Consider the following 57671-nt stretch of genomic DNA (forward strand, 5'->3'; position numbering starts at 1 on the left):
GATCACCAGATGCACAGCGAATGGTATACCGTGCCAGAGGGGACCGTGGCCGCCGTGCAGTCCATCAAAGCCGCAGGTGGTAAAGTGGTCGCTGTTGGCACTACCAGCATGCGCGCACTCGAGTCTGCCTCGCAAACTGGTGCCTTGCAGGCTGGTAGTGATGACACCCGCCTGTTCATCACGCCCGGCTATGTATTCAAAACCGTAGACAGGCTTATCACCAATTTCCACTTACCAAAATCTACTTTGATGATGCTGGTATCGGCATTTGCCGGGTATGATCGCGTCCGCGCCGCTTATGCACATGCAATTGCTCAACAATATCGTTTTTTCAGCTATGGCGATGCCATGCTGCTGACCAATTCCTCCGGGGAAGACCATGCTTGAATTTACACTGATTAAAAAAGATAAAACTACCGCTGCACGTCGTGGCCGTGTCAAAGTCAACCATGGTGAAATAGAAACGCCTATCTTCATGCCAGTTGGTACATATGGCTCGGTTAAGGCGATGTCGCCGCTGGAATTGAAAGAGATTGATGCCCATATCATCCTCGGCAATACTTTCCACCTGTGGCTGCGGCCTGGCATGGATGTGATCAACAAGTTTGGTGGCCTGCATGATTTCATGGGCTGGGACAAACCTATCCTGACTGACTCTGGTGGCTTCCAGGTATTTTCGCTGGGTGCGATGCGCAAAATCACCGAAGAGGGCGTCAAGTTTTCTTCGCCTATCAACGGTGAGCGCCTGTTCTTATCGCCAGAGATTTCCATGCAGATTCAGCGCTCCCTGAATTCTGACATCGTCATGCAATTTGATGAATGCACGCCTTATGAGATCGATGGCAGACCAGCGACGACTGAGGAAGCTGGTAAATCCATGCGCATGTCTTTGCGCTGGGCCAAGCGTTCCATCGATGAATTCAACCAGGGCGAAAACCCGAATGCCTTGTTCGGCATCGTCCAGGGTGGCATGTTTGAACACCTGCGCGATGAATCCCTGGCTGGCTTGAATGAACTGAATTTCCACGGTATTGCCATCGGCGGCCTGTCGGTTGGCGAGCCCAAAGAAGACATGATGCGCGTACTGGCGCATGTCGGCCCCAAGCTGCCAGAAAACAAGCCGCATTACCTCATGGGCGTTGGTACGCCAGAAGACCTGGTGGCTGGTGTTGCCAATGGCATAGACATGTTTGACTGCGTCATGCCTACCCGCAATGCGCGCAATGGCTGGATCTTCACCCGCTTTGGCGATATCAAGATCAAGAATGCGCGCTACAAGGAAGAAAAAGAGCCGCTGGATGCAACTTGTGAATGCTATGCATGCAAGAATTTTTCACGCGCTTACCTGCATCATTTGCACCGCACTGGCGAAATCCTGGGTGCTCGTTTGAATACGATTCACAATCTGCATTACTACCTGGATTTGATGAAAAACATCCGTAAAGCACTCGACGATGAGCGCTTCCCTGAGTTTGTACAGCAATTCCATGCTGACCGGGCGCGCGGGGTTTGAAATAGTTGTCTGATTAAATACGGTAAATAGTGATGGACTGATCAGTAATACGAATTATATTCAGGCCGCTTGCAGGCAAAATGGCGCTCTCGTCCGAGTGGACAAATGAATACTAGAGGTCTGATATGAATTATCATCCTGTCATTATTGCCGGCGGCGGCATTTCTGGTCTGTATTGCGCCTGGCGTCTGGCCTTGGCCGGGCAAAAAGTCGTGGTGCTGGAAGCCTCATCTGACCGCTGGGGTGGCCGCATAGAAACTGAAGACCTGGATGGCTTCATCGCTGAATGGGGTCCGATGCGTTTCGAGCCCACCCTGCAGCCGCGTTTCGATAAGTTGTGCCGTGACCTCGGCGTCAAGCTGACTGAGTTCAGCGGCCCCGAAGGTGAAGAAGTCAACGCACCTACCTATGATTTGCCCGCTGAGGAAATGGGACTCAATTCCCTGCAATTATTGAAGCGCGGCATCATGCTGGTTATGGGACAAGATCCGCAAGACCAGGCCTGGATAGATGCGCAAACCGAAGCCGATTACCAGCGCATGCGCAAGCATGCACAACTGAATGGCCAACCGCTGTGGAGCATGGGTTTCTGGAACGCCATGTCCGCCGAGGGTGCACTCAGCCATCTGGCATTGACCAAGCTGCGCGATACTGGCACTTTCTATCACATGATCCCGGAAAACCTGAATGCGATCGAATGGATCATCTGGTGGCTGCGCGCCCTGAAAACCGTAGGACAGCAACTGGCCAGCGTGGATGGTGGGACGGCAAAACTGACCGAGAGCCTGATGGCCAAATTGCGCAGCCTCAGCAATGTGACCCTGGCCGGTGGCCATATGCTGACCAGCTTCAAGCAAATCGCCATGGGCCAGCCCAGGCTGGAGCTGGATGTGCATACCAAGAATGGCAATATACAGTTGCAGACCGACAGGCTGATCCTGGCTTTGCCAAGAATGCCGCTGGTAAAACTGGCGTCCTGCCTGCCTGAACACGTCTCCTCGCAACTGGATGCGGTCAATGGCTTCCCCATGTTGAAACTGTTCTTCGTGACAGATTCACCATGGTGGGATTATTCGCAGCGTCCGCAGCAATATGCGAGTTGCCTGCCTACCCGTGAAATCCATTATTTCCGCCGCCCGCAAGGTCAGGACAAGGATGGACATGGCATGGTCTTGCTGTACATGGACCGTCCATCGACAGAATTCTGGAAACACTATGTCATGGAAACCGACAAGCATGACCGCGCCGAGATCGACCAGAACGTCAAGATCGTCGATGCGTTCTCTTTGTTCGTCGCGCGCGATGTCAAACGCCTCGTCGATATCAAACGTTCCGGCTTGAAACTGACAGACCAGGCCCAGCACATGTTTGAAGAAAAATCGCTGGAAGACACCCGTGACTTTATCAAGAACTCCATCGTCACCTATGGCATACGCGACTGGGCCAGGGCACCTTATGGAGCGGCCAATCACGGCTGGCAACCAGGGGTGCGTTCATGGAAGGTCATGGATGTTTTCAAGGCATTTGACTTTGGCAGCGGTGCCAAGAATATCCATATCGTTGGTGAGGCTTATTCCGATTACCAGGGCTTTGTTGAGGGAGCATTAAATACTTCGGAACTTGCTTTAGCAACCATACGGAGCAGTTAAAACAGACTGAAGAAAATACCTGAAAAGTGCGGGGATGGCGAGCTGGAACTTGCCATCCCTATTTTGATGGTAGGGCCAGGGCAAATGCCGGATTTTTCACATACTTAAGTCTGCTTTGTAGAATGCAAGAATGACAATCCAAAAGAAGCTTGCTACACTCCTCGCTGGCCACATTGGCTAAAGCCAAAAAATGGCATATCGGCAGTTTAAACGGAGAAAGTTTGTGAACAAAAGTATGAAATTGATCGCGGTGGTAGTGGTTTTGGCGGCGTCATATCCGGCAGCATCCTGGTACACCGGAAAACAGGTGGAAGCCAAACTGACAGAATCCAATGATCAGTCCAAGTTTTCTCCCTATGTCAAAGTGATCAAGCAAGATTATCAGCGTGGCGTGTTTTCATCGGTGCAAGAGACAACGCTGGAATTGACACTGGCTAATCTCCCAGGCCTAAAAAAGCCTGATTTTCCTGGGCCAGATGCCGCAGATCAGTCAGATGACGATGTTGCAGAAGAGCCAGTAGATGCATCGGGAAGTGCAGCTGAAACTGTGCCTGCCCCAACAGAAAAAGCAGCCAAGCCTGTACAGCTGCGCTTTATCAATCGTATTCAGCACGGCCCCTTGCCTGGTTTTAGCGGATTTGGTGCAGCTTCCATCAAGACAGAGTTGGTTTTGGATGAAGAAACCAAGGCGCAACTTGCGAAGGTATTTGGTACAGCCAATCCGCTGGAGATTTCTGCCAAGCTGAACTACGGCGGTGGCGGTCGCGTCAATATTTCCAGCCCGGCATTTAATACTGTGCTTGAAAAGGATAAAGAAAAAGTCGTCTGGCAGGGTTTGACGATGGAAGTCGGCTTTGTTAAAGATTACAAAGATATCAATGTCAATTTCAACGCGCCCGGATTATCAGTAGATGGTGCAGATGGCCTGTCATTCAAACTGGGTGCAATTAGCTTGAAAGGCGATGTCAGCAGGGCTTATCCTGCCAACAGCCTTTATCTGGGCAAGACAGAAGCTTCGATCGCCAGCATCAATGTCACCGATCCTGAGGGGCCGCAAAAAAGCTTTACGCTGGAACAGTTCAAGCTGAGTACTGATGTCAGTATGAAAGATGAGTTGGTCGATTTGGCAGCAAAAATTGGTGTCAGCAAATTTGTTCTGGACCAGAAGGCTTTCAGTGACTTCCATTATGACTATGGTGTCAAGCGCCTGCACGGCCCATCGCTGGCGAAAATTTCTACTGCCTATACAAACGCGATGAGTGATCCAGAAAAGCTGGGGACGTTGAAAGTAGTATGGGATGAAGTCGCTCCGCTGATTTTGCAAAAAGACCCAGAGTTGGTGCTGGAACGTCTGAGTGTGATGACAGCCGATGGAGAGGCCAAGCTGGTCGGTTCTGCCAAACTTGCTGGTGCCACCGCAACTGATATCGCCAATCCCATAATGATGATTTCAAAAATACAAAGTAATCTGGATATCACTTTAACCGAGACATTGGTTGCTCAAATGGCTGGAACCTCGCAAAAAGACCCTGAAATGCAAAAGGCGGCGCTGGCTTCACTGAATCAGCAAATCTCGGCTTTTGAAGGACAAGGTTTTATCACGCGTAATGGCAAGATGTTGAATTCCAAAATTGAATGGAAGCAAGGCAGTCTGTCAGTAAACGGTAAACCCTTTAGCCGTTAAAAATTACTTGTTTATGTAATAAATTGGCAGTGTAAAAAAACAGGCAATTCTCCAGGCTAACTGGCGATTGCCTGTTTTAATTTCTGTGTACTGCTTTCTTTACAGATATCCTGACAATTTCGAGCAATTTGCATGGGCGATGCTAAAATAGGGAGCTTTGCTGATTGAAAAATCAGAAAATGGTGTTATATACCGAGAATTGCAACTATTTGTATCCGGCTTCAAACATGGAGGCTGGTGATCTATTATTAAAATGACAGGAGTCTGAACGTGTTTATTTCCAATGCTTATGCACAAGCAGCCGCTGGCGGCGATCTCCAGAGTAATCTGATGAGTATGTGGCCTTTGCTCCTGATGGTAGCAGTGATGTATTTCCTCATGATACGTCCGCAAATGAAGCGTCAGAAAGAGCAAAGAACAATGATGGATGCTCTGGCAAAAAATGATGAAGTGGTCACGGCAGGCGGTATACTGGGTAAAGTGGTCAAGGTTAGCGATGCCTATGTCACTATCGAAGTTGCCAATGGAACAGAAGTCGTCGTGCAAAAAATGTCCATCACGATGATGCTGCCCAAGGGCACGATTAAAGCGATTTAATCAGCAAACAACGGCAACGCAGTCCAAAAAATAATCTGGGCTGCGTTGTGCATTTTTAGCTTCCAATTATTTTCCCCCAATTATGAATCGCTATCCACTCTGGAAGTACATACTGATTCTGATCGCCCTGGTGTTCGGTGCCATTTATACCGTGCCCAATTTCTTTGGCGAATCACCTGCAGTGCAAGTCAGTAGCGGTAAAGCCACCGTCAAAGTCGAAGCCGATATGACCGGCCGCGTTGAAAAAGCGCTGGAACAAGCCGGCTTGAAAAGCAAGGATATTTTCTACGAAAATAACGGCACACAAGGCACGGTACGCGCCCGTTTTGAAGATACGGATACCCAGTTCAAAGCCAAAGCTATTTTGGAAAAAGCGCTGAATGCTGATCCGGCCGATCCTGCTTATACCCTGGCCTTCAATCTTTTGCCGAATACCCCGAAGTGGTTGCAGAGCATGCATGCCTTGCCCATGTATCTGGGCCTGGATTTACGTGGCGGTGTGCATTTCCTCATGCAGGTCGATACCAAGGCTGTCATGAACAAACGCATGCAAGGCTTGCTGTCCAGTGTGCGTGCCAATTTGCGTGAAAAAGAAGTCCGTCATGCAGGCCTGAGCCGTGAGGGTGATCTGATCAAGGTGAAATTCCGTGATGCAGAAGAGCGCATCAAAGCCAAGAAAGTGTTGACCTCCCAGATGCCTGACGTGGATTTGGTCGATACCGCTGGCACTGAAGGCACTGATTTTGGTTTGCAAGTCAAGCTGAAACCAAGTGCGCTGAAAGAAGTCATTTCTGAAGGTATCAAACAAAATATTACCGCCTTGTCCAAACGGGTGAATGAACTGGGCGTGGCTGAGCCCATCATTCAGCAACAGGGTGCTGACCGTATCGTCGTGCAATTGCCTGGCGTACAAGACGTTGCACGCGCCAAGAGTATTATCAATCGCCTGGCCACGCTGGAAGTGCGCTTGCTGGATGAAAGTGTGATTGGCACAGTCGATGCCAATACAGCAGTTCCTTATGGTTCAGAAAAATTCATTTCCAACCGTGGTGAATATTTGATACTCACCAAAGATCCAGTCATTACTGGTGATGACATCACTAATGCAGCTTCCAGTTTTGATCAGAATCAGCAGCCAGCTGTCAGCGTAGACCTCAATGGCGACGGTGGCAAACGTATGGGTAATGCGACCAGCACACGCATAGGCAAACGCATGGCCATCGTGCTGTTTGAAAAAGGCAAGGGCGAAGTCTTGATTGCACCTACCATTAATGATGAATTGCGCAATCGCTTCATCATTACCGGCATGGGTTCTTCCTCTGCTGCTGGTGACCTGGCCTTGCTGCTGCGTGCTGGTTCGCTGGCTGCTCCTATGGAAATCATAGAAGAGCGCACCATAGGCCCGCAACTGGGGGTGGAAAACATCAAGCAGGGTCGCAATTCCACCATCTATGGTTTCGCTGCGATTGCCGTTTTCATGATGGCTTATTATCTGTTGTTCGGCTTCTTCAGTGTGCTGGCTTTGTCATTCAACGTGTTGTTGCTGGTGGCGATCTTGTCACTGATGCAGGCAACACTGACCTTGCCTGGCATTGCGGCGATTGCTCTGGCACTGGGTATGGCGATTGATGCGAACGTGCTCATCAATGAGCGCATACGCGAAGAATTGCGTGCTGGCAAATCTCCGCAAAAAGCCATAGAAGAAGGTTTTGATCACGCCTGGGCAACAATTCTGGATTCCAACGTGACTACCCTCATCGTTGGTCTGGCCTTGCTGGTGTTTGGCTCTGGTGCGATACGTGGCTTTGCCGTGGTTCACTGTCTGGGTATTGTGACTTCGATTTTCTCTTCAGTGTTTGTATCACGCGGTGTGGTCAATCTCTGGTATGGAAGAAAGAAAAAACTGACATCCATTTCAATTGGCCAAATCTGGAAACCAACAGAAAACGCGTTGAAGTAAGCGCCCAGCCAAACAAGAATACAGGGATTCATTATGGAATTATTTCGCATTAAAAAAGACATTCCTTTCATGCGCCATGCGCTGATTTTCAATGTCGTTTCTGCTCTGACCTTTGTTGCAGCTGTGTTTTTTCTGCTGCACAAGGGTCTGCACTTCTCGGTGGAGTTTACTGGTGGTACTGTCATGGAGGTGACTTACCCCAAGGCCGCCAATGTTGATGCGATACGGCACACAGTAGAGGAACTGGGTTTCACTGATTCACCAGTGCAAACCTTTGGCAAGGCACAGGACGTTGTCATTCGTTTGCCTGAAACCAAAAAGGATGCCAAGACCAGTCCTGCTGATACGGTGTTTGAAGCACTGTGCAAAATCGAAAAGGGCAGTCTGACGAAAGTCCCGGCCAGTGCGGAAAGTGGCACTACATCTGAAAAACTGGCTTGTCAGGATGCAGACAAAAAAGAACTGGTGAAATTGCAGCGCGTTGAGCTGGTTGGTGCGCAGGTTGGTGATGAACTGGCACACGATGGTTTGATGGCCCTGTTGTTCGTGGTATTGGGCGTGATGCTGTATCTGGCCATACGCTTTGAATGGAAGTTTGCGGTAGCCGCGATTGTCGCCAACTTGCATGACGTCATCATCATCCTGGGCTTTTTTGCCTTCTTTGAATGGGAATTCAACTTGTCGGTACTGGCTGCCGTGTTGGCGGTATTGGGCTACTCGGTGAATGAGTCTGTGGTTATTTTCGATCGTATCCGTGAAAACTTCCGCAAGCAGCGCAAGATGTCTGTCACTGAAGTCATCGACAATGCTATTACCAGCACCATCTCACGTACTATCATCACCCACGGCTGTACCCAGTTGATGGTATTGTCGATGTTGTTGATTGGCGGCCCGACTTTACATTATTTTGCAGTTGCACTGACGATAGGTATTCTGTTCGGTATTTACTCATCGGTTTTCGTGGCGGCAGCGATTGCCATGTGGCTGGGCGTCAAGCGTGAAGATCTGATCAAGCCCGTCAAGGAAAAAGACGATACAGATGGCGCAGTTGTATAAGTATTTTGTCAGTGCTTGGCTTAAACAGCTTTTGTAAACACCTTGTTTAAGTACTTTGCTGAAAATACCTAATTGTGTCTCTTCCATGTAACGGAAGGTATCTAAAATGAAAGCCAGCCTGTGTGCTGGCTTTTTCTTTGTTAGCATTCAAGTCTGAACTTTTTGTTGTTGTACCGAGTCTCAGAGGCGATTGCAAAACGAAGCGCAAGAACGAAACTATCAAGTAGCTGTCAATCAAGCCAGTGGAAGTAGCTGGCTGCGTTATGCAAATGTCTGTTGGACGCACCTCTGCACTGGATAAAAATAATATGAGCAAATTCAAAACCCTGATCATCGTGGCTGCCCTGGCGGCTACTTCTGCTGCAGCCTATACTTACTTCAAATCATCTGACAAAGCGGCGGGTGACGGCACAGCAAAAGCTGGAAGTGCTGCTGGTGCAGCGCAGAATCGCCCTGTAAGCGTTTCCACCATCATTGCGCAAAAACGTGACTATGATGTCAGGATCAGCGCAAACGGTGTGGTTTCGGCATTGAATACTGTCGATATCAGGCCGCAAGTCACCAGTACCATCGCTAAGGTGCATATCAAGGAAGGCCAGTTTGTCAAAGCTGGTGATGTCTTGTTTACCCTGGATAGCCGTGCAGACGAAGTCAATCTGGCAAAAGCCCAGGCACAATTGGACAAGGATCTGGCAACACTGGCAGATTATCAGCGACAACTCGCGCGCAGCAAGGACTTGGTCAGCAAGAAATTTGTTGCTCAAAGCGCAGCCGACACAAGCCAGACCCAGGTAGATACCCAACAAGCTGTCATCGCTTCAGACAAGGCGGCCGTGAGTGCGGCCCGTGTCGCTCTCAGCTACAATCGTATTGTCGCACCATCGGCTGGCCGTACTGGCCTTATCAACGTCTTCCCCGGTTCTCTGGTACAGCCTAGTGCGACGGCGACACCGCTGGTCAGCATTACCCAGATGGACCCGGTCGCGATTACCTTCCCGCTGCCACAACGCAACTTGCCGGATGCACTCGAAAGCATGAAACGTAGCGACAGCTATGTCATGGCCAGCCTGCCCGATACTAGCGTCAAGTTCAAAGGTAAATTGCAGTTTGTCGATAATGCCGTGGATGCCGCATCCGGCACGATCAAAGTCAAGGCAGTGTTTGATAACAAGGAATTGAAGCTCTGGCCTGGCGCTTATGCCAATCTGGAACTCAGCGTGCAGACTTTGAAAGATGTCGTCGTGGTTCCCCAGGATGCGGTCATCGTCGGCCCTCGGGCCAGCTCTGTGTACATTGTCGATGCCGAAGGCAAGGCAATCATGAAGCCTGTGGTCGTCACCAACAGGTTTGGTAATGAAGCTGTCGTGACTGGTGTAGAAGCAGGTGCCAAAGTCGTCCTGGATGGCAAACAAAACTTGCGCCCAGGCAGCAGCGTCAAGGAACGTAATGGCGATAGCAAAGATGGCAAAGAAGGCAAGGGCAAGGCTGACAAGGCGGGCAAGGAAGCTGCTAAGCCTGATGCTTCAGCCAGCTCCCCGGCTACCAGCACCGCAGCTTCTGCAGCGAGCGCATCATGAATTTGTCTGAATTATTTATACGCCGTCCGGTGATGACGGTATTGTTGAATCTGTCCATCATCGTCGGCGGCCTTCTGGCTTATCGTTATATCCCTATCGCCGCCTTGCCTAGCTATAACACGCCGGTCATCAGCGTGAATGCCAACTTGCCAGGTGCCAGTCCTGAAACCATGGCAACCTCGGTCGCATTGCCACTGGAAAAGCAGTTTGCCACCATACCAGGCTTGTCGATCATCAGTTCCAGCAATACCCTGGGCTCAACTTCGCTGACACTGGAGTTCGACCAGAACCGCAATGTCGATGCTGCCGCCGTGGATGTACAGGCGGCCTTGCTGAGGGCGACCCGTTCCTTGCCGGTGGACATGACGTCACCACCTTCGTATCGCAAGGTTAATCCTGCCGATGCACCTGTGCTATTTATCGCCCTGACCTCGCCATCACTGAGCTTGTCTGAGTTGACCAGTTATGCCGAGCATCTGATTTCGCCCAGCTTGTCTACGCTGGAAGGTGTGGCCCAGGTAAATATTTTTGGTATCAAGCGTTACGCGGTGCGCATACGTGTCATGCCGGACGCTCTGCAGGCGCGTAACCTGACACTGGATGAATTGGCCGCATCGATCCGCACCTCGAATGCGAACACTCCAGTTGGCACGCTGGAAGGTGACAAGCAAACGCTGACCTTGCTGGCCAATAAACAAATGCAAAGCGCGGCTGAATTTGCCAATCTGGTGGTCAGCAACAAAGGCGGGCAAGTCGTGCGTTTACGCGAAGTTGCGACAGTGGAAGACAGCTATGAGCAAGTCAAGACTGCCGCCAATTTCAATGGTGAAAGCTCAATCACTCTGGCGATACAAAGGCAGACCGATGCCAACACCGTCAAAGTGGTTGATTCCATCAGGGCCGCCTTGCCTGGCTTCAAGGCGCAATTGCCAGCGTCGGTGAAAATGAATCTGGTGAATGATCGTTCAGTCTCCATTCGTGATGCCTTGCATGATGTGAACCTGACCTTGCTGCTGACGATCTTTCTGGTCATTGTTGTCATTTTCCTGTTCTTGCGTCGCATGGTGGCAACCATCATTCCTACACTGTCCCTGCCGGTCTCGCTGATTGGTGCTATTGGCCTTTTATGGGGCTTTGGTTATACGCTGGATAATGTGTCCTTATTGGGGTTGACGCTGGCGGTTGGTCTGGTGGTCGATGATGCCATCGTCATGCTGGAAAACATCATGCGCCATGTGGAAAATGGCGAGCCACCTTTCAAGGCGGCATTGCAAGGCTCACGTGAAGTGGGTTTCACGATTATCTCGATTTCCACTTCGCTGGTGGCGGTGTTCATTCCCATCTTCTTCATGCCCGGCGTGATAGGTCAGTTGTTCCATGAATTTGCTGTCATTGTCAGCCTGGCGATCGTCGCTTCAGCATTTGTTTCGTTGACCCTGGTGCCCATGCTGGCCAGCCGCTTCTTGAAGAGCGAACATGAGCTCAAAGAACCACCAAAAGCGATAGCTGCGATGTTGCATGTATTTGAGAGCAGCTTTAATGCATCCTTGCGTACTTACACCCGCGGGCTGGATATGGCATTGCAACACCGTAAAGTCGTATTGTTGATTGCGCTGGCAACATTTGCTGCAACAGCTTATCTGTTCAACGTCATACCCAAGGGCTTTTTTCCGCAAGAAGACATAGGCCAGATCAATGTCTCGACCGAGGCGGCAGAGGAAACTTCCTTTCCTGCGATGGTGATCTTGCAGGATAAGGTCGCCAAAATCATACGGGATGACCCGAATGTGGCAACTGCAACCTCATTCAACGGCGGCAGTGGTTCGCAAAATAATGGCCGGATGTTCGTCAACCTGAAACCGCGAGGTGAGCGCAAACCCATGAAGGAAGTGGTCGATGGTTTGCGCAAAAAGCTCAATGAAGTGCCTGGCATTTCTGTCTTCCTGCGCCCCACTCAAAACTTGCAGTTAGGTGGAAGGCCGAGCAAGAGCCAGTATCAATACATCCTGCAAAGTGTGGAAGCTGGCTCCCTGAGTGACTGGGCCATCAAGCTGCAAGAAAAACTGCGCAGTGACCCCGGCTTCAAGGATGTCACTACCGACTCGCAACTGAAAGGCTTGCAGGCCAGCGTCGATATCGACCGCGATCGGGCCAATGCCTTGGGTGTGACCATGGACAGCATACGTTCTGCCTTGTATAGCGCCTTTGGTGAGCGGCAGATATCGACGATGTATACCAATGTCGATAGCTACCAAGTCATCATGGAAGTAGAACCAAATGCCAAGAAAGATGAAAGCGCCATCAATGGCATTTATGTACGCAGCAATGCCGGTGCCCTGGTGCCTTTATCCAGCATTGCTACGGTCAAGCGCACAGTAGGGCCGACTGCCATCAATCACGTAGGGCAATTGCAGGCGGTGACAGTGTCTTTCAATCTGGCTCCTGGCACGGCTTTGGGTGATGCTACCAATGCGATAGAAAAGTACCGTGAAGAAATCAAATTGCCAGCGTCGATTATCACGACTTATGGCGGTGATGCAGCGGTGTTCAAGGATTCGCAATCAGGCCAGATTATTTTGATCGTTGCCGCCTTGCTGGTCATCTATGTTTTGCTGGGCGTACTGTATGAAAGTTACATTCATCCGATTACCATCCTGGCTGGCTTGCCCTCTGCCGCAGTGGGCGCGCTGCTGACCTTGCAAATGTTTGGTGAGGACCTGACGTTGATCGCCACCATCGGTATTTTGCTGCTGATCGGTATCGTCAAGAAAAACGCCATCATGATGATCGATTTTGCGCTCGATGCACAAAGACATCACAACATGACCCCACCAGAAGCGATACGCGAAGCCTGCATACAACGCTTTCGCCCCATCATGATGACTACGCTGGCGGCGCTGGTAGGTGCCTTGCCGATTGCCATGGGCCTTGGGGCAGGGGCTGAGTTGCGCCAGCCCTTGGGTCTGGCGGTTGTTGGTGGCCTGATCTTTTCCCAGGCAATTACCCTGTTTATTACACCCGTGATTTACCTGGCACTGGATCGTTTCAGCGGGAAGGGGCCAATTGTAGGTGACACGCTGGAAGTGAAATGAATCTTGAGCTCAATCCGTGATGTGTATTTAAAGCGGATTGATGGAGGCAGACGATTTATTGACAGTCGTCTTCCTGCAAATGCTGCCTGAGTTTGAGTAAGCTGCTTTCCAGGCTCAGGTAGTCGTCTTCTGTATATGTCTTGAAGCGTTGCTTTCCAGACTGTACTACTTTTGGGAAGATGTCATCAAAGGTGGCTTCGCCCGCAGCAGTCAGCTTGATGAATAACTGGCGTCTGTCATCGTTGCCACGTTCACGCAGTATCAAACCCTTTTGTTCCAGCCTGTCCAGCACGCCTGTCAGCGTACCCTTGGTGATCAGGGTTTTTTCGCCGAGTTCTTTGCAAGTCATGCCTGGCGTATTACCCAGGGTGGCAATGATATCGAATTGCGAATGTGTGAAACCGAGCTTGCGCACATTCCTGGCAGAAGCTTGTTCAAATAATTGCATGCATTCCGACAGTAATCGTATGCTGCGCAGGTAACGTTCACCCATAAGATAGTTTGTGAGGATTATGGTGTGATACGCAGAACGCATCACACCAGGGACAATAACTAATACAAAAAAATTAGTCAGCCTTGATCGCTTCTACCTGAATAGCCAGTTTTACTTCAGGTGCAAAACGTGGTGTACCGTAGTTCAGACCAAAATCAGTGCGTTTGAATTCTGCTGAAGCATCTGCGCCGCAAGCTTCCTTCTTGAAAAAAGGATGTTCGATACACTTGAACTTATTGATCGTCAAAGTGACAGGCTTGGTTACGCCCAGCATAGTCAATTCACCGATAACAGCAACTGGTGTGTCGCCATTAAACTTGATGGATGTACCTTTGTAAGTAGCAGTAGGAAATTGCGCTACATTGAACATGTCTTTTCCTTTTGCATGCTCATTCATTTTTTCATGACCAAAGTCGAGTGAACTGGCATCGATCGTGATGTCAACGGTGCCAGTTTTCGCCGCGCGATCCAGCACGATTTTTCCAGAAGTTTTGTTGAACTTGCCGCGCCACAAAGATATACCCATATGGTCAGCTTCAAAGCTAGGATAAGTGTGGTTGGATTCGATATTATATGTCTGAGCAAAGGCAGGTGCAGTGCTGATCAGCAGGGCGGCGGCGATAAGTTTGGCGATTTTCATAGTTGACTCCTGAATGGCGAAAATTTGTTTGCTTAAAAAGTTTTGGGGTACTTGGTATTACGGGTTTGTTACTACGTGAAACTTGATCTGTACTTCATCGGCGACCATGCCGGTATCTTTCCATTCACCTTCACCAATATTGAAGGTGAGGCGTTTGATGGGCAGGCTGCCGTCAAAGACCTGGTTATTGCCTTCTTTCTTGATGCTTAATGGGAAGCTGACATCCACGGTTTTGCCCTTGATGCTGAGCTTGCCGGTCACATCGAGTTTGCCAGCCGCGCCAGCTTTCATGGAGGTGGACACAAAGCTGGCCTTAGGAAATGCGGCGGCATTAAACCATTCCTTCTTCAAGACTTCCTTGTTGTATTCGGCATCGCCCAGATCAAAGCTGGCAACATCAATGTCTACCGTTGCTTTGGAAGCTTCAGGTTTTGCAGCGTCATAGTCGATGCTGGCGCTAAATTTTTTGAATTTGGCATCAACGGGCACATTCATTTGCTTGAAGGTGATACTGACTGCGCTTTTGGTATTGTCGACTTTCACGATGGCTGCAATGCCTGGCGTAGCAATTGCGACTGCAAGGGCAGCGGAAATGGCGATTTTTTTCATGGAATATTCAGACATGCTTATTACCTGTATAAAAAGAATTAAGGACCTGGGCGCATGCGATGCAAGAGCCCGTCTTTATCGTAAAAATGATGCTTGAGCGCCGCAGCGACATGCAATAAGACCAGAACCAGCATGATATTGTTTAATATTTCATGTAATTCTTTTAAGCTACCCTTGATTTCAGGGTTGGGACCTATTAAAACTGGTAATTCGAATAAACCTAGATAGACTACGGGGTAGCCTGCAGCCAGGGTGTAAAAATAGCCAGACAAGGGTACCGCAAACATCAGCACGTACAGCAAGATGTGGGTGCCATTGGCGATGTGCGTCTGGACTTTTCCCATGTTGGCAGGGTAAGGCGGTGCCTTGCTCAATAGTCGGGAGATAAGGCGCAGGGCAACAAAACCAAGCACCGTCACGCCCAGCCACTTATGGTAAGAATAATATTGCAATTTGGTCGGGCTGATACGCATGTCCACCATGATATTGCCAAGAACAAAGGCAATAATAATGAGGATGGCGATGAGCCAGTGCAGAGCTATGCTGAAATTGGAATATCTTTGCGTGGCTGGCATGAGAGGTTCCTCTGACGAAAGAGATAATTAGTTCGAAGTAGAACTAATATTAGCAAAAAAAATGAAAGTCTGCTGAGGCCACTCAGATTTTTAAGCAGATAATGTGTAAGCAGCTGCTACTGCGTGTTTTTGACCCTAAGTCTTGCAGCTATACTTTGGCCCGGTATCTCGGCGCAATTTACGTCAAAAAGGTTTTTCCCCTGCCATAAAGGCATTCATTTATCATTGGCTTACTTGCCAATTTAATCATTTTAATGATGAAACCAGAAATTCCAGAAAAACTCCTAGGGAAGATACTAGTTGATCCTGCCAAAAATGTGCTTGGCAATGTGGCAGATGCTGTCAGCGAAACAACGGGTTTGCTGGACCAAAGCGGGCCACTGAAGCCGGGCACAGGTCTGGCCAGTGGTGTGCTGGCCTTGACGCTGGCATTCCTGTGTTTGCTGGGAGTCATTGCTTTTCACTTCCCTCAATATCTGACGACGCCTGAATTGCGCAAAAATTATTCGCCTGATGTGATCAGGCATATTCTGTTTGCAGCGCTGGTCTTGTCTGGTGTGATTAGCTTGTTGAATATACTGCTCAATCGCCGTCGCGGCTTGAATGCGGTGGCAGCTACGCTGGTCATTGCGGCAGTGACCTTTGGCGGGTCGCATGTACCAGTGGCAGATTTTCCTGATCACACACCATATATAGGGCTGGACTGGTTCATCCTCGATTTGTTGGGGTCGACGATCATCTTCGTGGTCATAGAAAAGATCTTCCCACTGTATAAAGGGCAGTTGATTTTCCGTCGCGAATGGCAAACCGATATGGTGCATTTTGCAGTGAATCACTTCATCGTCGGCCTGGCCTTGTTGACAGTCAACTTCGCTATCCATCGCCTGTTTGGCTGGATGGCGCATGACAGTGTGCGTGATTTTGTGCAGTCTATCTGGTTTGTACCGCAGTTACTGCTGTGTATCCTGGCCGCCGATCTGGTGCAGTACTGGACGCACCGCGCCTACCATGAGGTTCCATTTTTATGGCGCTTCCATGCCGTACATCATTCTGCCAAAACGATGGATTGGTTGGCTGGTTCGCGCCAGCACATACTGGAATTGATTTGCACACGCGTAGGCGTGTTGGGTGCCTTGTATGTCCTGGGTTTTGAAAAGACCGTCATGGATGTCTATATCATTGTGGTTGGCTTCCAGGCAGTGTTCAATCATGCCAATGTGCATTTACCCTGGGGGCCAATCAAGTATCTGATCGTCACACCGGATTTTCATCACTGGCACCACTCATCAGATGATGTGGCGATAGACAGAAACTACGCAGCCCACTATGCATTCCTTGATCATTTGTTTGGTACGGCAATCAAGGGGCAAAAAGGCTTTCCTAAAAAGTATGGGGTGCAAGGCGACTATATGCCAGACGGTTTCGTGAAACAACTGATGTTCCCGTTCCGTTCGCAGAAATAACACTGAAAACAAAACAGGCAGATCATTTGATCTGCCTGTTTTGTTTGGTACAGCTAAAAGCCAGTTTTTAAAACTTTGCTTAAATCGCTTTTGCCAGTTTCGCTGCAATACCGGTGTAGTTTGCCGGTGTCATTGCCAGCAGCAAGTCCTTGGCATCAGGTGGGATCGCCAGACCTTCGACGAACTCTTGCAAGGCTGCTTTGGTGATGCCTTTGCCGCGTGTCAGTTCTTTCAACTGTTCGTAAGCGTTTTCAACCGCATATCGACGCATCACGGTTTGTACCGGTTCTGCCAATACTTCCCAGGTTGCATCCAGGTCTGCTGCCAGGCGCTCTGGATTGGTTTCCAGTTTATTCAGGCCGCGCAGGCAACTGTCGTAGGCCAGCAGGGTATAACCAAGAGCCACGCCGATATTGCGCAAGACGGTAGAGTCAGTCAAGTCACGCTGCCAGCGTGATACTGGTAATTTTTCTGACAGATGGCGCAGCAGAGAATTGGCCAGACCCAGATTGCCTTCTGAGTTTTCAAAGTCGATAGGATTGACTTTATGCGGCATGGTGGACGAGCCAATTTCACCAGCCTTGGTCTTTTGCTTGAAATAACCTACCGAGATATAACCCCAGATGTCGCGGTTCAGATCCAGCAAAATGGTGTTGACACGGGCGAAGGCATCAAACATTTCAGCCATGTAATCATGTGGCTCGATTTGTATGGTGTAGGGGTTGTAAGTCAGACCCAGGCGTTGTTCGATCACATTTTTGGAAAAATTTTCCCAGTCATGGCCAGGGTAGGCAGACAAATGGGCATTGTAATTGCCAACTGCGCCATTCATCTTGCCCAGGATTTCGACTTGTTCTATGCGCTTGATGGCGCGTTGCAGGCGGGCCACGACGTTGGCCATTTCCTTGCCCAGGGTAGTTGGGCTGGCGGCCTGGCCATGGGTGCGTGACAGCATGGGTACGTCGGCATTTACATGTGCCAGTTCCGTCAACCTCATGATGACATTGCGCAAGGCTGGCAACATGACATCATTGCGGGCAGTTTTCAGCATCATGCCATGCGAAGTATTGTTGATATCTTCAGAAGTGCAGGCAAAGTGGATGAACTCGCTGGCAGCAACCAGTTCAGGCACGTCCTTGACTCGCTCTTTCAGCCAGTATTCAACCGCTTTGACGTCATGATTGGTGACGGCTTCGATATCCTTGATACGTTGTGCGTCTGATTCAGAAAAATCAGCAACAAGTTTTTCCAGGAGCGCATTGGCAGCAGGCGAAAAAGCCTTGATTTCATCGAAACCGGCTTGTGACAAAGCTTGCAGCCAGGACACTTCAACTTTAACGCGATGATGCATGAAGCCAGCTTCAGACAAAGCGGCACGCAAAGCATCAACCTTGCTTGCATAGCGACCGTCAAGTGGGGAGAGGGCAGAAAGTGAGGATAGGGACATGATGGACTATAGAGATGGAATGACAGAAAGCCTTGCGCAAAAAACAACACAAGTGTAAATTTTACAAATAATTCATATTTAGCAAAAATTCACAATTGTTGTGTGAAGACAGTTTTTTTGCACTGGATATGCGATTTTACCATTTGAATGCGTTCAAACTACAGAATCATGATGATGTTGCTGCTCCGCACGCCAGTAGGGACACCACGGGTTTGCAGGCAGGCAATGCTATAATCCGGCCTAAACTTACTACCAGATTCCTATGAAACTTATTGGCTCCATCACTAGTCCTTTTGTCAGAAAAGTCCGCGTTGTCATGGCGGAGAAGAAACTTGACTATGTCTTTCTGCAAGAAAATGTGTGGGCAGCAGAGACCACCATACAACAGTCCAATCCCCTGGGAAAAGTGCCCTGTCTTTTGATGGAAGACGGCGGTGCCATGTTTGATTCTCGTGTCATCGTAGAATATATTGATACCCTGACACCAGTTGGTAAGTTGATTCCTGCACAAGGCCGTGAACGGGTGGAAGTCAAATGCTGGGAAGCGCTGGCAGATGGCATCATGGATGCAGCGATTCTGGTGCGCCTGGAAAAAACCTTGCGCCCGGCGGAACAGCAAAGCCAGGAATGGATAGACAGGCAAATGAGCAAGGTGCACGCTGGCTTGAAATCCATGTCCAGTGGCCTGGGTGATACAGCATTCTGTACTGGCACGCATTTGACACTGGCGGATATTAGTGTCGGTTGCTCCCTGGGCTGGTTGAGCTTCCGTTTCCCTGAAATAGACTGGCGCGGTGATTACCCCAATCTGGCTAAATTATTTGATAAATTGTCGGAACGTGCTTCTTTCAAAGACACAGTGCCACAATAAGCAAGAAGTAAAAACGCAATAAGGAAAACAAAAGGGATGTAGCGCAAGCTGCATCCCTTTTTGTTTTACCTGGCCTGCCAAGCCAGATCGCGGCTACTACAAATTATTCATCAGTTGCCATTTGAGATTGCAAATAATTCTGGATGCCGACTTTTTCTATCAATTCCAGCTGGGTTTCCAGCCAGTCGATATGCTCTTCAGTATCTTCCAAAATAACCTGGAACAGATCACGTGAAACATAATCACCCACTGCTTCACAAGTGGCAACGCCTTCCTTGACTGTCTTTTGAGCAGCAACTTCCAGCTTCAAGTCGCATCCCAACATTTCTACCGTGTCTTCGCCAATCATCAGCTTGTGCAGTGCTTGCAGATTCGGCAGGCCACCCAGCATGAGGATGCGGTCGATGAGTTTGTCGGCATGCTTCATTTCGCCGATGGATTCTTCGTATTCCTTTTTGGCTATTTTTTCAAATCCCCAATGCTTGTACATGCGCGCATGTAAGAAATATTGGTTGATTGCACTCAGTTCGTTGGTGAGCTGTGCATTAAGCAGTTTGATGACTTTCGCGTCGCCTTTCATGGGCTTCCTTCCTGTGTCTGTTGACTCTGTTGGTGATGTGATTGCTGATGAGCTTATGCTTACAGGCGTTTATCACATCATAGAGCATTCAGTGGCAGTTGCAAAATGAAGATGATCTGCATCACTGAATTCACTGCATTAAATGCGCGAGGAAGACAATATTTTTGGGGATTGACAGCGCTGAGTGAAGCGCAATTATTCTCATTTAGTTTTCTATCAATCAAAAAGAGCCGAAGTCATTCAATGCTTACTGTTCTTTATTCGATTTCTATTCTCTTTTCAGCGTTTATTCCAGGTTCCATCTGAATAAACTCTCTCCAGAACATCAAAGCCTTTTCAAAAGCATTCATCCCGACAAGCTCAAAATAATTTTCATCATATAGAGAGTAAATTTTCACTTTGCTCAAAGTCAATTGCCCCCCAAGCGTCACGGCTCCAATCACCAGAGTCGATCTTTACTTACTTAATCAAGTTGATCTTCGTCACTCCTTCCCCCAGCCAAGGTATTGTTTGCAAATATGTTTGTCCTCCGTCATCCATCATTAAACATACAAGTGGGCTAACGCCATCTTTATTAAAAATGTCAGATTGAAATTTTGGGCTCAGGTGTCCGCCAGCATTTTCCCACGTCAATAATATTTTCATTTTACGAGCCTGGTATTTTGAGCAAACTGCTGTCTTGGTTTTGAGAAATCGGTGGTAGTTCCAGCATTGTTGAACATCAAAATCTTGTGTTTGAACGCACCAGTTACTCGCGCCTGTGCGGACTGTCCCGTTTCTCCCATCTTCCGCATTTGTTGATGGCGCTGACAACAGTGATATACTCGAATTACTAAATCAGCAATATTTCAAGGCGAATTTAAATTCGCTTGAAAATATTAGGTGCTTTTGATTTGAATGCACGGAACTCTTCACTTGTTAATATTCCGAAAGGATCTGATAGTGCAATCCAGTACCATTGCTTCATCATCTTCCCCCCCCAAAAAAACGCAGAGTCTGCAAAGCATCGTCGTATGAACACCATCCGTAAAGTCTTTGCTTCGGCGCTACTTACTTTGCTGACGACTTCTTGCACACAAAGCCCTGGTGCACTGACGCAGAGAAATAGTTCTTCGGGTACTGCCTCTTCATCAACTTCTATCGCAAACAAGAAATCTATGGAAACCAATCATCAAAACGCATGTCCAGAAGTTCCGCAAATGAATGCCGAGGAAGTCAGTAAGCGTATGCTAGACCTGATTGGCAAGATCAAGACGGCGGAGGATATCTCCGCCAAAAATCTGGAGATTGCGACTGGCCTCAAGGTCTACGTTAACGCTGATAATCCCGGTAAATATGCGACTGGAGCAAAAATTACCGATACCTGGTTCTTTAACATTAAAGTGATATCCGGTAGCAAAGACGGCAAAGCCAGTCGGCTGATATTTTCGTTTGACGACCAAACCCATAGCGGTGCCGATATGACATCGATCTGCAAAGTCGATTTTGACGCTTATAAAAAACGACTTACTGAATTCGGTTTTCAATCAGAGCCTTACTATGGCGAACACAATCGACTCATTTATTGGAATTTCTCGCGCGGTAAAGTCGAGTTACAAATTTCCATTCGCGGAGAAAGTGACGAAAATGTGAAACACAATTGTGTCTCCATGATAGTCATTGACGTCTAGAGGGGGAGTCACATGACTGCACCGAATCACAAGCCCAATGCGGCGCCACCGACTGCTGAGCAAAAGCTTGATAAGATCATCAAGGACTTTGGTAATGCCAACAAGACCGCGAACAATAGTCCCGGCGATGACTTGGCCAAGCTTCTTGAGGTTTCTCCTGACCTGAAGAAGCGCATTCTTGACTCAGTCGATAAAGGGTATTTAACTCAATTTCAGGCGCTTCCTGCCAATTCTGGCACAGGCGGTTCGTATGACCCGAGTGCAAAAGCCATCAATGTACCGATGAATGTACTTCAGAAAGCCAGTACGAGCGAACGCGATAAGGGAGAGCTGATTTTTGTGATGGGTCACGAAATCCAGCATTCATTCAACGCTGCCGCAACCAAAAAGATAACCCAGGATTTCCTTGATGGGACTAAGGTACTGGCAACGAGCAAGGCATCGCCGCACGACTATACCAAGGTGACTGAAGACTTTATCCAGGCTTCTCGTAAAGACGAGGCCTCTGCGCATATCGGTGGCTTCAATGCGATTGCTTCGCAAGCCAGAAAAGATAATCCAAAAGCGACGCTTGAAGATATCTACAGTACTGCCCCGGGGCGCATGCAGGATTTCATTACTGTGAGCGGCACGCCAGGAAATTATAACTACGCGATGAAGCCGGGCCTGACAGTCGATGCTGACATGAGCATGCCCTATTCGAAGGACAACGTCGCAGCCATGAGCAAGTATTACTTTGATAAATCTGCAAAGGAGTCCAAGCTTGGGTCGAATCACAATCTCGATTACACCAACTTCTACGGTAGTTGGGCAGTCAATGTTGCGGGTAACAATGAAAAGGCATATCAGGACTATTACCACAAAATTGACAAGAAATACGCGACGCCTGAAGTTCAGTTCGACATGAAGCGACTGGGCTTGCAACAAGACCTGATCAATCAGAATGTGAAATTTTCCGACAACAAAGCTTTCTCCTATGTCGATACCAGCGATGGCAAGAAAAAGGCTGCGACTTTCGATCCTGATGCTTATCCGAACCTATCACCTCCTGTGAGTCCTGTCTCGCACCACGCTCTAGCGAGGCATTCCAGGCTCGACACTATTGACGGAACAACAGGCCCGGTGAACTTGTCCAGGGCGGAGCTCTCACTGCCTGTGATAAACCGTACCGGCATGCTGATGGGCGACGACATGCCATCAGGTCGCCTGCTTGGCAGAGTAACCGAAAAACTTGGAACCGGCCAACCCAAACCGGAGTGAATGCACAGAGAGCCGAGGCCGTTCTCCTGTTCCCGCATTTAAAGAAGTGAAACAGAATTTGCAGCGGGAATAAAAAAAGAGGCCAGATTGCGAAATTCCCGCAATCTGGCCTCTCCCGGGGGAGGGTTCTTTATTTTCAGCTACTGAGAGAAAAGCTGATCGTCGCTGTGGCAATCACTGTCAGTGCTTTGCCATCTTCCAGGTAGGGTTTGAAAATTGCGCGCAATATCGCAATTCTGGCTGCTTCATCCAGGCGATTCGAGCCAGAGGATTTTTGGATGTCGACTTTTTCTGCCACGCCTTTTTCATTGACGAGTACCCGCAAGGTCACTTTGCCTTCTTCGCCCATGCGTTTTGACATAGGTGGGTAGTCGGCTTGTGGTGGACGCACATATTCAACTGCGCTGATTTGTTTTGGCGGCGCGATAACGGCAGGGGCATTGCTAGGTTCGAATTTGGCAACCAGCGGAGCGGGCTGAGGCGCAGGAGGTACAGGCGGTGCTGCCTGGGTAGTGATTTGATGCACTTCGGCCGGGATTTCTACTACCGGCTTGATATGTGGCACCACGGGTGCCTGCAAGGTGCTCAGTTTTTTTGTGGGAATCGGTTTTGGTGGCGGTTCTGGTTTGACCTGCGGCGGTTCTATGAAGGTCATCATCACTTCTTTTGGCAGAATTTGCACTGCGTGTGTCAGCAAGCCATGTTCCAGCGCATAAAACAGAGCCAGATGCCCCAGCACGATGCAGGCAAAAGAAAAGATCCTTGATTTGGGGGCGGTGAAATCCTGTGGTGCGTGTTGTAATGTGAGAGTGGACATGGTGAACCTCACGCTGTGACGGCGTTGGGTTGAAAGTGTAATTGTTGAATGAAATTCTGGAAGCCGGATGCATTACTGCTTTGTTCATCCATGCATTGGCGCATGATTTTGCGTGCACATCCCGCACATTTGCCGCAGCAGGTGCCGACATCGAGTTGCTCGCGCAGTTCGGCCATCGTGCTGACGCCCATGGCAACAGCCTGATGAATTTTCTTTTCCGACACATTATTGCAAACACATACAATCATGAATCACTCCATTTATGCAGATTTTTTACCAGTGAAGGCCAATAGCCAGCCCAGTTTGCGCAGCTTGTTTTTTTGCGCAGATTTCTTTTCTACCAGACTGGCCCATTGCCCGGACAACTGCTGGCAGGTAGCTCTGAGTACAGGTGCCAGGTCCGGCAAATTCGCCAACACATTCAAGTGTCTTTCTATGACTGATGCCAGCCTGGTGCTGGCCTGTTCTGCTTCTTCTGGCGTAGCACTATTCGTGCTGTGGACTGTGTAATGCGACATCAGGTGCAAGACTGCGGAAACCAGCAGTTCAGGCTGCTTGGATGTAGCAGTCAAACCCGATAATTCTTCGTTCGTCAGCATCCCACCTGGCATATCCAGTCTCCAAGAATGAGCAGCGTCTCAGGCTGTCAGTATCAACTTGTTCAGTTGTGTTATGCGCAGTCGATAAATCCGGCCCGCATGATCAATTTCCAATTCACGCTTTTGCTGCATCAAATCGCCGCTAGTAATACGGGGAATCTCTTTTGGCGTCTGATTCGTTGCTGCCGTCGCTCTTGCCGCTGCTGTTGAATTAGCCAGATCAGCGTGCTGGTGAATAGCATCATTTGTAGTCATATTTTACCTTGCAAATCTAAACGATAACAATTCTTATTTAGATTATTGAATATTCAAACATCTTTGGCAAGTGTTTTTTGTTGATATTCATCAGTTCAAGCTTGATTGCTGCCTAGCTCGTTAAAGAGGCATATAAAAAAACGCAGGAAAATTGGCTTCAAAGCAATGCGCTTGGCGAATGCTTATTGCTTCTCTAAGCAGGGGGGAGTATTACTGAGCCGGATACTTGCCCATGTATTCCTGAATGGGAATGCATGGGCAAGTGTTTGAAGATAGTGGGGTATTAAGTGTATGCAGCAGAAAAAGCGGAAGTATATTATTTAGCTGAATGCATTCCCATAGCCTCACCCATGCAGACGGCTTTGGCCGCTGTCCAGGCTGGATTGAAATCGATTGTGCCTTTAGGAAAGAGCATGACTACCGTAGAGCCAAGCAGGAATCTACCCATTTCTTCGCCCTTTTTCAGGATGATTTGCTGGTTGTCGTAACGCCATTCACGCACTTCAGCGCTGCGCGGTGGATTGACTATGCCATGCCAGGTGGTGGCCATACTGCCGACGATGGTGGCACCCACCAGTGTCAATACGAAAGGTCCAGATGCAGATTCAAACACACAGACCACGCGCTCATTGCGGGCAAACAGGCCGGGCACACCGCGTGCGGTAGTTGGATTGACCGAGAATAATGCTCCTGGCACATAGATCATGCGGGTCAACCTGCCGTCACAGGGCATATGAATGCGGTGATAATCGCGCGGGCTCAGATATAGCGTGGCAAAGCTGCCATCTTCAAATAATGATGCCAGTTGGCTATCGCCGCCTACCAGGGCGGTGGTGCTGTAGCTGTGTCCCTTGGCCTGGAAAATCTGGTCTTTTGCGATAGTTCCAAATTGACTGATGGCGCCGTCTACCGGGCTTATCAGATCGCTTTGGGCGAGCGGCCTGGCTCCTGCACGCAATGGACGGGTAAAAAATTCATTGAAACTGGCATAGCTGCTGATATCAGGATTGGCGGCTTCCTGCATATTGACTTGGTATTGATCAACAAACCAGCTTATCAGTCTGGTTGTGAGCTTACCCGCCCTGGCACTGGCAATTTTGCCAGCAAACACAGTCAGCGCCTGTTTAGGCATTAAGTATTGGGGCAGGACGGCAAGGCGATCAGACACGGTAGGCAACCTTCAAAATGTACAGGACAGGGATTATAACGTTGACAGAGCCAAAGACTGGATTTTCTGTATGGTGCTTGCTATCTGTCGCCAGAAAGTCTTTCCCCAAGGCTAAGGTTTTGCAAATGCCGGGGGCGTATGCTATCGTCAGAACATATATTTACTATTGCGTCCACATGTCTGATGATAGCCAGTTAATTGTGATTGATCAGCTCCAGATCGGGATGTTCATTAAACTCGACCTGAGTTGGTTCGAACATTCTTTTCCAATGAACTCGTTCAAGATCACAAGCCAGCAACAAATCGATGACCTGGTGGCGCTCAAGCTTAAACATGTACGCTATATTCCTTCCAAGTCCGACCCGGTAGCTGTCAAGTCAGTCAATAAACCGCAGTCTGCGCCTGTTGCAGCGCCTTCCGTGCCAGCAAAGCAGTTGCATGCCAGTATCATAGATGCCAAACGCGCCCGTTTTGAAAAATTGCAAAAACAACGGGATGAAATTGCCCGTTGTGAAGAAAAATTTGTCCTTGCTGCGAGTGTGGTCAAGAACATTAACCGACTGATTTTCTCCAAGCCCAAAGAAACCATCAAGGAGGCGGGTAAGCTGGTCGATAGCATGGCGGAAGTCCTGCTCAGTGGCAATGATACCGTCATGCACCTGATACAACAGGCGGCAGGCAATGAAGAACTGTATTTCCATACCTTGAATGTGTCAGTACTGGCCATGATGCTGGCCAATGAAATGAAATGCAGCGATACCGAGATCAAGAAAATCGGCATTGCATCTCTTTTCCATGATCTGGGCAAGGTCAATGTGCCTGACCATATACTTTCCAAGACCGAGGCTTTGACCAGGCCAGAGCAAAACTTTTTTGAAATGCACCCGCAGTATGGTGTTGAGGTTGGCAAGAAGGCAGGGCTGCCACCTGCAGTGCTGGATGTGATTGCCCAGCACCATGAATTCATGGACGGTACGGGTTATCCTCGCAAACTGAAAGGGGATGCGATTAGCATGCCTACGCGTATTGTGACCATCGCCAATGTGTACGATAATTTATGCAATCATATTGATACCAGGCAGTCCTTGACTCCGCATGAAGCTTTGTCAACCATGTATGCGCACAGGCGCACACAGTTTGATTCTGTCGTCATGGCTACCCTGGTCAGGAGTCTGGGGGTGTATCCGCCCGGCACTCTGGTCAGATTGTCGAATGAGGCAATTGGCCTGGTCATGAATGTGAATGTAGGCAAGCCTTTGCGTCCGCGTGTACTGGTGTATGACGCTGAGATTCCCAAGGAAGATGCCATCATTCTGGATTTGGCCGAAGAGAGTAAGGAATTATCCATCAGCGGCAGCATACGGCCCGGTTTATTGCCCAGAGCAATTTTCAATTATCTGAATCCGCGTAAAAGGGTCAATTACTATTTTGACTCCCAATCTAAGAAAACACAGGGCGGCCCTTTACCTGGCCAGAAATAGCAAAAATGACCGATGCCGGCATGCCACAGTCAACATCCGTTTTGTGTAATGGATTGCTGCGCCATATCATAGACCACAGTCGTGAAGCGATCCTAGTCGTGGATATGCAGCGCATGGAATTGGTGGATGCCAATCAACTGGCTTGCATGATGTTGGCTTACCCGCGCAGTGAGTTACTGGGCTTGCCCCTGGCAAATATAGAATGCTCCTTGCAGGATGTGTTCTTCTGGGAAGCCTTACGCGCAGATGCGCAGGCTGAAGGCCATGCCATTGCAGAAAGCGAATGGATTAGTCGCCATGGCGTCTCCTTCCCGGTGGAAAAACGTGTTACCGCGTTTATTGGGAATGGGATAGATTTTTTTATTATCCATGCCGAAGATATTACCCACAGACGTGAACTGGTCGAAGGCCAGGTGCATCTGGTGGCACAATTGCAAAGCTCCCTGGACGCCACCGCCGAAGGCATACTGTCCATCGATTTGAACGGCAATGTGGTGAACATCAATCAGCGCTTTTCCAGTATGTGGCAACTCAGTGACGAACTGCTGGCTGCCAGGGATGAGGCACAGATGTTTGCTCACATCAAGGACGCCTTGCAGGAAGCAGACAGTTTTTTTGCCAGTCTGGAAAAAATTCATGATGACCCGAACCTGGAAACTGAAGATCTCATGACCCTGAAAGACGGGCGCTATTTTATCTGCGTATCCAAACCGGAATTCATGCGCGACAGGCGCGTGGGGCGCGTCTTCAGTGTGCGTGATATCACGCAAATGAAAGAAGCAGAAGTGAGCCTGGTCGCTGCCAGGGATGCAGCCGAACAGGCGAGCAAAGAAAAATCACGCATGGTGGAAGCGCTGATGGTCAGTGAGTCACGTTTGCGCCGCCTGGTCAATTCCAGCCTGATCGGCATCATGCAAGGAAACATGAGCGGCGTGCTGACGGAAGCTAATGATGTCTTGCTGCAACTGGCGGGCGTGCAAAGGCTGGAGTTTGCTGAATTTGGCATGAGCTGGCTGGACAGAACCACAGAAGAAAGTCATGCAGCCCATCAAAATGCCATGGAAGAGTTACGCTCCCATGGACAAGCCAGACCTTATGAAGGTGAATTGATACGCAAAGATGGCGTACGCATTCCCGTCATGGTTGGGTTGGCGCAACTGGAGGGCTCTTTTTATGAATGGGTAGGTTTTGTGCTGGATTTAACCGAGCAACGCAAGGCTGACCGTATCAAATCTGAATTCATTTCTGTTGTCAGTCATGAGTTGCGTACACCCCTGACTTCAATACGCGGTGCACTGGGTTTGCTGGAAAGCGGTGTTGCCGGCGAATTGACAGCCAAGACCATGCAACTCATCAAGGTTGCGCACAAGAATTGCCAGCGCCTGGGTGTCCTGGTCAATGACATTCTGGATATGGAGAAGCTGGCCTCCGGCAAAATGGTCATCAACATAGAGCGTTTCGACCTGGTTGCGGTGACCCGGCAGGCAATAGAAGCCAATGCTGGCTATGCCCAGGCTTTGAACGTGCGTTACCGCATCGTTGATCATCCAGAAAACGCCTGGGCCATGGGCGATAATGTGCGTGTTATGCAGGTGTTTGCCAACTTGCTGTCAAATGCTGCCAAGTTCTCGCCCAGTGGGGCAGAAGTGCAAGTCAGGATTACCGATATCTCAGGCAGCTACAAGATAGAGGTCGAAGACCATGGGCAGGGTATACCTGAAGCTTTCAGGGAGCAGATTTTCAAGAAATTTGCCCAGGCAGATGGCACCAATACCAGGCAGCAGGGCGGCACCGGCCTGGGTTTGAATATCACCAAGACCTTTGTTGAAAAAATGGGTGGTGAAATAGGCTTCGAAACGGAAGAAGGTAAAGGCTGCACATTCTGGTTCACCTTGCTGGCATGCGCCCATCGCCGTCACGACAGATAGACTTGACATTCTGAGTCCACACTAAAATTTTTGCCTGCAAGTTCACACGCCTGTTTGCTGTTAGTCCAGGCAAGGTTTTAACTAAGTGAATAGTAGTTAAAATCTATTGGATATTTAAAATTCATAGTGATATGCTTCTTGGCGTTGTGGACATATTGTTCACCTTGTTCTGTCAATCAGGAGAATTTAATGAAAACTGTAGGTCAAAAACTCGACGCATTCAAAGTTCCAGCCGCCAAGCCAGGCTTCAATCATCATGAAGAAAACGGCGTATCCGCATTCGAGGACATCACCGAAGCTTCTTTCCCAGGCAAATGGAAAATCATTTATTTCTATCCGAAAGATTTCACTTTCGTATGCCCAACTGAAATCGTTGAATTTGCCAAACTCAATAATGACTTTGCTGACCGTGACGCAATCTTGCTGGGTGGCTCTACAGATAACGAATTCTGCAAACTGGCATGGCGCCGTGAGCACAAAGATCTGGACAAACTGAACCACTATGCGTTCGGTGATGCAACAGGTTCTTTGGTAGACATGCTGGGTGTGCGTGATGTCAACGCAGGTGTTGCACTGCGCGCGACTTTCATCGTTGATCCTGACAATGTCATTCAGCACGTTTCTGTCAACAACCTGAACGTTGGCCGTAACCCTACAGAAATCCTGCGTATTTTGGATGGTCTGCAAACAGATGAACTGTGCCCATGCAACCGTACAGTAGGCGGCTCCACTCTGTAATTCAGAGAGCCCAGTTGTAGATGTAAAATAAACCCGCTACTGCGGGTTTTAAAACCACTTTTTGATAGGTAAATACTATGGAATTCTTGAATTTAATTAAAAGTCGTATCCCTGATTATGCCAAGGATATCCGTCTGAACATCGATGGCACGATCGCCCGCTCCAGCCTGGAAGGCAATGACGCGGTAGGCGTGGCACTGGCAGCAGCATTCGCTGCAAAAAGCACAGTGATCATTGAAGCCATCAAATCCAGTGGCGCAATCACGCCAGAAGAGATCAATGCAGCGCTGACAGCAGCGGCTTTGATGGGCATGAATAATGTTTGGTACCCGTATGTGGAAATGGCCGACGATGCCGACCTGAAAACCCAGGCTGCCCAATTGCGCATGAATGCCTATGCGACCAATGGCGGTGTTGATAAGCGCCGTTTCGAGATGTACGCCTTGTCTGCTTCCATCATCGGTAAATGCCATTTCTGTGTGAAATCACATTTTGAGTTGTTGAAGAAGGAAGGCATGTCAGCCACGCAGTTGCGCGATGTGGGCAGGATTGCAGCTGTTGTGAATGCTGCAGCGCAGGTTATTTCTGCTGAGACTGTGTAATCAATCTGGCTTGTGCTGCCCCTTCTCCTTCAAGGAGAAGATTGGGGGGAGGCGATAAACCGTACTCAAATTATCGTCGCTCCTGCGCAGGCAGGAGGCTACCGGGCTGGCGCTCCAGCGTCGTTTGTTACATTGCCGTACTTTGATTAAAATGATTGCCCTTCGTGGATACAAGCCGGGTCTCGGCCCGGTAGCCGAAATACTTTCTTTGCGTCGCCAAAGAACGTATTCAAAGAAAGGCGACCCAGGCATCGTCGCCCCTGCGGGGTTCCCATTTGTGCAGTACAAAAAATGGGAAAGTCCGAAAACTCGCTGCGCTCAAACATCGGCCTTTCTCTTTCCATTTTCTGTACTGCACAAATGGCGTCGACACATGGGAAATGCAAAAGTCAAAGGCAACCGCAACCTCAAAGTCAAACGCAACAGCAACAGCAACAGCAACAGCAACAACCCCAGTTCAACCACATTTCAAATTACTACAATCCCTATCGCGACTTCCTCTTAAAAATCCCCAACACCACGATCAGCAGCAACAAAGGCAATAAAAACGGCGAGAAAATCATCAACAACAAGCCGCCTATCAACACTGCAAAACCCACCAGCAAGAACGACACACCGGCAATCACCAGTCCCGCCATGACCATGGCGAAGACGATGGCGATGAGTGCTATCGCGATGCCACCTATGGAAAAACCACTGTCAGAAAAAATATCAAAGTCATCCGGACTCCAGTCCAGGTTCAAATCTACAGGGCTGTCCATGACATACCAGATGAGCAGCAACAGTATGCAAAATGCGGTGAAGCGGGCGGATGACTTTTGTTCGGACATGGTGGCTTGTTCCTGATTTATTCCTGGCTTCGTCGCGATTATTTATTCACATTGATAAAGGGCACAGCACCACCCACGGTCGTCGGCAAACGGCCATCCCATTTTTCTATGGCCTTGGCCTGATTCTCAGTTTCACGCAGGCGCAGCAGTTCTGGTGTGACTTGCTGTCTTTGCAGGGACAGTGCTTCTGCTTCGGCGCGGGCGCGGGCTATTTTTTGTTTGGCTTCGACTTCTATCCTTTGCAGGTCGCGCTCGGCCTTCATCTTCAATTGATCAGCCGTTGTTTTAGCTTCAATAGCTTCATTAAAGGTCTTGCTGAAGTTGAAATTGACGATGGAAAATTCATCGACCACAAGGCCATGTCTTGCCATGCGCTCTTTCAGGGCCAGGATGATTTCATCGCGGACTTGTGAGCGGCGTGAAATCAATTCTTCTGCGGTGAAGCGGGCAGTCACAGCTTTGACGGCTTCCTGCACGCTGGGGATGATGATGCGCTCACCTGGTTCGTTGCCAAGGTCGCGATAGACTGATACCACTGCATCTGGCCTGACGTGGTAGTTGATGGCGATCTTGGTGTGCACGGTTTGCAAGTCCTTGGACGCTGCATCACCATCACCTTCCCCTTTTTGTATGGCGACTGATACTCTATGCATTTTTTGGGCGACAGGCCAGACCCAGTGTATGCCTTCGCTATAGACTTCATCTGAAGGTTTGCCAAAGGTGGTCAGCACGCCACGATGTCCCGCAGGGATAGTGGCGAATGGACTGAGGGCAAACAGGAATAGCAGGGCGATTACGCCAGCAGCTATTTTGAGCAGGTTTTTCATGATGTTTAATCTCAAGTGAAATGAAAACACTCGCAGTATAAGTGTTATTTGAGCAAGTACATCCGGTAATCGGTGGGGAAAAATACCGCTTAATTGCCGGGGGTGTAAATCGCAGAAACTGGGCTTTCACCAAGGCGTTGCCATGCGCGGTACATGCCTTCGGTATTGAAAGGCAGGACGATATTGCCCAGTCTGTCTACACCTATGATGCCACCCTGGCCGTCAACTAAAGGGAGTTTATCCATGACGACGGTATGAGCCGCTTTCTCCAGGCTGTATCCCAGGTATTGCATTTGTGCCGCAATATCATACAGGGCCAGGCTGCGCATGAAGGCTTCGCCAGTGCCTGTGGATGACAGTGCGGCGGTCTGATTATCCGCATAGCAACCCGCGCCCAGCATCGGTGTGTCGCCAACACGGCCCGGTAATTTATTGGTCATGCCGCCAGTAGAGGTGGCAGCGGCCAGGTTGCCTTGCAAGTCGAGTGCGACGGCACCGACCGTACCAAATTTTCTATCGGGATCAAGTGGTGCTGGTTCTACTGCTTTTCCTGATGTACTGGTCAGCAAATTTGCTCCATCGTGATCCAGCAGCACACCAGATTCTAGCCTCGCGCGTTGCAATTGCGCGTGGCGTTCTTCAGTATAAAAATAAGCGCTGTCTTCAAACGGCAAGCCATGCTGACGCAGGAATGTTTCTGCACCTTGGCCCACCATCAGTACATGCGGGCTGTGCTCCATGATTGCTCTTGCCGCCTGGATGGGGTTACGCACATGCTGTACACAAGCAACTGCGCCAGCACGCCGGGTATTGCCATCCATGATGGCGGCATCCATTTCTATGGTGCCAGCATTGGTGAATACAGAGCCTTTGCCGGCATTGAACATGGGGCAGTCTTCCAGCAAGCTGACAGCCAGGCTCACTGCGTCTAGAGCACTGCCACCTTTCGCCAATACCTCACTGCCTGCGCAAACGATCGCTTGCAAGGTGCTCAGGTAATGTGCCTCGCGCTCTGCACTCAGCGTGCTACGCAAGATCGTGCCAGCACCACCGTGGATGGCCATGGCAGCACGCGCGCCCATCTTAAGCTGGCCTGTCCATATCGATGATTTTGCTGGCTGCTGCTGCCTGCGATTTGCGGGCAGTGGCATTTGGTTCCTGGTACAGCCACGGCAGCATGAACTTGGTCATTTCAGATGCAGCATGTACCGGGGCTTTTGCCTGATGGGCGACAGCACTGCAAATCGCTTCGATCAGGCACAGCGCTGCGCCTTCCGAGTTGGGAGAGAAATTGCGCCGGGTTTGCGCATACAGGGTGATATTCGCCAGCGAAGCCAATGGTGAGCTTGGCGCATCTGTCAGTGCCAGTATGGGCACATCCTTGTCGCGCAATTGCTGCAGGATGGTGACGACATCTTCTGCATAACGCGGGAAAGAAATGCCGATGACCAGATCACGCTCTGTGTACTTGAACAACTGGCGGGCAACATTCGATGGCCCGCCTGAGCCCAGCGTCGATTGCACGGTATTGCAAAACGGGTCCAGGCTATGCGCCATCAGGCCAGCCAGAAAGGCGCTGGCTCCGTAGCCCACGATATATATTCTCTCTGCATTCAGGATCTGGCGCACGGCCTGATTGCACAAGTCAGGAGACAGCCCGCGACGGGTAGCTTCCAGATTGGCCATGTCTTCATTGAGCGAGCTGGAAATGATTTCTGTGCTGGTGGCAGGGCGCTGGATTTCACTGCGCAAGTTATCTATGGGCGCCAGCATGGCTTCAAAGCCATACACCAGTTCTGCCCGGAATTGCGGATAACCTTCAAAGCCCAAGGCTCTGGCAAAGCGATTTGCGGTGGCAACGGAAATGCCGACGGCATTCGCCAGCTCATCGATAGACATGGTGGCTGAGCGAAAAACATTCGACAAGACATAGTCTGCTGCTTTTCTGTGCGCTTTTGATAAGTTCATATAGACCTTGCCTATGCGCGCATTGACAGTACCACCCAGGGATTGCGTATCAGGACGATTCATATCGACGGGCTTTTCCGATGAAATAGAAATGTAAATATAATTTCATCGATTTAAATTGTAAAGAAATGAATCGTGTCAAATCGATGAATGTCTCTCTCCGTACATATTTTGGATAATTTGGTCTATTTAGGAGTTTTGTCAGGATAAACAAAATACATCAAATTTTGTTCTGAATTTACCCGGATTTACGCTTGCTAATGATTGTGTCAGGAGAAAGTCTTGCAGCTAAAGGATGGCTAAATGATAAGCCCGGTTATGTAAATCTCAGTAGCTGAAATGAAAATGCCCACAGACTCGTGGGCATTTTTGAACCTGGCAAAGATTTTGGAAAGTCGAGTCTCAGCAGACCACTTTTAATCGGCCTTACGGCTGGCGATATCAATAATCCCACCACCCAGGCAAACATCACCATCGTACAAGACGGCAGACTGCCCAGGGGTAACTGCCCATTGTGCCTGCGGGAAGTCCAGTTGAAAGCGCACGCTGTCGCCACTGAAATGGCAAGCCACATCAGGCTGGCGGTAACGGGTCTTGGCAGACAAGTCACCAGCTTGCGGCGCTTCACCAGCAACCCAACTGACTTGCCCTGCTTCGAGACCAGCAGATAATAACCAAGGGTGGTCATGGCCTTGCACTGCATACAGGGTGTTGGCTTCAACATCTTTTTTCGCCACATACCAAGCATCGCTGCTGCCGTCGGCATTCTGGTGCGACTTGATGCCGCCTATGCCTATGCCTTTGCGCTGACCCAGGGTATAAAAACTCAGGCCCACATGCTGGCCTATGATTTCACCTTCCGGTGTCTGGATATTGCCTGGCTTGTACGACAGATAACGGTTCAAAAATTCGCGGAAAGGGCGCTCGCCGATAAAGCAGATGCCAGTCGAATCTTTTTTCTTTGCATTCGGCAATTGCAATTGTTCAGCAATCTTGCGCACTTCAGTTTTGTGGATTTCACCAAGCGGGAACAGGGTATTTGCCAGTTGCTTCTGGTTCAGCCTGTGCAGGAAGTAGCTCTGGTCCTTGCTGGCATCCATGGCCTTCATCAACTGGAACTGGCCATTCATTTCACGCACGCGTGCATAATGGCCGGTGGCGATGTAATCGGCACCCAGCTTCATGGCGTGGTCAAGAAAAGCCTTGAACTTGATTTCGGCATTGCACAGCACGTCCGGGTTGGGCGTGCGGCCAGCCTGGTATTCACGCAGGAACTCGGCAAAGACGCGGTCCTTGTATTCACTGGCAAAATTCACGGCTTCGATATCGACGCCAACGACGTCGGCAACGCTGACGGCATCTATCCAGTCTTCACGGGTAGAGCAATATTCTGAATCGTCGTCATCTTCCCAGTTTTTCATGTACAGGCCGATGACTTCATAGCCCTGTTCTTTCAGTAGCCATGCCGAGACGGAAGAATCAACGCCGCCAGACATGCCTATCACTACTTTTTTCTTGCTCATTTTTGCGGTTCCAAGTTTCCAAGTGCGCTTGGATGGGTAAACAACAGGGACAGCGGCGCGCGCTTGCCCTGCAAATAATCTTCTATGCATTGCTTGACGAGAGGGCTGCGATGGCTGTCCTGTGTTGCCACGATCTCGTCATAACTCATCCACACAGTGCGCAAGATGCCGGTATCGAGGGCGCGCTCATGCGCCTTGCCCAGTTCACCGGTAAAAGCAAAACGTAGATAAGTGACTTCTTCACCGGTCTTCGGTGAAACAAAGCGCGACAGGTAAGTGCCTATCAGCGCCGTTGGTAAGAAGTCATGCGCAGTTTCTTCCAAGGTTTCACGGATGACGGCTTGAAGCAGGCTTTCATCAGGGTCTAGGTGACCTGCGGGCTGATTGATGCGCACGCCATCAATAGTTTCTTCTTCTATCATGAAAAACTGTTGGTTGCGCTCTATGATTGCGGCTACAGTGACGGATGGTTTCCAAATGGCAGACATGGCTTCTCTCAGTAAGTCCGACATTTTACTTTGCCGTCAAATTTTGTGTGGCAAACCAGCAAATTTGAAAGCGAATTAGCTAATGCGTAATTTATCTATGCCCGCTTATTTTCGAGGATTCCTGCTATTTTTATTTTGCACCAAACTGGCGCAAGTGCAGGATTTGTTTTCAAGTGACTGTTTTTAAAGGAAATAATTTACTTCTATGTGGATATTCTGGGTATCGTCAGCTTGATTCTGTATAGTGATTTGTAGAAAACACAAAAAAGTGAACGGTTGTGCTAAAAAACATTTTGCGTGTAATATCGTTGTCGAATATCAAATGTAAGATTCGGGTAAGAAAGTGATTTACCTGTATCAGCAAAAAATAATGGAGCGGCCAGAGCTTACCCTTGACCGCAACAGCACGTAATTGTTACACCAGTATTCACACTAAAAAAGGGAGCAAATCTATGAAAATCGGCATACCCGCCGAGTCACGGCCGGGGGAGACGCGTGTTGCGGCAACTCCAGAAACGATAAAAAAATATGTTGCAGCCAAACATCAGGTGATCGTGCAGTCTGGTGCTGGCGTGGCGTCCAGTATTACTGACGAGGCTTACCAGGCTGCCGGTGCAGAAATCGGCACGGCTGCCGATGCGCTGGGCGCTGAGCTGGTCTTAAAAGTACGTGCCCCCAAAGCAGAAGAACGTGCCCTGATGAAATCAGGCGCTGTGCTGGTCGGCATGCTCAATCCTTTTGACGCAGACAATATTGCGGCAATGGCCACACACGGCCTGTCCGCATTTGCACTCGAAGCTGCACCGCGCATTACCCGTGCGCAGTCGCTCGACGTCTTGTCTTCGCAAGCCAATATCGCCGGTTACAAGGCCGTCATGCTGGCCGCCAATACTTATCAACGCTTCATGCCCATGCTGATGACAGCTGCGGGCACGGTCAAGGCTGCACGCGTGTTGATCATGGGGGTGGGCGTAGCCGGTTTGCAAGCGATTGCCACGGCCAAGCGCCTGGGCGCAGTGATTGAAGCTTCTGACGTACGTCCACCCGTCAAGGAGCAAGTCGAATCCCTGGGTGCGAAATTTATCGATGTTCCTTATGAAACCGATGAAGAGCGCGAGATCGCCAAAGGCGTAGGCGGCTATGCCCGTTCCATGCCAGCAGCGTGGATGGAAAGACAGGCAGCCCTGGTGCATGAACGTGCCAAGCAGGCCGACATCATCATCACCACAGCCCTGATCCCTGGCCGCAAGGCACCGATACTGATTTCGGAAGAGACAGTAAAAGCCATGAAGCCAGGCTCAGTCATCGTCGACATGGCGGTAGAGCAGGGTGGCAATTGCCCTTTGTCTGAGCTCAACAAGACTGTCACCAAGTACGGTGTACACATCATCGGTGAGCCTAATCTGGCAACTCTGGTGGCTGCTGATGCATCGGCCTTGTACTCTCGCAATGTGCTGGACTTCCTCAAGCTTATTATCGACAAGGATGCTGCGCTGGCGATTAACCGTGAAGACGAAATCATCGCTGCCACCCTGGTGTGCTCGGCTGGTGAAGTCTTGAAGAAGTAAAGAAGTAGATTAAAGTTTAAGATTTTTTTAAGTATCAGAAAGTAGAACGACCATGCAAAGAAATATGCTCCGCGCCAAAATTCATCGCGCAACTGTAACCCAGTGTGACCTGCACTACGAAGGATCGTGCGGTATCGATGAAGATCTGCTCGACGCTGCCAACATCATCGAAAACGAACAGATAGAGCTGTATAACGTCAACAACGGTGAACGCTTCTCCACTTATGCCATTAAAGGCAAACGTGGCAGCGGTGAAATTTCACTCAATGGCGCTGCAGCCCGCCGCGTACAACTGGGCGATCTGATGATTATCTGTACCTATGCGCCGATGACAGAAGAAGAAGCAAAAGCGTATAAACCAAATGTCGTTTTCGTGAATGGCAAGAATCAGATCACCAGTATCAAAGAGTATAAATAACGTAGCCGGGGCAGGCGGCATCTAAAGTTCTGCTTGCTCATGTCTCGATTTGCATGTCTCAATCCAATTAAAGAGAGGACATCATGGAAGTTAGTCATACCCTTACCAATCTCATCATCTTCGTGCTGGCAATTTATGTCGGTTACCATGTGGTGTGGACAGTAACACCAGCCCTGCACACGCCTTTGATGGCGGTGACCAATGCCATTTCTGCCATCATCATTGTCGGTGCCATGTTGGCCGCCGGTTTGACCGAAGGCCTGCTGGCCCAGGTCATGGGCACGGTAGCCGTCGCACTGGCGGCAGTGAATGTATTCGGCGGTTTTCTGGTTACCCAGAGGATGCTGGAAATGTTCAAGAAAAAAGAGCCTAAGGCCGTTGCCCATGCTGACAAGGAGGGCAAATAATGAGCATGAATCTGGTAACGATGCTCTATCTGATCGCATCCGTCTGCTTTATCCAGGCACTCAAAGGCTTGTCCCACCCCTCCACGGCACGCCGTGGTAACAGCTTTGGCATGATAGGCATGGCAATCGCGGTCGCGACCACCATTGCCCTGATCGTCAAACTGAAAAGCGAAAGTAGTGGTGCAGGTTTGGGCTATGGCCTGGTTGCCATCGGCGTCATCGTCGGTGGTGGCATAGGTGCTACGCTGGCCAAGCGCGTAGAGATGACCAAGATGCCGGAACTAGTCGCAGCGATGCACTCATTGATCGGTTTGGCAGCGGTGTGTATCGCCGTGGCCGTCGTGTCCGAGCCCTGGGTATTCAATATCGTCGCAAGAGACCAGCCTATACCTTTCGGTAACCGTCTGGAATTGTTTATCGGTACTTTTGTCGGCGCGATTACCTTCTCAGGTTCTGTCATCGCCTTTGGTAAATTGTCGGGCAAGTACAAGTTCCGTCTGTTCCAGGGCGCACCAGTCAGCTTCAGTGGCCAGCATCAGTTGAACCTGATATTGGCAATTGCGATGCTGGCTTGCGGTATTGCCTTCTGCGTCACGCAAAGCTGGACACCCTTCATCATCATGACGGCTCTGGCCTTCGTGCTGGGTGTGCTCATCATCATCCCTATCGGTGGTGCTGATATGCCGGTGGTGGTATCGATGCTGAACAGTTATTCTGGCTGGGCAGCTGCGGGTATTGGTTTTTCGCTGAATAACTCCATGCTGATCATTGCCGGTTCGCTGGTAGGTTCTTCTGGTGCCATCCTGTCTTACATCATGTGCAAGGCGATGAACCGTTCTTTCTTCAATGTAATCTTGGGTGGTTTTGGTGGCGAAGCTGCTACTGCTGCTACGGGTGACCAGGCGCAGCGTACCGTTAAATCCGGTTCTGCTGATGACGTGGCTTTCCTGCTCGGCAATGCAGAGACTGTCATCATCGTTCCTGGTTATGGCCTGGCGGTTGCACGTGCCCAGCATGCCCTGAAAGAACTGACAGAAAAACTGACGCACAAAGGTATCACCGTCAAGTATGCGATTCACCCTGTGGCAGGGCGCATGCCTGGTCACATGAACGTCTTGCTGGCAGAAGCTGAAGTACCTTATGACCAGGTATTCGAGATGGAAGACATCAACAGCGAATTTGGCCAAGCTGACGTGGTATTGGTATTGGGTGCAAATGACGTGGTTAATCCTGCGGCAAAAGACCCCAAATCACCGATTGCTGGCATGCCTATCCTGGAAGCCTACAAAGCCAAGACCGTTATCGTCAACAAGCGCTCCATGGCTTCTGGCTATGCAGGGCTGGACAATGAATTGTTCTACATGGATAAAACCATGATGGTGTTTGGCGATGCCAAGAAAGTGATTGAAGATATGGTGAAGGCAGTTGAGTAATTTTCTGTAGCTGTATTGATCTGTACAAAAAAGCCCCGCTGTGATTGACGTTGCAGCGGGGCTTTTGCTTTATACGGCTAGGGTGTAAATCATTACTCCAGGCTGGCGGGCGGCGATAAATGTTCAAGATTGATGACAGTTCTTGCTGTACCTGCGCGTATGTCATCAAGTGCGTATTTATAGAGCGAACCGGCGCATCCAAATAACAACTGCCCCAAGGCATCCCAGCATGCCCAGTCTGCTTGTTCTGGAATCAGATCAAGATATTCTTACCGCCAGAATCTGAATTGCAGGCGGCCACTTTGGTAGTCTTTGTTCACTATTTTTAGCTTGCGATGGGCTGCATCAGGCTGGTTTGTCCAGCCGTCATCGCCTGTACACGTGTGACTGTAATGAAGACCGTCAGAGGCCGATAATGAACAATGCTGATGGCCTCAGAACTTACATCCTGACCAGCGTCGATTTACCAAACAGGCTTTCGATCAGGTCAACCGCCAGAACGGCGGTTTGATTGCGTACATCCAGTGCAGGGTTGAGTTCGACCACGTCCAGTGAAGCCATCAAGCCGGTATCAGCCACCATTTCCATACACAATTGTGCCTCTCGATAGCTAGGGCCACCGAGTACGGCAGTACCAACACCGGGAGCGATGCCAGGGTCCAGGCAATCAAGGTCAAAGCTCACATGCAAATGGGTATTGCTGTCGAGATTCGCCAAGACGGAGGCCATGACATTGCGCATGCCGTATTCATCGATGTAGCGCATATCGAATACCTGCATGCCCATTTCATGGATGAACTTGCGCTCACCATCATCGACGCTGCGTATGCCTATCAGGCGGATATCTGCGGGTTGGATGGCGGGAGTCTGGCCACTGTAGTTGATCAACTCTTTGGGGCCATGACCCATCAGGCAGGCGACAGGCATGCCGTGGATATTGCCGGTAGGGCTGATAGTCGAAAGGTTGCTGTCAGCATGGGCATCAAACCATAAAACGCGCAGTTTCTTGCCAACACGACGGCAGTGGGCTGCCACCGCGCTGATGGAGCCTATGGCCAGACAATGATCACCACCGAGCATCATGGGCATATGGCCTTCCTGTAAGGCCTTGTCGACGGCATCGTACACGGCCTGATTCCAGTCTATCGCCTCTTTGAGGTGGCGCAGACCATTCACTGGTTGTTCCCAGGGATTGGCCGGACCATGCAAATTGCCATGGTCGATGACTTTCAGGCCGCGTGCCGTCAAAGCCTCGTTCAGGCCTGCCACACGTAATGCGTCGGGCCCCATGCCCGCGCCTCTGACGCTTGCGCCTACATCGGTAGGCGCTCCAATTAAGGAAATGGTTTTCATTCGTTTCTAGTGTAATGCCGTGGTCAAGTTTGACTTCAAGCGTTTATTGGTACTGCACAATCTGTATTGCTACGGGCAGGGCTGGCAACATTGGTGCTTGTTACTGCCATCCCCATACCAAACAGGTCTTTCGGGTTCATCATTTCAGGGATCAGATCCAGTACCGGTGAATTGGCCTGCATGACATATTTTTCCAGATAACGCATGGCAGAAAAATCTTCCAGTGCAAATCCTACAGAATCAAATACTGTTACTTGCTCTGCATTGCTGCGACCAGTAGCATTCCCTGCCAGGATAGTCCACAGTTCGGTCACCTTGAAATCTGCCGGCATTTGCTGCAATTCACCTTCTATGCGGGATTGCGGTTCATATTCCACTACCACATAGGCGTTACTCAAAATATCTGCATGCAACTCTGTCTTGCCTGGGCAATCTCCACCGACGCCATTAATATGCATGCCGGGCTCTATCATTTCCGGGGTCAGTATGATGGCATTGGTTTTGTCTGCTGTCACCGTCGTTACTATGTCCGCACCTTTGACTGCCTCGGCAGTGGAACTGGCGCGTACCACGCGTAATTCTGGATACATACGCAAATTATGAATTAATTTGTCAGTTGCTGCAGGGTCAATGTCATATACACGCAACTCTTTAATGCCCAGCATGGCATGAAACGCCACTGCCTGAAACTCGCTTTGCGCACCATTGCCTATCAGTGCCATGACACAGCTGTTTGGCCTGGCCATATAAGTCGCTGCCAGGGCCGAGGTGGCGGCAGTGCGTATGGCAGTTGTCAGTGTCAATTCTGACAGCAGGCGAGGGTAGCCGGTATTCACATCAGCCAGTACGCCAAAGGCAGTCACCGTCAGCAAACCAGCCTGGGTGTTCTTCGGGTGACCATTGACATATTTGAATGAATATTGGTTGCCGTCAGAGATAGGCATCAGCTCTATGACACCTACGTCTGAGTGATTGGCTACTCGCGCAGATTTGTCAAATGATTGCCAGCGCAAATAGTCTTCCTTGATCATGCCAGCCAGACGTGAAATGGCGTCTTCCAGTCTGGTCTTCTTCAAGTGGTTTTGCAGTTCTTTCGTGCCGATGAAGGTCACCATGATGTTCTCCGTATTTACCGTATTTATATTGGACTTGCGGGAACACATTTCAGAGGCTATTGCGAAATCACCCTGGTTTTCCTGATGTTGCGAGACTTTCATCCACTCCTTCGAAGAAGAGTGCGATTTTCTGAAAATCCACCAGACCCATTTCGCATCAGGCTCTTGCGCACCTGTTGTGCTATGTATTCTGTTTACCATTGTAGCCAGCCGGGCAAAGAATTAGATTGCTAAATGAGATGTAAATTTCATGTAAATAGAAATTAAGTTTCATATATCTGTAAATAATGTGTTTAAATTTCTCATTTAACGAAAATGACAAAATATCCTGAAAATCGGGATGTAGCCGGGAGATAAAAATGGACGTATATGACCGCAGTATCTTGCGCCATTTGCAACAAGATGGACGCATGAGTAATTTAAGCCTGGCTGAGCGCATACATTTGTCAGCACCACAAACACTGCGCAGGGTCAGGACGCTGGAAGAAAAAGGGGTGATACGTGCCTATGTTGCACAGGTTGCACCTGAGGCGCTTGGCCTTGGCGTGATGGCATTCGTGAACCTGTCACTGGACCGGGAACAGTTTCGCAATGTGCGCGAGGTTGAACGACAATTGAAGGCATTTCCAGAGATCATAGAGTGCCACACGATCTCCGGCGACTTTGATTACATACTCAAGGTCGTCGCCAGCGATTTGAAAAGCCTGTCGCAATTCCTGACAGACACCCTGATGCAGGTGCCTGGGGTTGCTTCATTGCGTTCCATGATTTGCATGGAAGAAATCAAGCCCGTCAGCGGACTGCCGATAGACTGATGAATCCGCGCTTTGCTATCTCTGCTTGCGTAAATTACGATAACGTTCCGCCCTGCTGGCGATGGTCGATATCAGTTTTTCGGGGTCTATGGGTTTGCTGAGAAAGTCATCTGCCCCGGTTTCTATGGCCAGCATTTCTTTTTGAGTTTCGCTGGACAAGAAGACAATGGGTATATCCAGGTAACGATTGTTTTGCCGAATTATTTGCGCCATTTCCAGCCCATTGCAAACTGGCATGTTCAAATCTGTCAGTACCAGCTCGGGTTTGAATTTCTTCAATGCATCCAGCACCTCGACAGGGTCATTGATGGATTTAACATGCATGCCGGCACTGCTTAGGATGGCCTCATAATAACTGGCCAGCATTTCATCATCGTCAACGACCAGGATGCGGTAGGCCATGACTTCATTTCTGGCAATTTTTTCATCTATCCTGGCGCTCAGCGCATCTGCATCCAGGGGTTTAAGAAAATAACCTTCGGCACCTTCGCGCACGGCAGCCAGTCTTTGCATGAAATCATCAATGGCTGAAACATAGATAACAGGGCAATTGCCGATAATCCGGTTACCGATTTTTTTTCTTGCAATTTCTCCTGCCGTACTATCTACGTCCATGACCAGAGCCTGTGGGGCTCTGACGATGATGGCAGATTGCAATTCATCTGCGTCGTCAAAACAGATCACTTCGTGATGGTGCAATTCAAGCGTCGTCGCCAGTTGTTGAGCTGCTTCATTGTCAGCAAAATATAAATACACCAGACTGTGATAGTCTGGCTGGTTCAGCTCTTCAAAGCTTTCTTCATTGCTGACTTCTTGCAGTCCTGGGAAATCGTTGTCCATGATAGGGTGACTTAGTCCTGGTAAGTGGATGATTCATAGTCGGGCGATGTCGCCCCACAAGTGGCGCATGGTGAATTTGACTGGCACCTGGTCGCGGTGCAAGACTTCACGGATACCCATCAACGGCTTTTGTGTATCGCGCCTGATTGGCATCGACAAAGGTGTGCCACGCGGCCCAAGCAGTGCGTGCACCAAGGGTGTCGTAGTGGTCGCACCTTTGCCTGTCACGACCGCAGTTTCGCCGCTTTCCAGCTTGACGAAAGTCCCTATCGGGTAGGTGCCCAGTTCCTTGATAAATACCGTAACCAGCATGGGGTCTATCTTGGATTTGCCTTCCACCAGAATGTCACGCAGCGCTGCATTCGGCAGCATGGATTTGCGATAACTGCGGGCGCAGACTCGTGCGCAATAGCGGTCAGCAAGGGAAATGATCTTGGCATTCTGCGGGATATCGGCACTGCTTTTTTTTTCCGGGTAGCCACTGCCATCTTCGTTTTCATGATGATGCAAGACCCAGGAAAGCCAGTCTTCATTGTCAACGCCCGCCGCACGCAACATCCTGACAGCGGTTTCCGGATGCTCAGAAATCAGCTGCTGTTCTGATGCGCTCAATGTCTCGCTTTTTTCCTGCAATTTTTCTTGCTGCCTCAGCATGGCAACATTCATGGTCAGTGCTGCTGCCCCCAGCATGAGCATTTCATCGGCAGGTTTCTTGAGTGTACGGGCAATGAGCAAGGAAACGACGGCGGTATCGACCGAGTGTCGTGGGCCGTAATTATCATCCTGGTTCAACAGGATGCAACCTAGCGCAACATCAGGTGCCATGAAGACCGCCGCACCCATTTTTTTTGTCAGGGATATCAGTTGTGCTGGTACATCCGCTTCTGTCGCCAGGTTATAGACCAGCCTGCGTAATTCAGCACGCACAGCATTGATTGTGCGCACGACTGAGGGAGCTTCGCTGGCTTTTTCTACCGTTTTACCATCACGCAGACCCGCGTCAGACTTGCCGGTATCTGCAAACAGGCCACGCTCTATGAGCGCTGATACCTGATTCGGGCTGGTGACAATAAAGCCTTTGCGCAATAATAAGCTGCCGTCACTGCCATACACATCCCATGGCAAGGCTTGCCCTATGACAATGTCAGACATCCCTATACGTCTGGTTGACATGCCTACCTCTGCAGGTGAGTGAAGCGGGAGAAACAAGCATACTGTTTTTGCCAGCAACCTTGTTGGCTATAAGGATGCGAACTAACTAGACCGCATCTCGTTCAGTGCAGGTCTACTCTAGATGCTAGCAGAAAACATCAGTTGTACTTGTTATCAAATGTCAAGAATGGGCTTTCTGTTGCTCTGGCACACTTGTGCGGTGCACCGTAATGTAGTCATTGCCTGATCGACTTATACAGTGCGCTTGGCGCCTGCCAGGGCGCAACCGAAAAATATGAAGGTGGCAGCACCAATTTTGTTCATATATGAGCCGCCTTTTTCCGAGGTCAGCCAGGTTTTGGCCCGACTGGCAAAAATTGCGTAGCCACTATGAATGACAATAATCAGACTACTATAAGTCATGACCAGTACCGCAAACTGTAAGCCAAAACTCATGGCTGGGTCGATGAATTGCGGGAATACTGACAGGAAAAAGAATATCGCCTTGGGGTTGGTCATTTGTAAAGACAGGCCTTCCAAAAAACGTTTTTTGAAGCTGGCTTCATGGGCATTGCCTTCAGTGAAGCGAAAGGCAGGTGCACGCCAGAGCTTGATGCCGAGAAAAATCAAGTAAGCAGCGCCCAGCAGCTTGAGTGCGGTAAATGCAGTAGCTGATGCTGCCAGGATGACACCCACACTGGTAGCAGAAATTGCGGCTACAATCAAAGCACCAAAGGAGATGCCCAGGATGCCGCCAAAAGTGCCGCGCATGCCATAGCGTAAAGCATTTGTCAGTGTCATGACTACACCAGGACCAGGGCTGAACACGGTGGCTGCTGCCATCAGCAGGAATAATGGATACAGTTTCATTGCGGCCCTCCCTAGTTATGTCATGGCATAAATTGTACTCCTGAATATTTATGCGAAAGGAATACAGATTTGATCAACGATGGAGTAACAGATGTTCACTTTGATCCTTCGTCCAAGGTGAAATTTATCGAAAAGATAATTTCCCATGTGTTGGATGAGGGGTGGGGAAGTGACCTGCAATTACATTCAGCGCAAGGTACTCTCCCCACCCTTGATACGGCCAGGCTTAGTTCACGCTAACAAAGACTGGATTGGAATAGAACCACAGACTGGCGTAGTTACGGTCATTGATCTGGTTGTGGCGCGTCGGGTTGTCAGTGGTCGTGATTTTGGCATCGGCCAATGGTTCACCATTTTCTGTCATGTCTGCGACGTTGATGCCGAGGTTGGTGCCACGCAAGCGCAGGTACTGATTTTTCTGCACAACCATCTGGTACTTGATGACGTAGAAACCTTCAGCGTCTGTTTTCCAGTCGGCGCTGGTGAAGCGTTTCAAAACTTTGGTGCTAGGATTGCTTGCCACATTGTAAGCACTGGAATCCGGTGCCGCCTTCCTGCCAACATCACCCACGATCAGATCCACATGATCCACCTTCGGTGCCTTGTTGGCAGATACGCCACTACCGAGTGGAAATTCATAATTATTCCTGGCCGGGCTTTTGAAACGTATGGTGACATCAACCGTGCTGCCGTTCGCTACCTTCAGCTCTTGTCCCATGTTTTTTACATCGCTGGCATTATTGACATTACTGACGGTAAATTCCATGGCATTGATAAGGTCGCCAAATACGCTGAACATTCTGCCTGACTGCAGGCTCTTGATCAATTCATTCACGCCTGCTTTCTTGTCGTTCATCCACACATAGTTCTTCGCGTATTCGCCCGGGAAGTAACCACTGCTATTGCCTGCGTCATCGATTTTAAAATGGGAGTCAGAATCGGCAATATTCCAGATGCGACGACCTTCACCCAGCAAGGCATCCCATACACCGCCCACTTGCGCGACGATGGAATCAACCCCACCATAAACACGATTTGGTTTGTTGGCATCGGTATAGCTGGAGGTATAACCACCTCGATCTGGTTCCATCTGGTTGCCGACCATGCCTTCTATCGAGAACATGATGTTGGGTGCCATGTCATTCATCGAGCGGAAGTCGGCAATCGTGTATTTGCCGGGATTGCGCGAAGGATGGTTGATTGTGATAAAACTGGTATCAGGATAATTTTTCTTCAACCACGAGATGGCTTGCAAGGCATCTGCTGCCGTGCTGTTGAAACGTTGGGGATATTTCGCTTTCCACTTGCTGACATCCGCCGCATCAAATTTGCTGTCTTCCAGCGTGGTGAACAGATATTGAAATTCCTTGGCCGCTGACGTAGACGAAATCAATTTGCCATCTACTACATCAAAAATGCTGACGCCTAGATGATCATGCGTAGGCATATCCCATTCAAAACCTGAGAAAATGGTTTTGTCTGCATAGCGACCAGATGCCTGCAAGGCTTTGATCCTGGGGATTTCATAGGATGCCATGCCATATGCAAATGGTACCGGGTTTGTCAGGGGGGCACCGTTGTTGTCATATTTTGAGGAACGCAGGTGGTTCGTAATAGCCGTCCAGTCCAACCCATAGCTGGTAAATGCTTTATCTAGTACTGTATCTAGCGTTTGTGTTGTGCGGGCGTCGTCGGACTGTATGGTGTGTACATGCAAGTCACCGGTTGTCCATCCAGCAGCTGAAGTGGCAGGGAGGTCAGGTTTTTGTGCTTGGGCGGTACTGTCAGACGAGCTACCGCAGCCATGCAGCAAAAAGACAGTGGACGGAATAACAAAAGAAATAGCAATCAAACTCAAATAGCGGGGACGCATTGGAAATCCTTTTCTCTGGGGCGTATGAATCTACATACGGCAAATTAAATATATTTTCCGTATATGAGAGAATTATAGGAATTGACTGTGACGCTATAATTACAATCGATTTCATCAACGAGAAACCATCGCAATATGTCGAATGAGTTTTGGGATATACGCACATGATCGAAGCGTCATGAGCGAAAAAATGAGTCATGCCCACAATCGAGCGGAGCATTTAATTCGTGAAGAATAGTTGGGCCCGCAGGACTTTACGCGGTTTCCAACGGAAAACGAGTCGCGTGTTCAGGCGAAAGCCGTCAACAACGACTCGTCAAGGGCTGGGTTTAATGTGCCTTGGCGAAACGCAGGGCAAATTTCTTAAAGTGGCGATAGCTGGCACCCAGGTCTTGCAGCGAGTCTATGGACTCAGTAATGGAGGCGCCTTGTTCGCTGAAATTACTTTTGAATTCTTCAAATGCTGCTTCGAGAACGGCGGCCAGTTGGTGATTGTACATACGTCCAAAATTCAGATGGCGTCTTTTGATGCGCATTTTCATGGTGTTTCCTTTCAGTTGAAGGGCGGATTATAGAGTAATCCTGGTGAGACTGGTATTCCCTGTTTTTTGGTTAAAATAATAGCAGGCGATTAATTTACTTAATCCTTTGTTTCTCCAGTTTACGCGCAAGCGTGCGTCTATGCATGCCTAGTCTGCGGGCTGTTTCGGAAATATTAAAATCGGTTTCAGCCAGAACTTCGTGAATTCTTTCCCACTCCAGATTCTTGATGGAGGTGGAGCGATTCGTGATTTCTACCTCTGCTGTGCCAGCGACATGTCCAAAAGCGGCTTCAATATCATCGGTGTTGGAGGGTTTTGACAGATATTGACAAGCGCCTAGTTTGACTGCTTCCACTGCAGTCGCAATGCTGGCGAAACCTGTGAGTACAACAATCAGCATATCGGGATTGTGTTGATGCAAAAGCTGTACGCATGCCAGTCCGGAAGAGTGTCCATTCAGCTTCAGGTCAACGACAGCATACTGCGGCCTATGATCTGATAATAATCTTTCAGCATCTTCCTTGCTGCTTGCGTGCAAGACAGTGTAATCGCGCCGCTCAAACGAGCGACCTAGTGTGCGGGCAAAAGCAGTATCGTCTTCGATAATGAGTAGCAGACGATTCTCTGGCATAGTAAAAAGATTCCTGAAGTTAAACCGGGATGTCGATGAGGTGCTGCAACGATGCAATTACGGAAATTGTGAGCTTCATCCTTGTCGGGGGTGTGCCGTTGCCGCCAATCTTAATGGAAAATCCCGGTTAAAGCATAATCGCCGACAGTGGCAGGCTCAATTGTACGATGGCGCCGCCTTCTTCGCGGTTGGATGCCGTGATATGACCACCTAGTTTGCGGGCCACGTTGACGACAAAAAATAATCCCAGGCCGCTGCCGGGGCGACCTTTGGTAGATTGGTACGGTTCACCTATGCGTGACAGGATGACGGGATCAAAACCAGGACCATGATCGACTACAGTAAATATCAGCGAATCGTCACGACGCACGGCTTCCATGCGCAGCCATTCTGGGGATGCTTCCAGGGCGTTGTCGAGCACGTTGCAGACCATTTGCTTGAGCGCGGTATCAAAGACGATGGGGATGTCTTCTTTGATTTGATTATCGAAACCAAATGAGACGATAGTTCGGGTCGCTGTAAATTCTTGTATGAGGTCATTCAAAAAAGTATTAATCGTTGTTTTGAGCGCAGACTCGCCACGCGCCTCTCCCGCTGACAGCAATATACCGCTGACGATGCTTTTACAGCGTTGCAACTGTGTTTCCATTTCGCTGATCTCTTCCAGCAGATCGGGGTTTTTCTTGAATTCCGGCATGCGCCGCCAGTCACCCAGGATGACAGAGAGCGTTGCCAGTGGTGTACCCAGTTCATGCGCCGCACCAGAAGCCAGCAGACCCATGCGCACGATATGATCTTCTTCCACCGCGCGTTGATGCAGATCAGCCAGTTGAACATCCCGCGCATGCAGGTTGCGGCCTATGCGGGTGATAAAGAATACCAAAAGGGCCGCATTGAGCATGAAGCAAATAATATAGCCAGCTACGTATAAGTGTGACAGTCCGCCGTTTTCACCCGGCGGCAGGGTTAAGGGTTCAGAAAACAGTGAGAGTCCGGCCAGGCAGGCACTGGTGATGACGACGATGATCCAGGTGGACCAGGCTTCCAGCAAGACTGCACTTAAAATCACTTGCAGCAGATACAGAAAAGCAAAGGGATTCGACGTACCTCCGCCGAAGTACAACTGGGCCGTCAGGCTGAATACATCGATCAGCAAGGCAAAAACAAGTTCGCCATTGGTTACGTACACGCGCTCGTGCCAGCGCAAGTGGCTGGCAATATTAAAGCCTATCAGGCAGATCAGCACAGCCAGCATTTTGACCAGGGGCAACTGTATGCCAAAGCCAAACATGACGATCAAAATAGTGGATAACTGACCAAACACGGCAAGCCAGCGCAACTGTATAAGCTGCAACATGTTCTTGTGACCTGCAGAGTTTTCGTACGCTATCGCAATAGCAGACTGGTTTTCTGGTGTTTTTGTTGCGGTTTTTGCCACTATGCCTTGCCCGATGCTATGAGGAGGTATTTTTCTTGTCATGCTTGCCATGTCCCGTTATTGTGCTTTTTAGTGCATGCTAACAGATCATGGGCTATATATTAAATTTGCAATCCCAGCCCGGTTTATGCGGTATTACCCTTCATTGGAGGTGCTGGTGTTGTTTCGATGCCGGATCACATATACCCAGGCAGCTGCCGTCATTGCTGCCAGCAAGAACCAGACGATGGCGTAAATTAAATGATTATTGTGGAAATGAATCACGGTCAGGCCTGCAACCGGGGTGTTGGCTAAAGCACCATTTTGCTGAGTGCCGAGTTTGTTGTTGTCTGGGCCTGCATCGGCATCGATAAAGAAAGGGGCGGCCCTGGTTAAGCCAATTGCAGTAGCAATGGCGTTCACATCGCGTGAATACCAGCGGTTGCCAGCAGGATCATTTTTTCTTAAAAATCCTCCGCCCGGTTCTGTCATGCGCAATAGGCCAGTGACCTGAATGCTACTTGCATCCAATGTGGCGAGGCGATCTTTTCCTGACGATGCCCTGTAAGATGCGGCCATTTTTTCCGGGATGTAACCACGGTTAATCAGGATCGTAGCGCCATCTGCAATTGCCAGTGGCGTCATGACCCAAAAGCCGCCTCCTAATTCCGTGGTGGCTTGCGTCAAAACCGTTTTCTCATGCAGGAAAACACCGCTGGCCTGCACATGGCGGTACTCGTCTGCACTTGCATTGATGTTTGGCCATACTGAAAAACCTGGGATGGGTACAGGTGCTGCATGTACACGCTGCTCAACTCGCTCAATCAGATCGAGCTTCCATTGAAGGCGCAGCACCTGCCAGGTGCCGAGAGAAATGAAGCCTGCAAAAATAACTGCCATGCAGGCCGTGAAGCCCAGTCTGAATAAGCGGGAGCGATGGGAAGGCTGACCTGTCTTTGGTGTCAGGTCAGTTTTTTTTCCAGTGCTTCCTTGTTCATGCTCGTTCATTGCATGGATGGCATGGACTTCATATTGTCCGCAGCGGGCTTGGGCATTGGTGCAGCATTGATCGATTGCGGCTTTGTTTCTGTTTCATGCATCATGCCGGGCATCATATTGTGATTCAGGTGATACATTACCCACAGTGATCCGCTCATCATGATAAATACCAGCATGCCGGTAAATAGCAAGGCCAGCATGGTCCAGCCACCTTCGGATTTGCTATTCATGTGCAGGAAATACACCATGTGCACCACGATTTGCACCGCTGCAAATACCAGCAGGACTATACCTGTGGTACTCGACTTGTTCATGACTTTGCCCATGACCAGCCAGAAAGGGATAGCGGTCAGGATCACGGCCAGGACAAATCCAGTTACATATTCTTTCAGGCTGCCATGGTTGGCGTGCGTATGTCCGTGGTGACCATCATGATGATTACCATGACCATGCGCCATGTGTTCTTGGTGTGCGCTCATGGCAAGACTCCCATCAAATAAACAAAGGTAAATACACCGATCCAGATCACGTCCAGGAAATGCCAGAACATGGACAGGCACATCAGTCGCCTGCCATTTTCTGGAGTCAGACCATGACGACCAATCTGGAACATCAGGGTGACGAGCCAGATAATACCGAAAGTCACGTGCAAGCCATGTGTGCCAACCAGGGCAAAGAAGGAGGTCAAAAAGCCACTGCGCTGCGGGCCTGCACCTTGATGTATCAGGTGTGCAAATTCATACAGTTCAAGACTGATAAAACCGGCACCCAGCAAGCCGGTAATACCTAGCCAGATCAAAGTGGCTTTAACACGCTTGCGCTGCATTTCCAGCATGGCAAAGCCATACGTGATCGATGACAACAACAGCAAGGAGGTATTGACGGCAACCAGCGGCAAGTCAAACAGTTCTGCACCGGTCGGGCCACCTGCATAGTTGCGGCCAAGTACGGCATAGGTTGCAAACAGGCAGGCGAAGATCAGGCAATCGCTCATCAGATAAAGCCAGAAACCGAGCAGGGTGCCGTTTTCCGGATGATGTTCCTTGACATAAAAATCGCTGCTGGCAAGTCTGCCTGCTTGTGAATTTGCACTGGTATTCAAGTTCATACCCTCGTTTGGAAAAGTTGCAGTATCAGACATGGGCGGCACCTAATAAACGTGTACGTTCGCCTTCTGTGCGTATGACATCGGCAACAGGAATATAGTAATCGCGTTTGTAATTGAAGGTATGGACGATGATGGCTGCCATCATGACAACGAAGCCCAGTACTGCCGGTACCCACATTTGCCAGATCAAGGCAAAACCACATACCGCACTCAGCAAGGCGATGATGAAGCCTGCACCTGTATTCTTGGGCATGTGTATAGGTACAAAACCATCCGTAGGTCTGCTGTATTGATTGCTCTTCATATCTGCCCATGCATCGTTGTCATACACTTTTGGTGTGAAGGCAAAGTTATAGGCGGCAGGAGGTGACGAGGTTGACCATTCCAGCGTACGTCCACCCCATGGATCACCTGTAAAGTCGCGCAGCAAGTGACGGCGCTTGAAGCTGACATACAACTGGATGATAAAGGACGCGATACCCAGAGCAATCAGGAAGGCACCGAAAGCCGCAATCTGGAACCATATTTGCAGGGATTGATCTTCAAAATGGCTCAAACGTCTTGTCACTCCCATCAGGCCAAGTACATATAAAGGCATGAAGGCGAAATAGAAACCGATAGTCCAGAACCAGAAGCAGCATTTTCCCCAGAAATCATCGAGTTTGTAACCAAAAGCTTTTGGGAACCAGTAGTTAATACCAGCGAACATACCGAACAGCACGCCACCGATAATGACGTTATGGAAGTGGGCAATCAGGAACAGGCTGTTATGCAAAACGAAGTCAGCAGGTGGTACTGCCAGCAACACCCCTGTCATGCCACCAATAACGAAAGTGATCATGAAGCCTATGGTCCACAACATCGGCAATTCAAAACGGATACGACCACGGTACATCGTGAACAGCCAGTTGAATATCTTCGCTCCGGTAGGAATCGAGATAATCATGGTCGTGATGCCGAAGAAGGAATTGACACTCGCGCCAGATCCCATGGTGAAGAAGTGATGCAACCATACCAGGTATGACAGAATCGTGATCACCACGGTTGCATACACCATGGAAGTGTAGCCAAACAAACGTTTGCTACAGAATGTCGAGACGATTTCAGAGAATACACCAAACGCAGGCAAGACCAGGATGTAGACCTCTGGGTGACCCCAGATCCAGATCAAGTTCACATACATCATGGAATTTCCACCCAGATCATTGGTGAAGAAATTGGTGCCGAACATACGGTCGAGTGACAACATGCCCAATACTGCAGTCAGGACAGGAAAGGCTGCCACGATCAAAATATTGGTGCACAGTGCAGTCCAGGTAAACACTGGCATCTTCATCATCGTCATGCCAGGGGCACGCATTTTAATGATGGTGGCGATCAGGTTGATCCCCGAGAGCAGAGTGCCTACACCAGCGATCTGTAGCGACCAGATATAGTAATCGACGCCAACGTCCGGGCTGGACAGGATGCCGGACAAGGGCGGGTAGGCCAGCCATCCAGTCCGGGCAAACTCACCTACGAACAGCGAGGCCATGACCAGGCCGCCGCCAAAGGCAGTCATCCAGAAACTGAAGTTATTCAGGAAAGGAAAAGCGACGTCACGTGCACCGATTTGCAACGGCACTACGTAGTTCATCAAACCTGTCACCAGCGGCATCGCTACAAAGAAGATCATGATCACGCCATGCGCGGTAAAGATCTGGTCATAGTGATGGGGCGGCAAGAAACCTGCAGAGTCACCAAAGGCCACTGCTTGCTGTATGCGCATCATGATGGCATCAGCAAAACCGCGCAACAGCATCACCAAGGCAAAAATCACGTACATGATGCCTATCTTTTTATGGTCGATACTGGTAATCCAGTCGCGCCACAACATACCCCAAAGACGGAAATGTGTCAGTGCTGCAAGAATGGCGATGCCACCGATAGCGACGGCAATAAAGGTTGCCAGCAGGATAGGATCATGAAGGGGAATTGCATCCCAGGAGAGACGGCCGAAGATCAACTTCGTCAAATCGATATGGTCTTGCATCATTTATTTCCGATGATAAGAGGGGTTGCTTTGCAGAGGTCAGCTTCTAAACTTGCTAACAATCGGGCATTGCGTGCGGCGTTATCCTGTTCCAGGCGTTGCGTAAACAAATTGCTGAAATCCATTTTTGCATCAGATGCGGCATAGGCTCTGGCATTTGCCTTGGCATCACTCATCATCATTTTGTCCATGCAGACTTCACCGGCACTGACGCAACGGTTAAGGATGGCATGATACAAATCTGCATCGACACTGGCGTAATGGCGTACTGGTTCGCGTTCGCTTGGCTTTTCCAGTTTCAGATAAGTCGCACGGTCCAGCGTTTGCGTCTTGGTTTTGGCAGCCTGCACCCATTGTTCAAAATCCTGGGCAGTCATGCCATGAAACTTGAAGCGCATGTCGGAGAAGCCTGCGCCGCTGTAGTTTGCTGAAAAACCGTCAAACTCGCCCGGTTTGTTGATCACCGCGTTGAGCGTCGTCTGCATGCCAGGCATGGCATAGATCTGGCCTGCCAGTGCCGGGATGAAGAAGGAGTTCATGACATTCGATGCAGTAATCTTGAAGCGTACAGGTACGTCTACAGGCGCTGCGAGTTCATTAACTGTGGCAATGCCAAGGTCGGGGTAGATGAACAACCATTTCCAGTCCAGCGCTACCACTTCGACATGCAATACCTTTGTATCGGCGGGAATCGGGCGATTTTCGTCCAGGCGCGATAGATTGCGATAGGGGTCAAGGGTATGCGTGCTGATCCAGGTGATCATGCCTAGGGCGATGATAATCAGCAGTGGCGCACCCCAGATCACCAGTTCAAGCTGGGTGGAATGATCCCAGTCTGGTTCGTACTTTGCCGAAGTGTTGTTTTGTCTGTAACGCCAGGCAAACAAGATGGTCAAAAAGATCACTGGCACAATGATCAGTAACATCAATAGGGTAGACACCCAGATCAGATGGCTTTGTTGAGCGGCGATATCACCTGATGGATTCATTACCACCGTGTTGCAGCCCGCCAACAAAATTGCAGAAAAAACAGCAAATCCGCGTCGTGCAAATAAGGGAATCATATTGAGATAGGTCAATGATTGTAGAAATTTGTGCTAATGTACCCTTACAAAAAGGCCTTGGCGATTGGACGTTTTGTCCTAGTTTTCAAATAAGCATTAAAATTGGAACATCGCACGGGAGCCAGACTATAATTTTTAGAGACAAATTGAGGGACGATTATGGCCAGCATCAGCACCCATGAAAATGAACTACCCCCCAGCCATATGACAGCTTCTGGAAGCAGGGATATGAAAGACCATCATTCCGACCATTCTTCTATTGCTCCAGGCGAAATCGCCATCGGCGTCGTCATCGGCAGAGCCTCGGAATATTTTGATTTCTTTGTCTATGCACTCGCTTCGGTGCTGGTCTTCCCCCAGGTTTTCTTTCCATTTGAACAAAGACTGGAAGGCACTCTGTATGCTTTCGTCATCTTTTCATTTGCTTTTTTGGCGCGCCCGTTCGGCACAGTGGCCTTTATGGAAATCCAGAAGCGACTGGGACGTGAAGCCAAGCTCACCATAGCCCTGGTTTTATTGGGCGCCTCTACCGCTGGCATTGCATTCCTGCCAACCTATTCGCATCTGGGTGCAACTTCTATTGTGTTACTGTCCTTGCTGCGTATAGGGCAGGGCGTTGCGCTGGGTGGTTCCTGGGATGGTTTGCCTTCTTTATTGGCTTTAAATGCGCCGGAAAACAAGCGCGGCTGGTATGCCATGCTGGGTCAGTTGGGTGCTCCAGTAGGCTTTATGATCGCGGCTGGCTTGTTTGCCTACATGCTCGCCAATTTGTCGACTGAAGACTTTCTGGAGTGGGGATGGCGTTATCCCTTCTACGTCGCGTTTGCGATCAACGTGGTTGCCTTGTTCGCCCGTTTGCGCCTGGTTTCTACCAATGAATACAAGCATTTGCTCGATGAGCGTGAACTGGAGCCGACCAATATCGTCGAGATGACCCGTTCCCAGGGCCGCAACCTGCTCATCGGTGCGCTGGCGGCTTTGGCCAGTTACGCACTGTTCCATCTGGTTACGGTGTTCCCATTGTCATGGATTACGCTTTATTCCAAACGTTCTCTCAGCGAATTCCTGGAAATACAAATGTTTGGCGCTGTCTTCATGATCGTGGGGATCATTATTTCCGGTCTGGTTGCTGACCGCATAGGCCGTCGCAAAATGTTATTTGCGCTGGCGTTGATGATTGCCGTGCTGAGTGGCTTTGTGCCAGCCTTGCTGGGCGGCAGTGAGTTTGGGCAGGATCTCTTTATTCTGCTGGGCTTTGCCGTACTGGGACTGTCCTATGGGCAGGCATCGGGTGCTGTGACCTCTAACTTTGCTCCCAAATACCGTTATACAGGTGCTGCCTTGACTTCTGACCTGGCATGGCTGGTCGGAGCAGGCTTTGCCCCTCTGGTTGCGCTGGGCTTGTCTGCTCATTTCGGGCTGGAGTATGTCAGTCTTTACCTGTTGTCCGGCGCTGCATGTTCGGTAGCAGCGCTGAGCTTGAATCGTGCTCTGGAGATCAAAAACTAGTGGATACTAGTGGATGATTGAGCGCACCGTAGTGTGCGCTCAGCGCCAGCCAAACATCATCTGTTCTGCCAGCATACGTTTTGCTGGCTTCACCATGTCGAGCGCACCCAATCCCAGCCCCAGCAATGCCTGGCTGAAAGAACCGTCAGGGCTGCTGGCAAATACGCGGGCCATGCTGTCTGTAATGCGGATGGTCAGTTTCCTGTCGGCCTGGCGCTCCACTAAGTAGGCTTGCAGGGCAGCGGCTGTATCGCGGCTGGCAGTATCATGCAAATGCCGTGTCAGCGTACGTGCCAATACCATGCAGTCACGCAAGCCGAGGTTCAAACCTTGTCCTGCTACCGGGTGCAGGGTTTGCGCGGCGTTGCCGATGGAGACAGTGCGGGTAGTGGCGTGTGCCTGTGCGTTCAAGCCTAGCGGATAAGATACACGAGCCGAGGCCTTGATGAAATTGCCGAGGCGATGGCCAAAGGCAGTTTGCAAGGCCAGCCTGAATTGAAGATCGTCCATTGCCAGCAAGTGGTCAGCCTGTTCAGGACGCACACACCAGACCAGGGCATAGCCA

At 49.7% G+C, this 57671-nt stretch carries 57 protein-coding genes (2 of these 57 cut by a window edge); 24 read left to right on the forward strand and 33 right to left on the reverse strand.

Annotated elements, in window-relative coordinates; all coding sequences use genetic code 11:
- The 9 genes from queA to H8L47_RS05315 all read left to right on the forward strand — a co-directional run.
- A protein-coding gene (gene queA, locus H8L47_RS05275) for a tRNA preQ1(34) S-adenosylmethionine ribosyltransferase-isomerase QueA (RefSeq protein WP_186952182.1) crosses the window boundary here: on the forward strand, positions 1–387 show its 3' end. It extends 663 nt beyond the left edge of the window; 387 of the gene's 1050 nt are visible here — the last part of the coding sequence; its start codon lies off the left edge, out of view; it ends in the stop codon at positions 385–387.
- Complete coding sequence (tgt, locus tag H8L47_RS05280) at positions 380–1513, forward strand: tRNA guanosine(34) transglycosylase Tgt (protein ID WP_186952183.1); 1134 nt, start codon at positions 380–382, stop codon at positions 1511–1513. The genes queA and tgt overlap by 8 nt, the downstream gene beginning before the upstream one ends.
- Before the next feature lie 125 nt (positions 1514–1638).
- On the forward strand, positions 1639–3162 hold the full coding sequence (locus tag H8L47_RS05285; protein ID WP_186952184.1) for a flavin monoamine oxidase family protein: 1524 nt from the start codon (positions 1639–1641) through the stop codon (positions 3160–3162).
- 223 nt (positions 3163–3385) lie between these two features.
- The gene (locus tag H8L47_RS05290; protein ID WP_222616418.1) at positions 3386–4846 is read left to right on the forward strand and encodes a YdgA family protein; all 1461 of its coding nucleotides are present in this window, start codon (positions 3386–3388) and stop codon (positions 4844–4846) included.
- 330 nt (positions 4847–5176) lie between these two features.
- The gene (gene yajC / locus H8L47_RS05295) at positions 5177–5443 is read left to right on the forward strand and encodes a preprotein translocase subunit YajC (protein WP_230413645.1); all 267 of its coding nucleotides are present in this window, start codon (positions 5177–5179) and stop codon (positions 5441–5443) included.
- A gap of 82 nt (positions 5444–5525) precedes the next feature.
- Entirely contained in the window at positions 5526–7403 is a 1878-nt protein-coding gene (gene secD, locus H8L47_RS05300; protein WP_186952187.1) for a protein translocase subunit SecD, read from the forward strand.
- A gap of 33 nt (positions 7404–7436) precedes the next feature.
- Complete coding sequence (secF, locus tag H8L47_RS05305; RefSeq protein WP_186952188.1) at positions 7437–8459, forward strand: protein translocase subunit SecF; 1023 nt, start codon at positions 7437–7439, stop codon at positions 8457–8459.
- Positions 8460–8767: 308 nt separating this feature from the next.
- Positions 8768–10036, forward strand: coding sequence for an efflux RND transporter periplasmic adaptor subunit (locus H8L47_RS05310; protein WP_186952189.1), 1269 nt, complete (start codon positions 8768–8770; stop codon positions 10034–10036).
- Entirely contained in the window at positions 10033–13128 is a 3096-nt protein-coding gene (locus H8L47_RS05315) for an efflux RND transporter permease subunit (RefSeq protein ID WP_186952190.1), read from the forward strand. The genes H8L47_RS05310 and H8L47_RS05315 overlap by 4 nt, the downstream gene beginning before the upstream one ends.
- A 55-nt stretch (positions 13129–13183) precedes the next feature.
- Here H8L47_RS05315 and H8L47_RS05320 read toward each other — a convergent pair whose 3' ends face one another.
- The 4 genes from H8L47_RS05320 to H8L47_RS05335 all read right to left on the reverse strand — a co-directional run bounded on the left by H8L47_RS05320 (position 13184) and on the right by H8L47_RS05335 (position 15445).
- On the reverse strand, positions 13184–13621 hold the full coding sequence (locus tag H8L47_RS05320; protein ID WP_186952191.1) for a MarR family winged helix-turn-helix transcriptional regulator: 438 nt from the start codon (positions 13619–13621) through the stop codon (positions 13184–13186).
- Between the two features lie 73 nt (positions 13622–13694).
- Entirely contained in the window at positions 13695–14261 is a 567-nt protein-coding gene (locus tag H8L47_RS05325) for a YceI family protein (protein WP_186952192.1), read from the reverse strand.
- Between the two features lie 57 nt (positions 14262–14318).
- Complete coding sequence (locus H8L47_RS05330) at positions 14319–14870, reverse strand: YceI family protein (RefSeq protein WP_408057689.1); 552 nt, start codon at positions 14868–14870, stop codon at positions 14319–14321.
- Between the two features lie 38 nt (positions 14871–14908).
- The gene (locus H8L47_RS05335; protein ID WP_186952194.1) at positions 14909–15445 is read right to left on the reverse strand and encodes a cytochrome b; all 537 of its coding nucleotides are present in this window, start codon (positions 15443–15445) and stop codon (positions 14909–14911) included.
- 329 nt (positions 15446–15774) lie between these two features.
- Here H8L47_RS05335 and H8L47_RS05340 point away from each other — a divergent pair, with 329 nt between their 5' ends.
- A complete protein-coding gene (locus tag H8L47_RS05340; RefSeq protein WP_329605437.1) occupies positions 15775–16908 on the forward strand; it encodes a sterol desaturase family protein in 1134 nt (377 codons plus the stop codon).
- Between the two features lie 79 nt (positions 16909–16987).
- Here the strand turns inward: H8L47_RS05340 and purB are convergent, their stop codons facing one another.
- Entirely contained in the window at positions 16988–18355 is a 1368-nt protein-coding gene (gene purB, locus H8L47_RS05345; RefSeq protein ID WP_186952196.1) for an adenylosuccinate lyase, read from the reverse strand.
- A gap of 262 nt (positions 18356–18617) precedes the next feature.
- Between purB and H8L47_RS05350 the strand changes: the two genes are divergently transcribed.
- Positions 18618–19226 (forward strand): glutathione S-transferase, encoded by a 609-nt coding sequence (locus H8L47_RS05350; RefSeq protein ID WP_186952197.1) that lies wholly within the window; start codon positions 18618–18620, stop codon positions 19224–19226.
- 103 nt (positions 19227–19329) lie between these two features.
- Here the strand turns inward: H8L47_RS05350 and bfr are convergent, their stop codons facing one another.
- A complete protein-coding gene (bfr, locus tag H8L47_RS05355; protein ID WP_186952198.1) occupies positions 19330–19806 on the reverse strand; it encodes a bacterioferritin in 477 nt (158 codons plus the stop codon).
- 257 nt (positions 19807–20063) lie between these two features.
- Positions 20064–20249, reverse strand: coding sequence for a hypothetical protein (locus tag H8L47_RS29385; protein ID WP_222616419.1), 186 nt, complete (start codon positions 20247–20249; stop codon positions 20064–20066).
- A 570-nt stretch (positions 20250–20819) separates the two neighbouring features.
- On the opposite strand from H8L47_RS29385, the gene H8L47_RS05365 reads away from it, so the two are divergent.
- On the forward strand, positions 20820–21476 hold the full coding sequence (locus H8L47_RS05365; RefSeq protein WP_186952199.1) for a hypothetical protein: 657 nt from the start codon (positions 20820–20822) through the stop codon (positions 21474–21476).
- 12 nt (positions 21477–21488) lie between these two features.
- A complete protein-coding gene (locus H8L47_RS05370; protein ID WP_186952200.1) occupies positions 21489–22736 on the forward strand; it encodes a hypothetical protein in 1248 nt (415 codons plus the stop codon).
- A gap of 136 nt (positions 22737–22872) precedes the next feature.
- Here the strand turns inward: H8L47_RS05370 and H8L47_RS05375 are convergent, their stop codons facing one another.
- The 5 genes from H8L47_RS05375 to asd form a co-directional block, all read right to left on the reverse strand.
- A complete protein-coding gene (locus H8L47_RS05375; protein WP_186952201.1) occupies positions 22873–23553 on the reverse strand; it encodes an energy transducer TonB in 681 nt (226 codons plus the stop codon).
- Between the two features lie 8 nt (positions 23554–23561).
- On the reverse strand, positions 23562–23801 hold the full coding sequence (locus tag H8L47_RS05380; RefSeq protein ID WP_186952202.1) for a (2Fe-2S)-binding protein: 240 nt from the start codon (positions 23799–23801) through the stop codon (positions 23562–23564).
- A gap of 12 nt (positions 23802–23813) precedes the next feature.
- Positions 23814–24164: a hypothetical protein gene (locus tag H8L47_RS05385; RefSeq protein ID WP_230413600.1), complete on the reverse strand. Its 351-nt coding sequence runs from the start codon at positions 24162–24164 to the stop codon at positions 23814–23816.
- A gap of 27 nt (positions 24165–24191) precedes the next feature.
- Positions 24192–24407 (reverse strand): hemin uptake protein HemP, encoded by a 216-nt coding sequence (hemP, locus tag H8L47_RS05390; protein ID WP_186952203.1) that lies wholly within the window; start codon positions 24405–24407, stop codon positions 24192–24194.
- A gap of 316 nt (positions 24408–24723) precedes the next feature.
- The gene (gene asd / locus H8L47_RS05395; RefSeq protein ID WP_186952204.1) at positions 24724–25575 is read right to left on the reverse strand and encodes an archaetidylserine decarboxylase; all 852 of its coding nucleotides are present in this window, start codon (positions 25573–25575) and stop codon (positions 24724–24726) included.
- A 176-nt stretch (positions 25576–25751) separates the two neighbouring features.
- Between asd and H8L47_RS05400 the strand changes: the two genes are divergently transcribed.
- The 5 genes from H8L47_RS05400 (at position 25752) to H8L47_RS29390 (ending at position 30829) form a co-directional block, all read left to right on the forward strand.
- Positions 25752–27056: an HD-GYP domain-containing protein gene (locus H8L47_RS05400; protein ID WP_186952205.1), complete on the forward strand. Its 1305-nt coding sequence runs from the start codon at positions 25752–25754 to the stop codon at positions 27054–27056.
- 5 nt (positions 27057–27061) lie between these two features.
- Positions 27062–28984, forward strand: a complete 1923-nt coding sequence (locus H8L47_RS05405; RefSeq protein ID WP_186952206.1) for a PAS domain-containing sensor histidine kinase — start codon at positions 27062–27064, stop codon at positions 28982–28984.
- A 189-nt stretch (positions 28985–29173) separates the two neighbouring features.
- On the forward strand, positions 29174–29722 hold the full coding sequence (locus tag H8L47_RS05410; RefSeq protein WP_186952207.1) for a peroxiredoxin: 549 nt from the start codon (positions 29174–29176) through the stop codon (positions 29720–29722).
- A gap of 77 nt (positions 29723–29799) precedes the next feature.
- Positions 29800–30324: a carboxymuconolactone decarboxylase family protein gene (locus tag H8L47_RS05415; RefSeq protein WP_186950911.1), complete on the forward strand. Its 525-nt coding sequence runs from the start codon at positions 29800–29802 to the stop codon at positions 30322–30324.
- 151 nt (positions 30325–30475) lie between these two features.
- Positions 30476–30829 carry a hypothetical protein gene (locus H8L47_RS29390; RefSeq protein WP_222616420.1) on the forward strand — a complete coding sequence of 118 codons (354 nt, stop codon included), beginning with the start codon at positions 30476–30478 and terminating at the stop codon, positions 30827–30829.
- Here the strand turns inward: H8L47_RS29390 and H8L47_RS05420 are convergent.
- From H8L47_RS05420 to H8L47_RS05445, 6 genes are all read right to left on the reverse strand, one after another.
- A complete protein-coding gene (locus H8L47_RS05420; protein WP_186952208.1) occupies positions 30810–31154 on the reverse strand; it encodes a hypothetical protein in 345 nt (114 codons plus the stop codon). The two genes, H8L47_RS29390 and H8L47_RS05420, sit on opposite strands and share 20 nt — an antisense overlap.
- A 38-nt stretch (positions 31155–31192) precedes the next feature.
- Positions 31193–31981, reverse strand: a complete 789-nt coding sequence (locus H8L47_RS05425) for a prohibitin family protein (protein ID WP_186952209.1) — start codon at positions 31979–31981, stop codon at positions 31193–31195.
- Positions 31982–32070: 89 nt separating this feature from the next.
- On the reverse strand, positions 32071–33063 hold the full coding sequence (locus tag H8L47_RS05430; RefSeq protein ID WP_186953073.1) for an isoaspartyl peptidase/L-asparaginase family protein: 993 nt from the start codon (positions 33061–33063) through the stop codon (positions 32071–32073).
- A 1-nt stretch (position 33064) separates the two neighbouring features.
- Positions 33065–34012 carry a MurR/RpiR family transcriptional regulator gene (locus tag H8L47_RS05435; RefSeq protein ID WP_186952210.1) on the reverse strand — a complete coding sequence of 316 codons (948 nt, stop codon included), beginning with the start codon at positions 34010–34012 and terminating at the stop codon, positions 33065–33067.
- 353 nt (positions 34013–34365) lie between these two features.
- A complete protein-coding gene (gene mnmA, locus H8L47_RS05440) occupies positions 34366–35472 on the reverse strand; it encodes a tRNA 2-thiouridine(34) synthase MnmA (protein ID WP_186952211.1) in 1107 nt (368 codons plus the stop codon).
- Positions 35469–35960, reverse strand: a complete 492-nt coding sequence (locus tag H8L47_RS05445; protein WP_186952212.1) for an NUDIX hydrolase — start codon at positions 35958–35960, stop codon at positions 35469–35471. Before H8L47_RS05445 ends, mnmA begins: the two co-directional genes overlap by 4 nt.
- A 452-nt stretch (positions 35961–36412) precedes the next feature.
- Here H8L47_RS05445 and H8L47_RS05450 point away from each other — a divergent pair, with 452 nt between their 5' ends.
- The 4 genes from H8L47_RS05450 to H8L47_RS05465 all read left to right on the forward strand — a co-directional run bounded on the left by H8L47_RS05450 (position 36413) and on the right by H8L47_RS05465 (position 39786).
- Positions 36413–37528 carry a Re/Si-specific NAD(P)(+) transhydrogenase subunit alpha gene (locus H8L47_RS05450; protein WP_186952213.1) on the forward strand — a complete coding sequence of 372 codons (1116 nt, stop codon included), beginning with the start codon at positions 36413–36415 and terminating at the stop codon, positions 37526–37528.
- Between the two features lie 52 nt (positions 37529–37580).
- Positions 37581–37946 (forward strand): aspartate 1-decarboxylase, encoded by a 366-nt coding sequence (panD, locus tag H8L47_RS05455; RefSeq protein ID WP_110255112.1) that lies wholly within the window; start codon positions 37581–37583, stop codon positions 37944–37946.
- 83 nt (positions 37947–38029) lie between these two features.
- Entirely contained in the window at positions 38030–38353 is a 324-nt protein-coding gene (locus H8L47_RS05460) for an NAD(P) transhydrogenase subunit alpha (RefSeq protein ID WP_186952214.1), read from the forward strand.
- On the forward strand, positions 38353–39786 hold the full coding sequence (locus H8L47_RS05465) for an NAD(P)(+) transhydrogenase (Re/Si-specific) subunit beta (RefSeq protein WP_186952215.1): 1434 nt from the start codon (positions 38353–38355) through the stop codon (positions 39784–39786). The genes H8L47_RS05460 and H8L47_RS05465 overlap by 1 nt, the downstream gene beginning before the upstream one ends.
- Positions 39787–40227: 441 nt before the next feature.
- Here H8L47_RS05465 and rocF read toward each other — a convergent pair whose 3' ends face one another.
- Both rocF and H8L47_RS05475 read right to left on the reverse strand, forming a co-directional pair.
- Positions 40228–41139: an arginase gene (rocF, locus tag H8L47_RS05470; protein WP_186952216.1), complete on the reverse strand. Its 912-nt coding sequence runs from the start codon at positions 41137–41139 to the stop codon at positions 40228–40230.
- Positions 41140–41174: 35 nt separating this feature from the next.
- Positions 41175–42254, reverse strand: a complete 1080-nt coding sequence (locus tag H8L47_RS05475; RefSeq protein ID WP_186952217.1) for an ornithine cyclodeaminase — start codon at positions 42252–42254, stop codon at positions 41175–41177.
- Positions 42255–42613: 359 nt separating this feature from the next.
- On the opposite strand from H8L47_RS05475, the gene H8L47_RS05480 reads away from it, so the two are divergent.
- Positions 42614–43069, forward strand: a complete 456-nt coding sequence (locus tag H8L47_RS05480; protein WP_162057814.1) for an Lrp/AsnC family transcriptional regulator — start codon at positions 42614–42616, stop codon at positions 43067–43069.
- A gap of 15 nt (positions 43070–43084) precedes the next feature.
- Here the strand turns inward: H8L47_RS05480 and H8L47_RS05485 are convergent, their stop codons facing one another.
- The 12 genes from H8L47_RS05485 to cyoA all read right to left on the reverse strand — a co-directional run bounded on the left by H8L47_RS05485 (position 43085) and on the right by cyoA (position 55597).
- Positions 43085–43909, reverse strand: a complete 825-nt coding sequence (locus H8L47_RS05485; protein WP_186952218.1) for a response regulator — start codon at positions 43907–43909, stop codon at positions 43085–43087.
- A gap of 33 nt (positions 43910–43942) precedes the next feature.
- The gene (locus H8L47_RS05490) at positions 43943–45082 is read right to left on the reverse strand and encodes an HD-GYP domain-containing protein (protein WP_230413601.1); all 1140 of its coding nucleotides are present in this window, start codon (positions 45080–45082) and stop codon (positions 43943–43945) included.
- Positions 45083–45313: 231 nt separating this feature from the next.
- The gene (locus H8L47_RS05495; RefSeq protein WP_186952219.1) at positions 45314–45931 is read right to left on the reverse strand and encodes a LysE family translocator; all 618 of its coding nucleotides are present in this window, start codon (positions 45929–45931) and stop codon (positions 45314–45316) included.
- Positions 45932–46157: 226 nt separating this feature from the next.
- A complete protein-coding gene (locus H8L47_RS05500; protein ID WP_222616421.1) occupies positions 46158–47804 on the reverse strand; it encodes an S-layer protein in 1647 nt (548 codons plus the stop codon).
- 329 nt (positions 47805–48133) lie between these two features.
- Positions 48134–48346 (reverse strand): hypothetical protein, encoded by a 213-nt coding sequence (locus H8L47_RS05505; RefSeq protein WP_186952220.1) that lies wholly within the window; start codon positions 48344–48346, stop codon positions 48134–48136.
- A gap of 94 nt (positions 48347–48440) precedes the next feature.
- The gene (locus H8L47_RS05510; protein ID WP_186952221.1) at positions 48441–48977 is read right to left on the reverse strand and encodes a response regulator transcription factor; all 537 of its coding nucleotides are present in this window, start codon (positions 48975–48977) and stop codon (positions 48441–48443) included.
- A 127-nt stretch (positions 48978–49104) separates the two neighbouring features.
- A complete protein-coding gene (locus tag H8L47_RS05515; RefSeq protein WP_186952222.1) occupies positions 49105–50457 on the reverse strand; it encodes an ATP-binding protein in 1353 nt (450 codons plus the stop codon).
- Between the two features lie 93 nt (positions 50458–50550).
- Positions 50551–51402 (reverse strand): SURF1 family protein, encoded by an 852-nt coding sequence (locus H8L47_RS05520; RefSeq protein ID WP_230413602.1) that lies wholly within the window; start codon positions 51400–51402, stop codon positions 50551–50553.
- The gene (gene cyoD, locus H8L47_RS05525; RefSeq protein ID WP_186952223.1) at positions 51399–51872 is read right to left on the reverse strand and encodes a cytochrome o ubiquinol oxidase subunit IV; all 474 of its coding nucleotides are present in this window, start codon (positions 51870–51872) and stop codon (positions 51399–51401) included. The genes H8L47_RS05520 and cyoD overlap by 4 nt, the downstream gene beginning before the upstream one ends.
- Complete coding sequence (gene cyoC, locus H8L47_RS05530) at positions 51869–52501, reverse strand: cytochrome o ubiquinol oxidase subunit III (protein WP_230413647.1); 633 nt, start codon at positions 52499–52501, stop codon at positions 51869–51871. Before cyoC ends, cyoD begins: the two co-directional genes overlap by 4 nt.
- 25 nt (positions 52502–52526) lie before the next feature.
- A complete protein-coding gene (gene cyoB / locus H8L47_RS05535) occupies positions 52527–54533 on the reverse strand; it encodes a cytochrome o ubiquinol oxidase subunit I (protein ID WP_186952225.1) in 2007 nt (668 codons plus the stop codon).
- Positions 54533–55597, reverse strand: a complete 1065-nt coding sequence (cyoA, locus tag H8L47_RS05540) for a ubiquinol oxidase subunit II (RefSeq protein ID WP_186952226.1) — start codon at positions 55595–55597, stop codon at positions 54533–54535. Before cyoA ends, cyoB begins: the two co-directional genes overlap by 1 nt.
- 204 nt (positions 55598–55801) lie before the next feature.
- On the opposite strand from cyoA, the gene H8L47_RS05545 reads away from it, so the two are divergent.
- The gene (locus H8L47_RS05545; protein WP_230413648.1) at positions 55802–57106 is read left to right on the forward strand and encodes an MFS transporter; all 1305 of its coding nucleotides are present in this window, start codon (positions 55802–55804) and stop codon (positions 57104–57106) included.
- A gap of 39 nt (positions 57107–57145) precedes the next feature.
- On the opposite strand, the gene H8L47_RS05550 is transcribed toward H8L47_RS05545, so the two are convergent.
- On the reverse strand, positions 57146–57671 hold the final stretch of the coding sequence (locus H8L47_RS05550) for an FAD-dependent monooxygenase (RefSeq protein ID WP_186952228.1). 656 nt of this gene lie beyond the right edge of the window; only the last 526 of its 1182 coding nucleotides appear in the window; its start codon lies beyond the right edge, outside the window — the gene reads right to left on this strand; it ends in the stop codon at positions 57146–57148.

This window comes from Undibacterium umbellatum (genome assembly GCF_014284125.1).
GTDB lineage: Bacteria > Pseudomonadota > Gammaproteobacteria > Burkholderiales > Burkholderiaceae_D > Undibacterium > Undibacterium umbellatum.

Excerpts from the sequence above, each read along its gene's own strand:
- H8L47_RS05285 (WP_186952184.1), top strand. The coding sequence starts at position 1,639 with ATGAATTATCATCCTGTCATTATTGCCGGCGGCGGCATTTCTGGTCTG.
- H8L47_RS05425 (WP_186952209.1), bottom strand. The coding sequence starts at position 31,981 with ATGAAAAACCTGCTCAAAATAGCTGCTGGCGTAATCGCCCTGCTATTC.
- H8L47_RS05310 (WP_186952189.1), top strand. The coding sequence starts at position 8,768 with ATGAGCAAATTCAAAACCCTGATCATCGTGGCTGCCCTGGCGGCTACT.
- cyoB (WP_186952225.1), bottom strand. The coding sequence starts at position 54,533 with ATGCAAGACCATATCGATTTGACGAAGTTGATCTTCGGCCGTCTCTCC.
- H8L47_RS05450 (WP_186952213.1), top strand. The coding sequence starts at position 36,413 with ATGAAAATCGGCATACCCGCCGAGTCACGGCCGGGGGAGACGCGTGTT.
- tgt (WP_186952183.1), top strand. The coding sequence starts at position 380 with ATGCTTGAATTTACACTGATTAAAAAAGATAAAACTACCGCTGCACGT.
- H8L47_RS05445 (WP_186952212.1), bottom strand. The coding sequence starts at position 35,960 with ATGTCTGCCATTTGGAAACCATCCGTCACTGTAGCCGCAATCATAGAG.
- H8L47_RS05505 (WP_186952220.1), bottom strand. The coding sequence starts at position 48,346 with ATGAAAATGCGCATCAAAAGACGCCATCTGAATTTTGGACGTATGTAC.
- H8L47_RS29390 (WP_222616420.1), top strand. The coding sequence starts at position 30,476 with ATGATTGCCCTTCGTGGATACAAGCCGGGTCTCGGCCCGGTAGCCGAA.
- H8L47_RS05490 (WP_230413601.1), bottom strand. The coding sequence starts at position 45,082 with ATGTCAACCAGACGTATAGGGATGTCTGACATTGTCATAGGGCAAGCC.
- H8L47_RS05335 (WP_186952194.1), bottom strand. The coding sequence starts at position 15,445 with ATGCCAGCCACGCAAAGATATTCCAATTTCAGCATAGCTCTGCACTGG.
- H8L47_RS05430 (WP_186953073.1), bottom strand. The coding sequence starts at position 33,063 with ATGGGCGCGCGTGCTGCCATGGCCATCCACGGTGGTGCTGGCACGATC.
- H8L47_RS05480 (WP_162057814.1), top strand. The coding sequence starts at position 42,614 with ATGGACGTATATGACCGCAGTATCTTGCGCCATTTGCAACAAGATGGA.
- H8L47_RS05515 (WP_186952222.1), bottom strand. The coding sequence starts at position 50,457 with ATGACAAGAAAAATACCTCCTCATAGCATCGGGCAAGGCATAGTGGCA.
- hemP (WP_186952203.1), bottom strand. The coding sequence starts at position 24,407 with ATGACTACAAATGATGCTATTCACCAGCACGCTGATCTGGCTAATTCA.
- purB (WP_186952196.1), bottom strand. The coding sequence starts at position 18,355 with ATGTCCCTATCCTCACTTTCTGCCCTCTCCCCACTTGACGGTCGCTAT.
- H8L47_RS05465 (WP_186952215.1), top strand. The coding sequence starts at position 38,353 with ATGAGCATGAATCTGGTAACGATGCTCTATCTGATCGCATCCGTCTGC.
- H8L47_RS05315 (WP_186952190.1), top strand. The coding sequence starts at position 10,033 with ATGAATTTGTCTGAATTATTTATACGCCGTCCGGTGATGACGGTATTG.
- H8L47_RS05520 (WP_230413602.1), bottom strand. The coding sequence starts at position 51,402 with ATGAACGAGCATGAACAAGGAAGCACTGGAAAAAAAACTGACCTGACA.
- H8L47_RS05435 (WP_186952210.1), bottom strand. The coding sequence starts at position 34,012 with ATGAATCGTCCTGATACGCAATCCCTGGGTGGTACTGTCAATGCGCGC.
- H8L47_RS05410 (WP_186952207.1), top strand. The coding sequence starts at position 29,174 with ATGAAAACTGTAGGTCAAAAACTCGACGCATTCAAAGTTCCAGCCGCC.
- H8L47_RS05475 (WP_186952217.1), bottom strand. The coding sequence starts at position 42,254 with ATGGTGACCTTCATCGGCACGAAAGAACTGCAAAACCACTTGAAGAAG.
- H8L47_RS05325 (WP_186952192.1), bottom strand. The coding sequence starts at position 14,261 with ATGAAAATCGCCAAACTTATCGCCGCCGCCCTGCTGATCAGCACTGCA.
- mnmA (WP_186952211.1), bottom strand. The coding sequence starts at position 35,472 with ATGAGCAAGAAAAAAGTAGTGATAGGCATGTCTGGCGGCGTTGATTCT.
- H8L47_RS05350 (WP_186952197.1), top strand. The coding sequence starts at position 18,618 with ATGAAACTTATTGGCTCCATCACTAGTCCTTTTGTCAGAAAAGTCCGC.
- cyoA (WP_186952226.1), bottom strand. The coding sequence starts at position 55,597 with ATGATTCCCTTATTTGCACGACGCGGATTTGCTGTTTTTTCTGCAATT.
- H8L47_RS05405 (WP_186952206.1), top strand. The coding sequence starts at position 27,062 with ATGACCGATGCCGGCATGCCACAGTCAACATCCGTTTTGTGTAATGGA.
- yajC (WP_230413645.1), top strand. The coding sequence starts at position 5,177 with ATGAGTATGTGGCCTTTGCTCCTGATGGTAGCAGTGATGTATTTCCTC.
- H8L47_RS05370 (WP_186952200.1), top strand. The coding sequence starts at position 21,489 with ATGACTGCACCGAATCACAAGCCCAATGCGGCGCCACCGACTGCTGAG.
- H8L47_RS05400 (WP_186952205.1), top strand. The coding sequence starts at position 25,752 with ATGTCTGATGATAGCCAGTTAATTGTGATTGATCAGCTCCAGATCGGG.
- H8L47_RS05365 (WP_186952199.1), top strand. The coding sequence starts at position 20,820 with ATGAACACCATCCGTAAAGTCTTTGCTTCGGCGCTACTTACTTTGCTG.
- H8L47_RS05545 (WP_230413648.1), top strand. The coding sequence starts at position 55,802 with ATGACAGCTTCTGGAAGCAGGGATATGAAAGACCATCATTCCGACCAT.
- H8L47_RS05495 (WP_186952219.1), bottom strand. The coding sequence starts at position 45,931 with ATGAAACTGTATCCATTATTCCTGCTGATGGCAGCAGCCACCGTGTTC.
- panD (WP_110255112.1), top strand. The coding sequence starts at position 37,581 with ATGCAAAGAAATATGCTCCGCGCCAAAATTCATCGCGCAACTGTAACC.
- H8L47_RS05385 (WP_230413600.1), bottom strand. The coding sequence starts at position 24,164 with ATGCCAGGTGGGATGCTGACGAACGAAGAATTATCGGGTTTGACTGCT.
- cyoD (WP_186952223.1), bottom strand. The coding sequence starts at position 51,872 with ATGAGCGCACACCAAGAACACATGGCGCATGGTCATGGTAATCATCAT.
- H8L47_RS05420 (WP_186952208.1), bottom strand. The coding sequence starts at position 31,154 with ATGTCCGAACAAAAGTCATCCGCCCGCTTCACCGCATTTTGCATACTG.
- H8L47_RS05460 (WP_186952214.1), top strand. The coding sequence starts at position 38,030 with ATGGAAGTTAGTCATACCCTTACCAATCTCATCATCTTCGTGCTGGCA.
- secD (WP_186952187.1), top strand. The coding sequence starts at position 5,526 with ATGAATCGCTATCCACTCTGGAAGTACATACTGATTCTGATCGCCCTG.
- H8L47_RS05320 (WP_186952191.1), bottom strand. The coding sequence starts at position 13,621 with ATGGGTGAACGTTACCTGCGCAGCATACGATTACTGTCGGAATGCATG.
- H8L47_RS05375 (WP_186952201.1), bottom strand. The coding sequence starts at position 23,553 with ATGTCCACTCTCACATTACAACACGCACCACAGGATTTCACCGCCCCC.
- H8L47_RS05415 (WP_186950911.1), top strand. The coding sequence starts at position 29,800 with ATGGAATTCTTGAATTTAATTAAAAGTCGTATCCCTGATTATGCCAAG.
- H8L47_RS05380 (WP_186952202.1), bottom strand. The coding sequence starts at position 23,801 with ATGATTGTATGTGTTTGCAATAATGTGTCGGAAAAGAAAATTCATCAG.
- H8L47_RS05485 (WP_186952218.1), bottom strand. The coding sequence starts at position 43,909 with ATGGACAACGATTTCCCAGGACTGCAAGAAGTCAGCAATGAAGAAAGC.
- bfr (WP_186952198.1), bottom strand. The coding sequence starts at position 19,806 with ATGAAAGGCGACGCGAAAGTCATCAAACTGCTTAATGCACAGCTCACC.
- rocF (WP_186952216.1), bottom strand. The coding sequence starts at position 41,139 with ATGAAAACCATTTCCTTAATTGGAGCGCCTACCGATGTAGGCGCAAGC.
- H8L47_RS05500 (WP_222616421.1), bottom strand. The coding sequence starts at position 47,804 with ATGCGTCCCCGCTATTTGAGTTTGATTGCTATTTCTTTTGTTATTCCG.
- H8L47_RS05330 (WP_408057689.1), bottom strand. The coding sequence starts at position 14,870 with ATGAAAAAAATCGCCATTTCCGCTGCCCTTGCAGTCGCAATTGCTACG.
- cyoC (WP_230413647.1), bottom strand. The coding sequence starts at position 52,501 with ATGAACTTGAATACCAGTGCAAATTCACAAGCAGGCAGACTTGCCAGC.
- H8L47_RS05510 (WP_186952221.1), bottom strand. The coding sequence starts at position 48,977 with ATGCCAGAGAATCGTCTGCTACTCATTATCGAAGACGATACTGCTTTT.
- secF (WP_186952188.1), top strand. The coding sequence starts at position 7,437 with ATGGAATTATTTCGCATTAAAAAAGACATTCCTTTCATGCGCCATGCG.